The 57,671-nt window shown below is 64.1% G+C and carries 52 protein-coding genes, 1 tRNA gene and 2 pseudogenes (2 of these 55 only partly in view); 33 read left to right on the top strand and 22 right to left on the bottom strand.

Annotation, left to right across the window (positions count from 1 at the left end; genetic code table 11):
• Both FPZ24_RS15300 and FPZ24_RS15295 read right to left on the bottom strand, forming a co-directional pair.
• On the bottom strand, positions 1-1,927 hold the 5' portion of the coding sequence (locus FPZ24_RS15300) for an ATP-binding protein (RefSeq protein WP_146573419.1). 596 nt of this gene lie to the left of the window's left edge; only the first 1,927 of its 2,523 coding nucleotides appear in the window; it begins with the start codon at positions 1,925-1,927; the stop codon falls past the left edge of the window.
• Positions 1,928-1,934: 7 nt separating this feature from the next.
• A complete protein-coding gene (locus FPZ24_RS15295) occupies positions 1,935-3,413 on the bottom strand; it encodes an ATPase domain-containing protein (RefSeq protein WP_146573416.1) in 1,479 nt (492 codons plus the stop codon).
• Between the two features lie 203 nt (positions 3,414-3,616).
• Here FPZ24_RS15295 and FPZ24_RS15290 point away from each other — a divergent pair.
• Both FPZ24_RS15290 and FPZ24_RS15285 read left to right on the top strand, forming a co-directional pair.
• Positions 3,617-3,967, top strand: a pseudogene (locus FPZ24_RS15290) (site-specific integrase); the annotation flags it as partial.
• A gap of 590 nt (positions 3,968-4,557) precedes the next feature.
• On the top strand, positions 4,558-4,914 hold the full coding sequence (locus FPZ24_RS15285; protein ID WP_146573415.1) for a hypothetical protein: 357 nt from the start codon (positions 4,558-4,560) through the stop codon (positions 4,912-4,914).
• Positions 4,915-5,444: 530 nt separating this feature from the next.
• On the opposite strand, the gene FPZ24_RS17670 is transcribed toward FPZ24_RS15285, so the two are convergent.
• The 3 genes from FPZ24_RS17670 to FPZ24_RS15275 all read right to left on the bottom strand — a co-directional run bounded on the left by FPZ24_RS17670 (position 5,445) and on the right by FPZ24_RS15275 (position 7,298).
• The gene (locus tag FPZ24_RS17670; protein WP_240047510.1) at positions 5,445-5,615 is read right to left on the bottom strand and encodes a hypothetical protein; all 171 of its coding nucleotides are present in this window, start codon (positions 5,613-5,615) and stop codon (positions 5,445-5,447) included.
• A 329-nt stretch (positions 5,616-5,944) separates the two neighbouring features.
• A complete protein-coding gene (locus FPZ24_RS15280) occupies positions 5,945-6,652 on the bottom strand; it encodes a hypothetical protein (protein ID WP_146573413.1) in 708 nt (235 codons plus the stop codon).
• 403 nt (positions 6,653-7,055) lie between these two features.
• Positions 7,056-7,298, bottom strand: a complete 243-nt coding sequence (locus tag FPZ24_RS15275) for a hypothetical protein (protein ID WP_146573410.1) — start codon at positions 7,296-7,298, stop codon at positions 7,056-7,058.
• A gap of 341 nt (positions 7,299-7,639) precedes the next feature.
• Between FPZ24_RS15275 and FPZ24_RS15270 the strand changes: the two genes are divergently transcribed.
• Together FPZ24_RS15270 and FPZ24_RS15265 are read left to right on the top strand one after the other, a co-directional pair.
• Positions 7,640-8,620 (top strand): phosphatase PAP2 family protein, encoded by a 981-nt coding sequence (locus tag FPZ24_RS15270; protein ID WP_146573408.1) that lies wholly within the window; start codon positions 7,640-7,642, stop codon positions 8,618-8,620.
• Positions 8,621-8,699: 79 nt separating this feature from the next.
• The gene (locus tag FPZ24_RS15265; RefSeq protein WP_146573406.1) at positions 8,700-9,491 is read left to right on the top strand and encodes a DUF2569 family protein; all 792 of its coding nucleotides are present in this window, start codon (positions 8,700-8,702) and stop codon (positions 9,489-9,491) included.
• On the opposite strand, the gene FPZ24_RS15260 is transcribed toward FPZ24_RS15265, so the two are convergent.
• Positions 9,467-10,615, bottom strand: a complete 1,149-nt coding sequence (locus tag FPZ24_RS15260) for a hypothetical protein (RefSeq protein WP_146573403.1) — start codon at positions 10,613-10,615, stop codon at positions 9,467-9,469. The two genes, FPZ24_RS15265 and FPZ24_RS15260, sit on opposite strands and share 25 nt — an antisense overlap.
• Complete coding sequence (locus FPZ24_RS15255) at positions 10,612-12,090, bottom strand: hypothetical protein (protein ID WP_146573401.1); 1,479 nt, start codon at positions 12,088-12,090, stop codon at positions 10,612-10,614. The genes FPZ24_RS15260 and FPZ24_RS15255 overlap by 4 nt, the downstream gene beginning before the upstream one ends.
• Before the next feature lie 535 nt (positions 12,091-12,625).
• Here FPZ24_RS15255 and FPZ24_RS15250 point away from each other — a divergent pair.
• The 15 genes from FPZ24_RS15250 to FPZ24_RS15180 all read left to right on the top strand — a co-directional run bounded on the left by FPZ24_RS15250 (position 12,626) and on the right by FPZ24_RS15180 (position 25,517).
• Positions 12,626-12,811 (top strand): Flp family type IVb pilin, encoded by a 186-nt coding sequence (locus FPZ24_RS15250; protein WP_146573399.1) that lies wholly within the window; start codon positions 12,626-12,628, stop codon positions 12,809-12,811.
• Between the two features lie 68 nt (positions 12,812-12,879).
• The gene (locus tag FPZ24_RS15245; RefSeq protein ID WP_146573397.1) at positions 12,880-13,068 is read left to right on the top strand and encodes a Flp family type IVb pilin; all 189 of its coding nucleotides are present in this window, start codon (positions 12,880-12,882) and stop codon (positions 13,066-13,068) included.
• 78 nt (positions 13,069-13,146) lie between these two features.
• Complete coding sequence (gene cpaB, locus FPZ24_RS15240; RefSeq protein ID WP_146573395.1) at positions 13,147-14,055, top strand: Flp pilus assembly protein CpaB; 909 nt, start codon at positions 13,147-13,149, stop codon at positions 14,053-14,055.
• The gene (locus FPZ24_RS15235) at positions 14,027-15,565 is read left to right on the top strand and encodes a type II and III secretion system protein family protein (protein WP_240047509.1); all 1,539 of its coding nucleotides are present in this window, start codon (positions 14,027-14,029) and stop codon (positions 15,563-15,565) included. Before cpaB ends, FPZ24_RS15235 begins: the two co-directional genes overlap by 29 nt.
• A 5-nt stretch (positions 15,566-15,570) precedes the next feature.
• On the top strand, positions 15,571-15,855 hold the full coding sequence (locus FPZ24_RS15230) for a hypothetical protein (RefSeq protein ID WP_146573393.1): 285 nt from the start codon (positions 15,571-15,573) through the stop codon (positions 15,853-15,855).
• A gap of 1 nt (position 15,856) precedes the next feature.
• Positions 15,857-17,392, top strand: a complete 1,536-nt coding sequence (locus tag FPZ24_RS15225) for a pilus assembly protein TadG-related protein (RefSeq protein WP_146573391.1) — start codon at positions 15,857-15,859, stop codon at positions 17,390-17,392.
• Positions 17,393-17,409: 17 nt separating this feature from the next.
• Complete coding sequence (locus FPZ24_RS15220) at positions 17,410-17,907, top strand: TadE/TadG family type IV pilus assembly protein (RefSeq protein ID WP_186728907.1); 498 nt, start codon at positions 17,410-17,412, stop codon at positions 17,905-17,907.
• Positions 17,904-18,530, top strand: a complete 627-nt coding sequence (locus tag FPZ24_RS15215; protein ID WP_146573387.1) for a TadE/TadG family type IV pilus assembly protein — start codon at positions 17,904-17,906, stop codon at positions 18,528-18,530. Before FPZ24_RS15220 ends, FPZ24_RS15215 begins: the two co-directional genes overlap by 4 nt.
• A gap of 10 nt (positions 18,531-18,540) precedes the next feature.
• Positions 18,541-19,740, top strand: coding sequence for a CpaE/TadZ family protein (locus tag FPZ24_RS15210; protein WP_146573385.1), 1,200 nt, complete (start codon positions 18,541-18,543; stop codon positions 19,738-19,740).
• Positions 19,740-21,101 carry a TadA family conjugal transfer-associated ATPase gene (locus FPZ24_RS15205; protein ID WP_146573383.1) on the top strand — a complete coding sequence of 454 codons (1,362 nt, stop codon included), beginning with the start codon at positions 19,740-19,742 and terminating at the stop codon, positions 21,099-21,101. Before FPZ24_RS15210 ends, FPZ24_RS15205 begins: the two co-directional genes overlap by 1 nt.
• Entirely contained in the window at positions 21,098-22,102 is a 1,005-nt protein-coding gene (locus FPZ24_RS15200) for a type II secretion system F family protein (RefSeq protein WP_240047508.1), read from the top strand. The genes FPZ24_RS15205 and FPZ24_RS15200 overlap by 4 nt, the downstream gene beginning before the upstream one ends.
• 37 nt (positions 22,103-22,139) lie before the next feature.
• A complete protein-coding gene (locus FPZ24_RS15195; protein ID WP_240047507.1) occupies positions 22,140-23,075 on the top strand; it encodes a type II secretion system F family protein in 936 nt (311 codons plus the stop codon).
• A gap of 104 nt (positions 23,076-23,179) precedes the next feature.
• On the top strand, positions 23,180-24,127 hold the full coding sequence (locus tag FPZ24_RS15190) for a LytR C-terminal domain-containing protein (RefSeq protein WP_186728905.1): 948 nt from the start codon (positions 23,180-23,182) through the stop codon (positions 24,125-24,127).
• Positions 24,124-24,945, top strand: coding sequence for a tetratricopeptide repeat protein (locus tag FPZ24_RS15185; RefSeq protein ID WP_146573377.1), 822 nt, complete (start codon positions 24,124-24,126; stop codon positions 24,943-24,945). Before FPZ24_RS15190 ends, FPZ24_RS15185 begins: the two co-directional genes overlap by 4 nt.
• Complete coding sequence (locus FPZ24_RS15180) at positions 24,942-25,517, top strand: A24 family peptidase (RefSeq protein ID WP_146573374.1); 576 nt, start codon at positions 24,942-24,944, stop codon at positions 25,515-25,517. Before FPZ24_RS15185 ends, FPZ24_RS15180 begins: the two co-directional genes overlap by 4 nt.
• Here the strand turns inward: FPZ24_RS15180 and FPZ24_RS15175 are convergent.
• The 4 genes from FPZ24_RS15175 to FPZ24_RS15160 all read right to left on the bottom strand — a co-directional run bounded on the left by FPZ24_RS15175 (position 25,469) and on the right by FPZ24_RS15160 (position 28,902).
• Positions 25,469-26,098 (bottom strand): response regulator, encoded by a 630-nt coding sequence (locus FPZ24_RS15175; protein ID WP_146573372.1) that lies wholly within the window; start codon positions 26,096-26,098, stop codon positions 25,469-25,471. The two genes, FPZ24_RS15180 and FPZ24_RS15175, sit on opposite strands and share 49 nt — an antisense overlap.
• Positions 26,076-27,896 (bottom strand): sensor histidine kinase, encoded by a 1,821-nt coding sequence (locus tag FPZ24_RS15170; protein ID WP_186728903.1) that lies wholly within the window; start codon positions 27,894-27,896, stop codon positions 26,076-26,078. Before FPZ24_RS15170 ends, FPZ24_RS15175 begins: the two co-directional genes overlap by 23 nt.
• A 62-nt stretch (positions 27,897-27,958) precedes the next feature.
• Positions 27,959-28,204 (bottom strand): hypothetical protein, encoded by a 246-nt coding sequence (locus tag FPZ24_RS15165; protein ID WP_146573368.1) that lies wholly within the window; start codon positions 28,202-28,204, stop codon positions 27,959-27,961.
• Between the two features lie 116 nt (positions 28,205-28,320).
• Complete coding sequence (locus FPZ24_RS15160; protein ID WP_186728901.1) at positions 28,321-28,902, bottom strand: PEPxxWA-CTERM sorting domain-containing protein; 582 nt, start codon at positions 28,900-28,902, stop codon at positions 28,321-28,323.
• 1,006 nt (positions 28,903-29,908) lie between these two features.
• On the opposite strand from FPZ24_RS15160, the gene FPZ24_RS15155 reads away from it, so the two are divergent.
• Positions 29,909-30,178: an RNA 3'-terminal phosphate cyclase gene (locus FPZ24_RS15155; RefSeq protein WP_240047506.1), complete on the top strand. Its 270-nt coding sequence runs from the start codon at positions 29,909-29,911 to the stop codon at positions 30,176-30,178.
• Between the two features lie 4 nt (positions 30,179-30,182).
• Here FPZ24_RS15155 and FPZ24_RS15150 read toward each other — a convergent pair.
• From FPZ24_RS15150 to FPZ24_RS15110, 9 genes and pseudogenes are all read right to left on the bottom strand, one after another.
• Positions 30,183-31,584 (bottom strand): annotated as a pseudogene (locus tag FPZ24_RS15150) (efflux transporter outer membrane subunit).
• A 12-nt stretch (positions 31,585-31,596) separates the two neighbouring features.
• Positions 31,597-34,791: an efflux RND transporter permease subunit gene (locus tag FPZ24_RS15145; protein WP_146573364.1), complete on the bottom strand. Its 3,195-nt coding sequence runs from the start codon at positions 34,789-34,791 to the stop codon at positions 31,597-31,599.
• A gap of 125 nt (positions 34,792-34,916) precedes the next feature.
• Positions 34,917-36,173, bottom strand: a complete 1,257-nt coding sequence (locus FPZ24_RS15140) for an efflux RND transporter periplasmic adaptor subunit (RefSeq protein ID WP_146573362.1) — start codon at positions 36,171-36,173, stop codon at positions 34,917-34,919.
• Positions 36,170-36,571: a hypothetical protein gene (locus tag FPZ24_RS15135; RefSeq protein WP_146573360.1), complete on the bottom strand. Its 402-nt coding sequence runs from the start codon at positions 36,569-36,571 to the stop codon at positions 36,170-36,172. The genes FPZ24_RS15140 and FPZ24_RS15135 overlap by 4 nt, the downstream gene beginning before the upstream one ends.
• A gap of 323 nt (positions 36,572-36,894) precedes the next feature.
• On the bottom strand, positions 36,895-37,497 hold the full coding sequence (locus FPZ24_RS15130) for a TetR/AcrR family transcriptional regulator (RefSeq protein ID WP_146573358.1): 603 nt from the start codon (positions 37,495-37,497) through the stop codon (positions 36,895-36,897).
• A gap of 112 nt (positions 37,498-37,609) precedes the next feature.
• Complete coding sequence (locus FPZ24_RS15125; RefSeq protein WP_420853410.1) at positions 37,610-39,112, bottom strand: SulP family inorganic anion transporter; 1,503 nt, start codon at positions 39,110-39,112, stop codon at positions 37,610-37,612.
• A gap of 2 nt (positions 39,113-39,114) precedes the next feature.
• Positions 39,115-39,810: a carbonic anhydrase gene (locus FPZ24_RS15120; RefSeq protein ID WP_146573356.1), complete on the bottom strand. Its 696-nt coding sequence runs from the start codon at positions 39,808-39,810 to the stop codon at positions 39,115-39,117.
• 85 nt (positions 39,811-39,895) lie between these two features.
• Positions 39,896-41,212, bottom strand: a complete 1,317-nt coding sequence (locus tag FPZ24_RS15115; protein WP_338061680.1) for an ATP-binding protein — start codon at positions 41,210-41,212, stop codon at positions 39,896-39,898.
• Between the two features lie 5 nt (positions 41,213-41,217).
• Positions 41,218-41,928 carry a response regulator gene (locus tag FPZ24_RS15110; RefSeq protein WP_146573352.1) on the bottom strand — a complete coding sequence of 237 codons (711 nt, stop codon included), beginning with the start codon at positions 41,926-41,928 and terminating at the stop codon, positions 41,218-41,220.
• A 159-nt stretch (positions 41,929-42,087) separates the two neighbouring features.
• Between FPZ24_RS15110 and FPZ24_RS15105 the strand changes: the two genes are divergently transcribed.
• On the top strand, positions 42,088-42,339 hold the full coding sequence (locus FPZ24_RS15105; RefSeq protein ID WP_146573350.1) for a hypothetical protein: 252 nt from the start codon (positions 42,088-42,090) through the stop codon (positions 42,337-42,339).
• Positions 42,340-42,346: 7 nt separating this feature from the next.
• On the opposite strand, the gene FPZ24_RS15100 is transcribed toward FPZ24_RS15105, so the two are convergent.
• Positions 42,347-43,465 carry a glycoside hydrolase family 130 protein gene (locus tag FPZ24_RS15100; protein ID WP_146573348.1) on the bottom strand — a complete coding sequence of 373 codons (1,119 nt, stop codon included), beginning with the start codon at positions 43,463-43,465 and terminating at the stop codon, positions 42,347-42,349.
• Between the two features lie 205 nt (positions 43,466-43,670).
• On the opposite strand from FPZ24_RS15100, the gene FPZ24_RS15095 reads away from it, so the two are divergent.
• The 12 genes from FPZ24_RS15095 (at position 43,671) to FPZ24_RS15040 (ending at position 55,977) form a co-directional block, all read left to right on the top strand.
• Positions 43,671-44,756 carry a glycoside hydrolase family 130 protein gene (locus FPZ24_RS15095; protein WP_146573347.1) on the top strand — a complete coding sequence of 362 codons (1,086 nt, stop codon included), beginning with the start codon at positions 43,671-43,673 and terminating at the stop codon, positions 44,754-44,756.
• Between the two features lie 136 nt (positions 44,757-44,892).
• A complete protein-coding gene (locus tag FPZ24_RS15090; protein ID WP_146573345.1) occupies positions 44,893-47,235 on the top strand; it encodes a TonB-dependent receptor in 2,343 nt (780 codons plus the stop codon).
• 28 nt (positions 47,236-47,263) lie between these two features.
• Positions 47,264-48,667 carry an FAD-binding oxidoreductase gene (locus FPZ24_RS15085; RefSeq protein WP_146574607.1) on the top strand — a complete coding sequence of 468 codons (1,404 nt, stop codon included), beginning with the start codon at positions 47,264-47,266 and terminating at the stop codon, positions 48,665-48,667.
• Positions 48,668-48,707: 40 nt separating this feature from the next.
• The gene (locus FPZ24_RS15080) at positions 48,708-49,697 is read left to right on the top strand and encodes an MBL fold metallo-hydrolase (protein WP_146573343.1); all 990 of its coding nucleotides are present in this window, start codon (positions 48,708-48,710) and stop codon (positions 49,695-49,697) included.
• Position 49,698: 1 nt separating this feature from the next.
• Complete coding sequence (locus tag FPZ24_RS15075; protein WP_146573341.1) at positions 49,699-50,988, top strand: glycoside hydrolase family 1 protein; 1,290 nt, start codon at positions 49,699-49,701, stop codon at positions 50,986-50,988.
• Positions 50,988-51,791 (top strand): GDSL-type esterase/lipase family protein, encoded by an 804-nt coding sequence (locus FPZ24_RS15070; RefSeq protein ID WP_186728899.1) that lies wholly within the window; start codon positions 50,988-50,990, stop codon positions 51,789-51,791. The genes FPZ24_RS15075 and FPZ24_RS15070 overlap by 1 nt, the downstream gene beginning before the upstream one ends.
• Before the next feature lie 41 nt (positions 51,792-51,832).
• Positions 51,833-53,083, top strand: coding sequence for a chymotrypsin family serine protease (locus FPZ24_RS15065; protein WP_186728897.1), 1,251 nt, complete (start codon positions 51,833-51,835; stop codon positions 53,081-53,083).
• Positions 53,080-53,808, top strand: coding sequence for a 4-hydroxy-tetrahydrodipicolinate reductase (gene dapB / locus FPZ24_RS15060; protein WP_146573337.1), 729 nt, complete (start codon positions 53,080-53,082; stop codon positions 53,806-53,808). The genes FPZ24_RS15065 and dapB overlap by 4 nt, the downstream gene beginning before the upstream one ends.
• Positions 53,805-54,458: an endonuclease III gene (gene nth / locus FPZ24_RS15055; protein ID WP_146573335.1), complete on the top strand. Its 654-nt coding sequence runs from the start codon at positions 53,805-53,807 to the stop codon at positions 54,456-54,458. The genes dapB and nth overlap by 4 nt, the downstream gene beginning before the upstream one ends.
• A gap of 14 nt (positions 54,459-54,472) precedes the next feature.
• Positions 54,473-54,829, top strand: coding sequence for a hypothetical protein (locus FPZ24_RS15050; RefSeq protein ID WP_146573333.1), 357 nt, complete (start codon positions 54,473-54,475; stop codon positions 54,827-54,829).
• Positions 54,830-54,875: 46 nt separating this feature from the next.
• Positions 54,876-54,952, top strand: a tRNA-Arg gene (locus tag FPZ24_RS15045).
• 197 nt (positions 54,953-55,149) lie between these two features.
• On the top strand, positions 55,150-55,977 hold the full coding sequence (locus FPZ24_RS15040) for an MBL fold metallo-hydrolase (RefSeq protein ID WP_240047504.1): 828 nt from the start codon (positions 55,150-55,152) through the stop codon (positions 55,975-55,977).
• A gap of 59 nt (positions 55,978-56,036) precedes the next feature.
• On the opposite strand, the gene FPZ24_RS15035 is transcribed toward FPZ24_RS15040, so the two are convergent.
• Positions 56,037-57,671: the 3' portion of a TonB-dependent receptor plug domain-containing protein gene (locus FPZ24_RS15035; RefSeq protein WP_146573331.1), read on the bottom strand. 1,377 nt of this gene lie beyond the right edge of the window; only the last 1,635 of its 3,012 coding nucleotides appear in the window; its start codon lies beyond the right edge, outside the window; the stop codon is at positions 56,037-56,039.

Here is a 57,671-nt window from a genome sequence, read left to right as displayed (position 1 = left end):
TTTCGGCCGACATGCCGGTGCCGGTGTCAGTAACCGACAGTGCGACATACTGTCCCGGCGGTATATCGCGTTCGCGCGCAGCCGCCGTATCGAGCCACTTGTTCGCTGTCTCAATGGTGATGCGGCCGCCATCGGGCATCGCGTCGCGGGCGTTGATGCACAGGTTGAGCAGGGCGTTCTCAAGCTGATTTGGATCGATCAACGTCGTCCACAGACCGGCCGCCTCGACGACTTCCATTTCGATCGCCGGGCCGACCGAGCGACGCAGGAACTCGTCCATGCTCGCCACCAGCTTGTTGATGCTGGTCGGTTTGGGATCGAGCGTCTGACGCCTTGAAAACGCCAACAACCGATGCGTCAGTGCGGCGGCACGTTTGGTCGCGGTCTGCGCCATTTCGACATATTTGCCGATCTCGCCCGACCGCCCTTGGCTGATTCGCAACTGGATCAACTCCAGCCCGCCCGACACGCCCGTCAACAGATTGTTGAAGTCGTGGGCCAAGCCGCCGGTCAACTGACCAACCGCCTCCATCTTTTGCGCCTGACGAAGTTGCTCCTGCGCGGCTTCGCTTTCCCGCGTTCGCTCCTCGACCTGACGCTCTAGCGACTCCGCCAGCTCGGCCAGCGACATCTCGGCATGGCGCCGCTCGATCGCCGACTGCGTGCGATCGGCAACGTCGCGGACGAATGCGCGTTCGGCGGCACTCCACTCGCGCGCGTCGACATGATTGAGAAACAACAACGCCACGAAATTGTTGTGATCGACCAGCGGCAGGTTGAGGAGCGACCGGGCGTGCACCGCCTCCAGCGCGTCGGCGTGGTCCGACGTGCGCTTGTCGAGGCGGGCATCGGCGATCGCGACCGTATCACCGCGCTTCAGGTCGTCGATGAACGACCCATAGTCGCGGAACTGGCGGACGCCGGCGATGCTCATCGTGCCGGGCTGCGTCCAGTCGCGATCGATCGTGACGGTCTCTGCGATCGGGTCGATCATGCCGTAGCCGGCGCGGCTGACGTTGAGCGTTTCGCCCAGGATTTCTGCCGCGAGAAACGACATCTCGGCGGGGTCGATCATCTGGCGCAGGCCGTCGCCCAGCGCCAGCAGCGCGGTTCGACGACTCTCTGTGTGCCGCCGCGCGGTAATGTCTTGCGACACGCCGACCATGCGGATCGGCTTGTCGCGTGCATCGCGCTCCAATCGGCCATTGACCTGCACCCAGTGGACCGAGTCATCGAGCCATTGGCAGCGATATTGAATATCGTAGTCGATGCCGGTCCTGATCGATTCCTGCACCGAGGCGCGCATGCGATCGCGATCGTCAGGGTGGATGGACCCGATCAAGTCCTCATAGGAGAAGGGGTCGTCCGGCCCGCGGCCATAATGCGCCTTGCATTCGGTCGAGGCGAGCAGCGTGTTGCCCTTCAACTCCATCGTCCACGCGCCCAAGCCGCCCGCGCTCAATGCAACGCGCATCCGCTGCTGCCCTTCGCGGATATCCTCGAGCCTCGTTCGGGCTTCGTATTGGCGCAGCCGCGCGCGGCGCGCGGCGCGGGCCAGGCTGATCAGGGTGGTCGGATGGAATGGGCGCTCCAAGAACGTGACGTTGCCCAGCGTCTCCAAAAGTCGAACCGCGCCAGGATTGCGTTCAAGCCCGCCACCCCGCGCGGTCAACACGATGAAGGGAAAGTCGGACCATTCCGCCTGGTCGGCGATGAACCCGGCCAGCTCGCGCAAGTCGGCGCCGCGCATCGCTTCTTCGGTCACGATCGCGAAGCCGGCTCCTTCCCGGAGCGTGCGGACTAGCAATGGAATGTTCGTGACCGATGCAGCTTCGAGACCGCCCTCGCGAAGCATCGCCGCAGCGACATCGGCGTCACGGCCATGCGGCGCCAAGATGACGGCACCTTCAGAAATCGTGCGGTTCAACGGCTGATCACGCTTTGGCCATATCCAGTAAGCCGGCGCCATCGCCGACCAGGTTGGGCACGCCACGCAGCACGCCTTGGAATCCGGTCAGCGGTTCGCCCAGCGTGATGCCGTTGCTACCGATCATGAATTCCCGGATCGTGTCCTCGTGCGAGCCCGTCCGCTTCTTAACGATCGAGATCGCCCGACGGACCCGGCCTAAGGCTTCGAAATATCGCAGCAGAATGACGGTGTCGGCGAGATAGGTGACGTCAACCGGCGCCTTCATGTCGCCGACCAGGCCGTGCTGGGCGACCGTCAGGAAGGTCGTGACGCCCTGCCGGTTCAGATATTGCAGCAGTTCGTGCATGTGGAGGACGAGCGCCTGCTCCTCGGGCATTGCCGCCTGATAGCCGTTGAGGCTGTCGATCACCACAGTACGCGCGCCATATTTCTCGACGCATACGCGCACGCGTTCTGAAAATTCTCCCGGGGTTAGTTCCGCCGCGTCGATCTGCTCGATCACCAGTTTGCCCGATTCGACCATCGTTTCGAGATGGATGCCCAGTCCCTTAGATCGCTCGAACAGCAAGCCGAGTTCCTCGTCGAAGATGAACATCGCCGCGTTCTCGCCGCGCTCGATCGCTGATTTGACGAAGCTGAGCGTCAGCAACGACTTGCCCGTTCCTGCGGGGCCGAGGATGAGGTTGCTCGCCCCGCGCTCGAACCCGCCGCCGAGCAGCTTGTTGAGTTCGAAATTGTCGATCGGCACCGTCGCGCGGGAAAAGGTCGACCGATGCTCGGCCGACACCAGTCGCGGAAACACCCGGACGCCGCCGGTTTCGATCACAAAATCGTGATAGCCGCCCCGATAGCGTCGCCCGCGATACTTGAGCACGCGCATCCGCCGTCGCTCTGCCCCGTAATTGGGTGACAATTCCTCCAGACGGATCACCGCGTGGGCAACGCTGTGGACGGTCTTGTCCATCACGTCGGCGGTCAGGTCATCGAGCATGAGGACGGTCGCATCGTTATTCGAGAAATAATGCTTCAACGCGAGGATTTGCCGGCGGTAGCGTAGCGAACTTTGGGCCAGCAGTCGGATTTCCGACAAGCTGTCGAGAACGACGCGCGACGGTTTTACCCGTTCGAATACTTCGAAGATCCGGCGCGTCGTTTCTCCGAGTTCGAGGTCCGACGAATACAGCAGGCTTTGCTGTTGCTGGTCGTCGAGCAAGCTTTCCGGCGGAACGAGTTCGAACACCTCGAACTTGTTGTCGAACGTCCATCCGTGCGAGAGGGCGCCGTCGCGCAACTCCTCCTCTGTTTCCGACAGCGTGATGTAGAGCACCTTTTCGCCGGCTTCTGCCCCCGCCATCAGGAACTGGCTGGCGAGGGTCGTTTTCCCTGTGCCGGGACTACCTTCGACGAGAAACAGACGACCTTTAGACAGACCGCCAGCGAGGATTTCATCGAGCCCAGCGACACCCGTTTCGCAATTTATCATCAAGAGATCATCCGTGCTCGTTGTCGGCCGTTCCTATCAATACGGCTGCGTTATGGTTTTGATCTGCGTTAATGCGCCAATAGTCGGTTTCGATCCGTCGATCATCGTGAAGTGGCCATCTAACACACCATTGTGCTTAGTCAGACTTGCACGAGATCGGCGCGACCCTTTCCTCGGCCAATGAAGGCCAAGGAGAGTAAAACATGGGATATTCGAGGTATGACCCTGCTATGCAGGCTCGGCCCGCCTGGAACGCCGGCAAGATGGTTGGCGCCAAGCGGCCGCTGACTCAGAAGCAAATATGGGCTGTTCGCTTCTTCCTCGAACGTGAAGGACGGCTTCGCGACCGCGCGCTGTTCGACCTCGCAATCGACAGCAAATTGCGCGGCTGCGACTTGGTCAAAATCAAGATCGGAGACTTGGTGACCGGCGCCGAAATCAGGACTCGCGCAATCGTCATTCAACAAAAGACAGGGCGTCCCGTCCAATTCGAACTGACCGCTGATGTTCGAGCAAGCCTGTTGGCGTGGTTGGAACGCCGTGGCGGCACCTTGCTACGGCCGAACGGCTTGTCCCCAAAGGTGCTATTTTTCGACACAGCAACAAATGGTTCGGAGTAATTCGTTTTGCGGGAACGCCTCGACAGCGAGGGATCAAGTTCCGCTGTCGAGGCGCAACACGAGAACCGTACTTTCGACGCTGCGGCTCACGCGATCCCGATAGGGCACTTCGATTAATTATTCGGGTCAGCCGGACTGTAGACGGTAGCTACAGGATCCGAGATACGATAGCCGTAGTCGCTGGAGCATCTCTGCGCATGTCGGGGTGGATTCGAGCCCGCTAGGCTGTTTGACGACGCCGCTCGGCTGCAACTGGCGCAGCATCGTTGTTGCCCTATTTTACCTGGCGAATGTGTCGTCGCAGGACAGCCTATACGGTTGGATATGTTCGGGTACATCCACCGCAATACGGATGTTCCTTCGCGCTGCCTCAACTCGCCGAGTTTTCGCAAAGCCGTCACATATTGAGACTTTTTAAGACGTCTTTCAGGCGTGACCCCCGGCGGATCGCGGCTACGATCCCTCTCGCAAGCCGTTCAATTGGGCTTTGTTGGCGTATCGGAGGATCAGTGAGGCGAGTTCGAATGATGGCTGCGTTGGTTGCCATCCTGACGGCGCTGATCGCCGGCCTGTTGTACATAAATCCCGACATCAGCGTGAATGTCGCCATTTGCTGCTTGATCGCCGCATCCTGTCTCGCGATCGTTGCGCCCTTCGAGGCGCTGGAGCCGGCGGCCCGGAAGCGGATTTGCGTTGGTTGCATCGCATTCGTCGTGGCGATCGTCATAGCTTTTGCGCTCGCCATACAGACGACAGACGATCGAGGACCTTTGGGCGCACTCGCAAGCCTGGCCACCGGGGGCATTGTACTGGCGGCGTGGTCGTTCACGATACGAAACCGTCGAGGGCGTCCGCAATGGCGCAACTATTTCGATCGCTGACGCGACGCCGCCCTGCTTAAGGTGGGGCGGACCCGGTGCGGCCCATGGCTTGCTATGGAATCGGTGCCGCTGTCTGAAGGGAAGCCGACGCCGTATTAGGGGGACAACGCCGACTTCCCGACGACGGCAGCGTTACCGCATCGTCGGTAACATATCGGAGCTGCCCAGGATCGGAGTCGAGATAGCCTTCGTTATAAGGCCGCCCGGCAAAACGACGTTCGCCGTCATCGTGCGGCAAATCAGCCCGCCCTTCGCATCCGACCGACACAGTCTGACTCAGCCTGGCGCCCCGATAGCATTGGGATCGACTATGCTATCGAGGCGTCAGAACCCCTTTGAGCGCGCTCACAGACATCGAATGGTACGCCTTCGGCGACTATGAGCGCGGGTCCCAAACACGCACCTCACCGCTTGGTTCCATTGCTAGATCGGATTTACCCGCGCCGCTTTTGATCGGGTAACGTGTTTATAACTAACGATATATACCGCCGGCCAAATGGTTGCTCATCGCGAGCGTCAGTCGGATCGCGCTACGACGCGCGGGGCGGGGGTAGGCGAAAGCTTTTCGCGATATCGAGCAATGCGCAGAGTTGTTCGTGATCGCCGCAGCAATCCTCGATCAGGAAACTTATCAATTCCCGCGTGCCTTCGAAGTTGGCGGCAAACGCTTGATCTGGACCCTCGCCGCGGGCGAAGATCATGCCGACTTCCCGCAGGCCCGTTAGGTGGGTTTCCAGGTCGGCTGGTTCCAGAGCGATCAGATCTGCGATGTGCCTTGTCGGCAATCCCGACGGACCGGCACGGACCAACGCACGGAAAATCCTAAGGCGATGGACGTCGGTGAGTGCGGAAAAAGCGTGGGTGGCTGCGGCGATCCGCATCGACTCCAGATCGCGGGATGTGCTCGGCATCTGATGTTTACTCTAACGACTACACATCGCCGCCAAAAGCACGCGGCGATGGTTCGACTAACCGGTTTTCCCGGGGATGCGCAATCGCCCTTCGCTCACCAATTTTGCTCAACAGTCGATCAAGGGCGCAGGAGACCCAAATCCGGGACTTCAAGCACCTCGGCCACACCGGCACTGAACGATGCGTGGCCGAGGCGCTTCGTCCGACAGGCGGCGGCACTTACGGCTACCGCTTGCCGGGCGAGGTGATCGACGCGGACCCGACGTGTTTGTCGTCCCTTCCGATGCCGGCAGAACACGCGTTCGATTGGATCGTTCCACTTAAGAAACATCTGATAACCAACGCTATAACCGACGATATATTGCACTTCGTCCGTCGCGTGGTCACGGTCATCCTGCTGAAGAGCGGCGTTAGATTCGCTCGTTAAAGGGGTCAGATGAGTATGCGTAAGTCCACGGTAGAACGGGCATTCGAAATAGCGCGCGAGGGCAATTGCCTGACCGTCCAGCAAATCCGAAAGCAACTGTCCGTAGAGGGCTACAGTGCGGTACAGGCACACCTTGCGGGCACGACGATCGTTCAGCAACTTCTGGCCGCGATGCGGGAATCGCCAGCCGTAGCCAGCGACGACCGGTAGATGCCGACTTCGGAACAGCGAGCCTATTACGCGAAGCGTGCTGCGGAATTGCGAAAAATGGCCGAGACCGCGAGTGATGGCGACATCCGAAAAACACTGCAAGAAATGGCAAGGTCGTATGAAACGCTGGTCGAAGAGGCCGACCGCATCGCGTCCATGAGAAAACGCGTTCCTCAGCTCGATACGCAAACGAAACGATAATCTGGACTGCTCAATAGGCAACAACAAATGCCGGGATACGCTGGCGCCAGCGAATAAAATAAATCATTTGTTTATTTTATCCAAGCATAATTGAAATATTATATCGACTCAATTTTTTTATTCGAAATTGTCTGCCATATAAACTCATCGAACCGATTTAATATCCAAAGATATATTGAAAGGCGTGATCGGGAATATTATAGAGAAATAGTATTCGGGCTTAAGTTCCGGTCGCCTTGAAAGCCGCCGCGCTTCCCCCACTTTGCGCGGCGGCTTTCTTGTACGGTGCGTCCTCGCCTCCGGCCGGATCCCTTTCAAGCGCGGCGCGATCGTCGGGCGTCGATCCAGGACGGGCTGCATCGCGCTGCCAAATCGCAAGCGACCGGCGGCTTCATCGCTCTTCGGTAAGGGTCAGGATCAGCGATAGCGGCAGCGATATGCAGCAATCTAGGATGAACGCGGCGGGCAGTCCGCCATAGGCCAGCATTGCCGTGAGGATCAGCTTGGCGAGCTTGCGCTGTCGGATCGAATAGCCACCGAGTTCCCTGACCAGGGACAGCGCGATCGTCGTAAGAATGGATTGGCCGGAACGTCGATCACGGCCGGCGGGCTCGGCGTACGGGGCGTGCGACACCTAGCTCGAACAAAACCCCAAGCACATCTCGCCTCCCCCATCGGAGGCCTAATTTAAGGCGCGATGTCGGCCGTGTCTTTATATCTGCCGTTATAGGACAGCAAAACAACAGATGACGACATCCCATGGAAGGACGATGGTCCGACATCTTGTGCTATAAAATAGTCTTCATCCTGGCCTAATCGAAGAAAATTATAACGCGGGCAATATATCGTATAACCATCGATATCTTGCCGTCTTTAAAACGTGCCGTCGATAATCGTGCACGACCTTAGTATTGGCGCGCGGCCAAGACTGGATCGACGTTGATCTGCATAACCATTGGAGGAGGGACTCGCATCATGTTCGCTTCCGCAATCTCGCGGTTACGGCATGGCGTGCCGGACTCCGATCTTGAGTCACTGATCGATCGCAAGGCCATCCCGGCATATGCCATCCTCATCCTGGGATTGGCGGGCGTGATCGTCGGCTTCTTCTACACTGGGTTCGCGCTGGCGACGGTCCGGCCATCCACGTTCGCCGGATTGGCGCTGATCATGATTTTCAGCGGCATGCTGGCGCGCCGCTATCAGCTCGGCCCGGTTGCCCCCGCGCTGGAAGGTCTGGGGTTCCTGTTGCTGTCGTCGGTCATCGCGGCACTGGCGACGATCCTGTTGTGCACGCTGAATGCGCCGTTGGTCGATGGGATGCTCGCCGATGCGGACAAGATGGTCGCGTTCGACGTGCCGCTTCAGCTGGCGTTTCTCAAAGCGCATCCCCGTATCGTTTCCACGATGCACTACATCTATCAGTCTTTCGGTTGGCAGCCGGCATTGGCGGTCGTCTTTCTTTCGATCACGCGCCAAAGCGAACGGTGCCGCCTGTTCGTCACCGCTTGGCTGATCGCCGTCGCGATATGCGTCTTGCTGAGCCCGCTATTTCCCGCGGTCGGTACGTTTTCGCATGCCGGTCTGCACGCCGGGCAGGTACCCAATTTGGCATCGAGCGCCCCTTGGCAAGTCGCCCATGCCATCGCCGGCATCCGCGACGGATCGATCCGTGTGGTGGACGATTCGATCGCATTTCTCGGGTTGATATCCTTTCCCAGCGTTCAGGCGGCGGGCGCGGTGCTGGTCGCTTGGGCATTCTGGCGGACGCCGATCCTCTGGCCGGTGTTCTTGGCATTGAATGCGGCAGTCGCGATCTCCGCGATCGTCATGGGCGCGCACTATCTGGTCGACATCCTGGCCGGTTTCGGCGTCGCGGCGCTGGCGATCGGCATGGCGAAAAACTGGGCCGCGCCGGCGCCTGCCAAATCGGTTATGCGGCTCGCCAGGGCCTGACCGCAACCGCATCGGAACCTTTACGCGACATCAACGCTTCGTCGCTATAGAGTGACGATCGAAGCGGGGGAACGCGCGCATGGATCAGCTGGACCGATTGCCCATCAGCCGCCATCTGTCGCTGCGCAGCCTGGCGCTGGTCAGCAAGCTCGAAGTCGGTTTGCCGCTGATCATGGGCTTATGGATCGTGGCGGTCAGCTTTGCGGTCGGCCTGCGGCTGGCCTTCGCGGCGACGCCGATCACGACGACGGCGGCCGCGATCAGCAATGTCCTGCCTTATCTGCTCGTCGTTACGGCTCCCGTAATAACGGTCTTCCTCGGCTTGCGGTCGTTCAAGCCCCAAACCCTCGTCGCCCAGCCTACGATCAGGCTGGCGCGGTTCGGCCGGTGGCGGCGAGTCGATGCGGTCACCGCACGGTCGCTGCCGCTGTTCGGCACCGGCGGTTTCATGGCGTCGCTGATGATCGGCATCCTGATCAACGTACCGTTCCGCACGTTCGAGTTCTTGAGCGGCCTGCCGGCGCTCGGCGGCATGGCGCCCGACTGGTTCCGCATGCTGTTCACCGTCATGTTCGTCGATCTGGTGTTCCTGTCGTGCCTGTATGGCTTCGCGTTCGTGCTGGCGCTACGCCACGTGCCGATCTTTCCGCGGTTCCTGGCTGGCGTGTGGGTGATCGACGTGATGATGCAGATCTGCATCGCGCGGGTGATGGCGCATGTCAGCAACCTGCCGCCCGAAGTCGCCGCGTCGCTGTCCGACATGCTGCAGGGCAATCTGAAGAAGGTGCTGATCAGCGTGACGCTGTGGCTGCCGTACCTGCTGCTGTCGCGCCGCGTGAACCTGACCTATCGGCTGCGCGTTCCGGCCTGATCCCGGCGGATCTCGACCAACAGCAACACAAGGGCGCCCGTCGCCGGGATGACGCTGATCGCCACGATTCGATAGAAATCGAACATCGACCCGAAGATGGCGATCGTGGATGCCGCCTCGCATGCCACGAATATCTGCATCGAGCGCCGATCGCGCGCGATGACAGCGATCGCGAAGGACAGCAGATCGGCGAGCAGGAAATACCGCTCGTGCATCTTCGGCAACAGGTAGGGGATCATCATCGCCGACAGCAACGCGATCCGCATCGTCCCGAGCGCCGACAGGCGCGCACGCGCGAACACCGCGACGTAGGCTAGCCCGGTCAGTGCGGCTGCGGCATAGCCGACCCAGAAGATCGCGAGCGGCTCCCTGGCGTGGAGCACGGCGATCACGGCCCATGGACTCGGCGCGGTGCCGATCGTGTTGAAATACGCGCCCTGCAGAACGTAGATCGTCGCCAGGTCGCTGGCGGGCCATCCCACGAGCCACGCCGGGAGCATGGCCAGCGCATAGACCGCCAGCGGGATCGGCCATTCGATCGGGCGAACGCGAAGCTGCACCAGGATGACCAGGATGAACGGCGCCAGGAAGACCGTCTGAAACTTGAAGGCCAGGCCGACTCCGAACCAGGTCAGCATTGCGCGCGGCCGCCCATCGGCCGCCGCCACGGTCGCCATTACGCACGGGGCGGCCCAATATCCGTCGCACTGGCCATAGATTATTCCATTGGCCACCACGCTGGGCAGCAGGACGACGAGCAAGGTGGCTTCGTTGACGAACGGGCGATGACCGATCGCGCGACGAACGGCCACGGCGCTTGCGAGTGCTCCCAATATCGACAGCGATTTGACGATCACCAGCTTGTTGGCGGTCACCAGCGACGCGGCCGACAGCAGGTAGAGATACGGCGGCGTATAGTTGCCGAACGGCGTCGCAAACGCGTGAATCCGGCCGTTTGTCCGGATATAGTCGATCCAAGGATAGATGAATTCGAGCAGGTCAGGGGCGACGATGCGCCAGCACACCGCGTAGAGCAGAACGATCGACGCCGAGATCTGTGCGGCGTCGCGGGGGTGGCCGCGTATCCAGTCCCGCATCCCCTGGACAGCCGGCGGTTCGCTCACGGCCGCTTCTGAGGAGCCGCCGCTCGATCCGAAACATGGATCACCGCCCATTTGTCGGCGTAAAGCCGGCGCCAGCCCGGCTCTTTGTCCAGAACGGCGACCAACGGATTGTTGGGGGGAAGGATCGTCCAGCCGAACCGCCAGCGTTCCTCGGCCTTGCGCCACGTCGGCACATCGCCATGTTCGATCTTGACATAGTTCGCGGTGAAGTCGTCGCCGTACATGTCGGATCGGCCGTCGATGAACGGCGCGATACCCTCGAACACCAGCAGCCCGCCGAAGCTATATTCGTTGAACACGGGCTGGCCGCGCAGCGCAGGCGGAATGTGGCGCATTGCGGTGACGGGTACGCCGTAGCTGTCTTCGCGATCGAACGGCGTCGCTAGTCGATAGGTTGCGGCTCCGACGAAGAGCAGCGCGGCGACGGCCAGCAACGGCGACAATTCGCGCCAATGGGTCCGGAGTTGCGGTAGGATCGCCGGGCGGGGGCGGTCGATCCCGTCCGACCAAGCGCGACCGAGCGGCTCCGCCAACAGGATGACGGCCAGCGTCACTAGCACCATCTGATTGCGAATGTGATCGAACGTGATGTGCAGCGCCACCAGCAGAATCAGCAGGCGCACGACCGGGATGCGCACCGGCCTGAAGAACAGGAAGAACAGCCCCGACAGAAGTAGAATTTCGAGTGCGGTCGCCCCGCCGAACCGCGCCGGTTGCCACTCGGCGATATAGGTCAACAGCGTCAGGTTGTTGACGTAGATCGGATAGAGCAATCCGCCGATCCCACCGGGCGTAAGCAACGCGGCGATCAGACACAGGATGCCGAACAGCCCCCAATCGCGGACCACCTTCCATCGGCTTGCAGCCGGCGCCGTGACGAGCGCTTCGAGACCGAACGCGCCGGCGAGTGCGAGCCCGAAGATGAAGCTGCCATGGGCGTTGGCCCAGACGAGCATCAACAACGCGAGTGCGAGCGGCGGAGCGCGATCACGCTCGCGCGCACGTATCAGCGCGATCAGCCAGGCCGCCAGGATCGGCAGCGCGATCAGATGCGGGCGGGCGAAAACCGATTGGGCAAGACCGATCGACAGATAGATCATCGTCAGGACGACGGCGCCAGGCCTTTGCCACCGCAACAGGTGCGCCGTGACGATCGCGTAGAGCGCGGCCATTGCCGTGCCGAACAGAAGGATAACACCTTTCCATCCGGCCCAGCACCATGCCGCATACATGGCGACTTCCGACAGCCATTCATGTGCTACCCACGGGTGGCCGCGCGCGGTGAAGGAAAAGGGGTCGGTTCGGGGAACGGTGCCATGCTCGACGATCCATGCACCGGTCGCAATGTGCCAGCCGGTGTCGCCATCGCCGAACGCCACCGACATGACGATAACGAACGCGAATGCCGCGAAGCTGACGGCAATCATTGTCACAGCACTGGAAAGGTCCGGACCGGCATTATTCGGCTCGGTCATGCCGCAGTCCCCCAAACCCGTCAGAATGGCCCCCGCCAATTGCGAATCATCATACGGGCCGATTCGCGCGCGCAAAGATAAAATCGTGCGAATTGTATAAAACGGACAGTTCAGCGCGAAGTCGTTGGATGAAAACGACATGGCGTTTTAACGATTAGACCAATGTCTACATAACCATGGTTATAACGCCTATAACCACTGTCCCGATCAGCAAACATTTCGAGCGAATCGGAAGAGCTGATTGAACGGGATCGAGTTGACGTTCTGCGAGATAAATCGCTGATATCAAACAATTAAATTTGATTAGGTTAACACACGTTAGCTCTAAGTGTCAGTAAATAAAGAGTAAATAAAGTGTTGTTGACTTGGTCGGTCGATCGGTTCCCTCTGACGATGCAATCCGGGGTGGATGGGGCATTTGGAGCATCGTTGCAGCCTCCAATATCGCCGGCGAAGGCCGGCGGTACTCGCTCTGACAGTCGTTCCGCGTGAGCAAAGGGCCGGAATTTTCCGGTGGGAAGTGGGGAATATTGCAATGACGATGATCAAGAACCTGTTGACCGACACCAGCGGCGCTTCGGCTGCCGAATATGCGCTGATCCTGGCGATCGTGGGCACCGGCATCGCCGTCGCCGCCTTCACGCTCGGCGGCTCGATCAGCAATGCCATGGGCAAGGCGTCGAACTGCATCAGCCGTACGCCGAACTCGTCGAACTGCTGATGTGACGGGGCGCCGTTCGCGGCGCCCCGCCATACGGGCCGGGTTGTTCCCGGCGAGGGAGGATTACCATGAAGATGATCAAGAACCTTTTGACCGATACGAGCGGGGCTTCGGCCGCCGAGTATGCGCTGATCCTGGCGATCGTGGGCACCGGCATCGCCGTCGCCGCGTTCACTCTGGGCGGCTCGATCGGCAACGCCATGAACAAGGCGTCGAACTGCATCACTGCGCCCAACACCACCAACGGCGCTTGCTGATGATCTGACGGGGCTGCGTTTCGGCGCGGCCCCGTTTCGTTTTTTTGTAGCGTCCGACCAATCCGGGGGGAGCGGTTAATGCGTGGCCAAGGGCTTATCATTCTGGGCGTCGCGATCCTGATCGGCCTCGCGGCGGTTTTCCTTGCCAACACCTATCTCGGCAAGGTCGAGGAGCGCCAGGCGACCGCCCCGCAAGGGATGGTAAAGGTCGCGGTGGCGCGCGTGCCGCTCGAATTCGGCACCGTCATCACCCCCGACAAGGTCAATCTGATAGACCTGCCGCAGGATGCGTTGCCGGAGGGTACCTTTTCGACCATTCCGCAGCTGCTGCCCGCGAACGGCAGCCGCGTCGCGTTGCGCCCGATGGCGGTCAACGAGCCGATCCTGCGCTCCAAGATTTCCGGCGAAGGCGGCCGCGCCGCGATCTCCGCCGTGCTCAAGCCGGACATGCGCGCCGCCGCCGTCCGCGTCAGCGACGTCGCCGGCGTCGGTGGCTTCGTATTGCCGGGCGACGTCGTCGATGTGCTCGTCACGCGCACGCCGATGAACAACAATGGCGGCGGTCAGATCACCGACATCCTTCTCCAGAAGATCCGCGTCATCGCGATCGATCAGGACGCGAGCGATTCCACCGACAAGCCGGTGGTTGGAAAGACCGCGACGCTCGAAGTGTCGCAGATCGATTCGCAGAAACTCGCGCTGGCGCAGCAGGTCGGCCAGATCAGTCTCGTGCTCGCCAATCCCGCCGCGGAGACCAACCCGTCGGTCGCGACCGTGAGCGTCGACGACTTGCGCGACGGTGCGTTCGTGAGCGTCAATTCGGATCGCGGATCGCGCTATCAGCCGCCGCCCGGCGGCGTGCCGATGGCGCCACGGGCGCCGCGTGTCGCCAAACGGCCTGCGCCCAAGGGCGACACCTCCACCATTCTCGTCGTGCGCGGGACTAAGGACAGCAGCTATGAGGTTCTTCGCTATGGCGCGCGCTAAGATGGGCTTGCCCAAGCGGGCGGTTGCGGGGTTGGTCGCGATCGCGACGTTGCTCGCATCGACCGTGCCGACCTATTCCCAAACGGCGGTCTCGGTGCCGAGCGCGGGCTTGCGGGCCGGACAGCTCGACGTGCCGATCAACAAGAGCCAGGTGCTCACCGCCGATCGTCCGTTCGCCAAGGCGTTGATTGGCAATTCGGAGATCGCCGACGTGCTGCCGTTGACCAATCGGTCGCTGTATGTGCTGGGCAAGAAGATCGGCACCACCAGCCTGACCCTCTACGACGCCAGGAACAATCTGATCTCGGTGATCGACGTCGCGGTCGGACCCGATGTCGTCACGTTGCGCAGCACGCTGCGCGACTTGATGCCGAACGAAAATATCGGCGCGCGCATTTCGGGCGATTCGGTGGTGCTGACAGGTACGGTGTCGAGCGGTCCCGCGGTCGATCGCGCGAAACAGATCGCGACGACCTACGCCGGCGACAAAGTGATCAACCTGCTCACCGTCGGCGCCTCGCAGCAAGTCATGCTGGAAGTGCGCTTCTCCGAAATGAACCGGACGGTGGCCAAGAATCTTGGCCTCAACACCGCATTCACCAACGGCAACGGGCTACGCAGTTTCCAGGGCGGGATCGGCAATACGGCGCCCAGCACCGCACTGCTGACCAATCAGAACGGCACGCCGACCGTCAATCTGTCCGGCGTGCTCGAAAGCTTCGGCGTGATCGCGAAGGGCGTTACGCTCGGTAATCTCAACATCTTCACCGCGCTCGACGCACTGGAGCGCAAGGGTGTGGTGACGACGCTGGCCGAACCGACGCTGGTCGCGCTGTCGGGCGATTCCGCCTCGTTCCTGGCCGGCGGCGAATTTCCCGTCCCCGTGGTTCAGGGCAATGGTGGCGGCGGCGGTTCGGGCAGCGGCGGCAATGCCGTAACCGTCGAATTCAAGCCGTTCGGCGTCAGCCTTGCCTTCACCCCGACGGTGCTCGACGACGGCGTGATCAACCTGGTCGTCGCGCCGGAAGTCAGTTCGATCGATCCGTCGGCCTCCATCAGCATAAACGGCCTCACGATCCCCGGCCTGCAGACTCGTCGCGCAAAGACGACACTCGAACTGCGCGACGGCCAATCGTTCGCGATCGCCGGGCTGCTCCGCAAGGATTTCCAGAGCACGGTCCGACAGTTTCCGATCCTGGGGTCGATCCCGATCATCGGCGCGCTGTTCCGTTCGACCGGCTTTCAGAAACAGGAAACCGAACTCGTGATCATCGTGACGCCTCGACTGGTGCGCCCGGTTCCGGCCGACCAGATGCGTCTGCCGACCGATCGCGTGCGGCCGCCGAGCGAACTCGACCTGTTCCTGAACGGCAGAACGGACAGTGCGGTCGGCAACAACCCGCTCGATCCGAACGCGCCCGCGAAGAATTCCTACCCGCCGAAACCGGAACCGGTCGTGCCGCCCGCCGGCGGCTTTTCCGGCCCCAACGGTTACGAGAGGAAGAGGTAGCTGATATGCGCGGCATCAAATCCACGATCGCTTTGGCAATGCTGGCCTCGTCGTCCGCGTGCGCCCCGGTCGATGCGACCTTCGGGGACGCGGTCAAGACCGACTATTCGCTGCAGGTGATCAATCCCGATCCCCGGCCGGCGGAGTCAGCGGTGCTGGAAGGCGGGTCGGGCGACCGTGCGGCATCCGCGAACGAACGCTATCGCAAGGGCGAGACCAAGCAGCCCCAATCGATCCAAACGACAGGCGGCGGTAAGGGTGGCGGAAGCGCCGGGTCGGGATCGAATTGAGATGCGCCGCGTCGCGCACCTTTGGCAATCGGACGATGGATCGGTCGCACCTGTCATCGCCATTGCGCTGTTCGCACTGATCGGTGCGGCGGGGGTCGGGTTCGACTATGCGCGACTGGCCGGGCTCGATACCGAGCTTCAGGACGCAGCCGACCATGCCGCGCTCTCCGCCGCCACGCAGCTCGACGGGCTGACCAACGCGCGCAGCCGCGCGACGGCGGCGGCGCAAGGGCTCGTGACCAATCTGGCACTGTTCGGCAATAGCGGGGCAACCGCGGTCAACCGGAACGTTACGGTCGCGACCGCCGGCGTGGTCTTCTATCAGGACAAGGCGAAGACGACGCTCGCTACGACGGACGCCAACGCCAAGTTCGTGCAGGTCACCGTCGATACCAAGAAAGCCTATTATGCGCTGACGCCGGTGGTGGGCGCGCTCAGTTCCGGCGACCTGTCCGGCCGGGCGTTTGCGGGCGTGGGTACGGCGATCTGCAAGGTCCCGCCGGTGATGTTCTGCAACCCGCAGGAAACGTCCGCGAACCTGCTGTTCAATGCCACGGCACTGATCGGCGTGGGTCTCAATCTCGTATCGGTCGGGAATGGCAATGGCGGCTGGGCGCCTGGCAATTTCGGCTACCTCAACACCGGCGGTGGCAGCAACGGCGCGGGGGGTCTGCGTGAGGCGTTAGGCTGGCTGAACCCGCCGGGAGATTGCCAGCAGGTGACCGGAGTCAGCACCAAACCGGGTGCCAATACGTCAGTCACCGACGCGCTCAATACGCGGTTCGACATCTACGATCAGGGCCAGAGCTGCCCGTCGGGCGGCACGTGTCCGCCCTCGGCGAACACCGTCAAGGACCTGATCCGCAAAACCAACGGCAACAACTCATGCACGCTAGGCAGTCAGGGCTGGCAGGAATCGAGCAATCCGTATCTGCCGGCGACGGCAACTGCGTTGACCAATGCGCAGATGCCCAGCGCGATGGGGTATCCGCGCGACATGTGCCACGCGGTCAGTGCCAACGGCTCATGTTCGGGCGGCCGGGTCGGCGACGGATCGTGGGACCGCAACGCCTATTTCTACGTCAACTACGGCTCGGCCTACGATTGGCGCGCGGCGATGACGGCTGCGGGCTATAACCCCAATACCGTCACGCGGTATCAAGTCTATAAATGGGAGCTCGCCAACCCGTCGCGCATTTCGACGCCCCGTGCGGTAGGCAGCATGAATTCTTACGGCACACCTGTGTGCTGGTCGGGGACGCCGGCAACGGGCATCACGCCTGGTGGATCGAACGTCGACCGCCGTCGGATATCGGCGGCGGTGGTCAATTGCACGGCCAGCGGCGTCAACGGCAACTCGACCAACGTGCCGGTCGTCAAATGGGTCGAGCTGTTCCTGGTCGAGCCATCGGTCAACCGGACCCGGACCAATCAGGGCGACATCTATGCCGAAATCATCGGTGAAACCACGGCGGGCGGCGCCGGCGCGACAGCGGGACAAGTGGTGCGCAAGGACGTGCCCTATCTGATCGAATGACTCACCCAAGCTCTTGTATGACGAGCGTATTGCGTTGCCGCCGGGGATCGGCGGCAGTGGAAATGGCGCTGATCGTGCCGGTCTTCCTGTTTCTGGCGTTCGGTGCGGTCGATCTGGGAAACTATTTTCTGTCCGAGCACGCCGTCGTCGTCGCGGTGCGCGACGGCGCGCGATACGCAGCGCGACGCTACCCGCTAGCCTGCACGGCAACCACCAACGACACTACCAGCACGACCGCCATGGAGGTCCGCAATCTGGTCCGGACCAACACGATCGCGAGCGGCGGCCAGATGCGGATCAACAACTGGAGTGATGCCAGCACGATCACCGTGGCGATCTCATGCAACACCAGTGGCACCTACAATACCGGCATCTATACCGGCGTCACGAACGGCGTACCGATCGTCACGGTCACTGCGAGCGTGCCCTATACGTCGTTGTTCAACGCGTTTGGCTTCACGACCGCCAGCGTCAATCTCAACGCTCAGGCGCAAGCTTCGGTGATGGGCGCATGAGGACACTTCGCGCTTTCTGGCGAGCGACGGACGCCTCGACGGCGGTCGAATTCGCGTTGCTGTCACCGCTTCTGCTGACGCTGATGATCGGAACGATCGATATCGGGCGGTATCTGTGGACGGTAAACCGCGCGCAAAAGGCGACCCAGATGGGCGCTCGCTGGGCGGTTGCGACCGATGTCGTGCCGTCGGGCCTCGCCACCTACGATTTCGCCGTCGCCGGCGGCATTCCGCAAGGCGATCCGATCCCGGCCAGTTCGTTCACCAGCGCGAAGTGCTCATCCACGTTGAGCGGTACGGTCACGTGCGTCTGCGTGCCAACGACGTGTCCCGGCGGATCGGGCGTCAACACCGCCGCCTTCAACAGAATCCTGTTTCAGATGCAGCAATATTATCCGGAGATCACTGCCGACAAGCTGAAGGTGAACTACGAGTATTCGGGACTCGGCTACGCCGGCGATCCGAACGGCATCCAGGTACAGCCGCTCGTCACCGTACAGCTCGTCGGCATGACCTTCGCACCAATCTTGTACCGCTTTTTCAGCAGTGGTTCGATCACGCTGAATACGACGTTCAGCAGTTCGCTGACCCTCGAAGACGGCAGCGGTCAGATTGCGAATTAGGAGTAACGGAGTGGAACTGGATTTGGGCGAATTTCCGACGACGGGCTGGATGATCAAGCGTTCCGACGCGATGATCGAACTGGTCCTTTCGCACGACGAAATCATGGCCGGCGAGTTCGGCGAAAGCGTCATCGCGGGCATGGCGATCGATACCAACGAACTTGGTGCCGAGGCCGATATCCCCGCGGAGATCGTCAAACGCGCGCGCGTGCTCATCGTCGAGGTGAAGCCGGAGAGTGCGGCCTCGCTACGCCGGCTGACCCGCCTGCACACCGAGAACCGGGCGCTCTCGATCATCGCCGCCGTCCGCGATCCGTCGATCGCCGCGATGCAGGCGCTGCTACGCGCCGGCATCAGCGATGTCGTCGCGCTGCCGCTTGCCCGGCGGGACGTCGAAGCCGCGCTCGACCGTATTCGCGGCGAGTTGGAGCAGACCGCCGCGGCCACCGCCGCCAAGGGCAAGACGGTGTCGATCATCAAAAGTGTCGGCGGGGTAGGCGCGACCGCACTGCTCACCCAAGCCGCCGCGCTTTATGCCCGGCGAGAAAGCGACCGGGGGCGTACGACCTGCCTGTTCGATCTCGACCTGCAGGGCGGTAATGCGGCGACGCATCTGGGTCTGGGGTCGGACCTGACGGTCAGCGACCTGCTCGACGCGGGCAAGCGACTGGACCCGGCCGTGTTGGCATCGGTCGCAACCGAGCATTCCTCGGGGCTCAACCTGTTCGCTGCGCCGACGGAGCTCATGCCGACCGATGCGGTGGGGACCGATCAGATTTGCGACATCGTCCATCTGGCATCGACGCAGTACGGCACGGTGTTTCTCGACCTGCCGAGCGACTGGACCAACTGGTCGCTGTCGCTTGTGGCACAGTCCGACATCGTATTCCTGGTGATCGAACTTTCGATCGCGAGCCTTCGCCAAGCGCAGCGGCAGCTCGCGCTGTTGGTCAAGCTGGGCGTCAACCCCGACGCAGTTCAGGTCGTCGTCAACCGCGTCGAAAAGCAGATGTTCAAGCAGATCAACTTGCGCGACGCGTCGGAGACGATCGGTCGCCCGATCGGGCTACGCGTCATCAGCGATTTCGCGCTGATGAACACGGCGCTCAATCGCGGCACCATGATCGGCGAGATCAAGAACAAGAGCGCGATCGGGCGTGACCTGGAGAAAATTCTCGACGCCATCGATATGCTGTTCGAGCGCGGTTGATGAGTGTCTGGCAGATCAAGCGGACCGGTGACTTGGCGGCGGCTCCTTCGCCAAAGGCCGCGCCGGTCGATCAGCCGGAACAGGAGATCGACCGCAACACGGCGCTGAAGGTCGAACTGCACCAACGTCTGCTCGATCTCATCAATCTGTCTGCGCTCGACGCCATGTCGCGCGAACAGATCCAGGCCGAGGTCGGCGAGATCGTCTACGAGCAATTGTCGTTGCAGAAGCACGCGCTCAATCTGGCCGAGCGGCAGCGGCTGGTCAGCGACATTCTTGACGAACTGCTTGGGCTGGGGCCGCTCGAGCCGCTGCTCAAGGATGAAACGATCACCGACATCCTGGTCAACGGCTACGATTCCGTGTTCGTCGAACGACGCGGCCGTCTCGAAACCTCGCCGGCGCGCTTCAAGGATGAACGGCACTTGTTGCGCATCATCCAGAAGATCGTCGCGGCGGTCGGACGGCGTGTCGATGAGGCGTCGCCGTACGTCGATGCCCGGCTGGCCGATGGATCGCGTGTCAACGCCATCATCCCGCCGCTCGCGGTCGACGGATCGCTGCTGTCGATCCGCAAGTTCGCGCGCGTGCCGATCGATATGGCGCGTCTCACCAGCCTGGGCAGCGTACCGGCAGTGGTGGCGGAAGTCCTCGAAGCTATTGTGGAAGCGCGACGCAACATTCTGATTTCGGGCGGCACGGGATCGGGCAAGACGACGTTGCTCAACGCCATGTCGGCGTACATCGACAATGCCGAGCGGATTGTAACGATCGAGGATTCGGCAGAACTGCAACTCCAGCAGGCGCACATCGCCCGGCTCGAAACCCGTCCGCCCAATATCGAGGGCAACGGTGAGGTCACGCAGCGCGATCTGTTGAAAAATGCGCTGCGCATGCGTCCCGACCGCATTATCGTCGGCGAAGTTCGCGCCGGCGAAGCGTTCGATATGCTGCAGGCGATGAACACCGGCCATGACGGGTCGATGACCACGGTCCATGCGAACACACCGCGCGACGCGCTGTCGCGTCTCGAACAGATGATCGGCATGAGCGGCATCGACATCGCGCCGCGTTCGGCACGAGCGCAGATCGCCTCTGCCATCAACGTCGTGATCCAGGTCGGTCGCCTTGCCGACGGCAACAGGCGGTTGCTCAGCGTGTCCGAACTGATCGGCATGGAGGGCGAGGTCGTCACCATGCAGGAGATCTTCCGGTTCAGGCTGACGGGCCGCGGCGATGGCGGCGAGGTACTCGGCCGGTTCGAAGCCACCGGTATCCGGCCGCATTTCATGCGCGAGCTCGAGGATCGCGGGATCAGCCTTCCCGCCGATATTTTCAATCCCAGCGCGGTGCTCGAATGATATCGACCACGACGATCCGCCTTATCGTGCTGGCGCTGATCTTCGCGGCGGTCGTACTTGCGATCGAGGGCGGCGTGCGCTGGTACCGCACCAATCGCACGGGCGCCCGGTCAATCAACAAGCGCCTGCGATTGATCGCGACCGGCCACGACCGGCCGGAAATCGTCGCGCGGTTGCGGCGCGACGCATGGGGCGACGGGATCGCGCTGCCCGGACCGCTGAGCGATATCGGGCATAAGCTCGACAACCTGCTGCGCGGTGCTTCGTTCGGCATGTCGCCAGGCCGGCTGTTCCTGTTGATGATCCTCGCGGTTGCGTTGCTGTTTACGGCGACGATCGTTTTTGCCTTTGCCGCCGGCCTGACGATCGGGTTCGGCACGGTATTGATGGCGGCATGCTTCGCCGGCGCCGCCGGGCTGGGGCTGCCGTTGATGATAATCGCGCGCCGCGCCGACCAGCGCCGCAAGAAGATGGCGGAGCAATTTCCGGTGGCGCTCGATATCTTCGTGCGCGGGTTGCGGGCCGGCCATCCGGTGGCGGCGGCGCTCGATCTGCTGACGCAGGAAATGAGCGATCCGATCGGTAGCGAATTCGGGCTCGTCACCGACGAAGTCGCCTATGGTGCCGACCTGCGCGACGCGCTGCACAACATGGCGAACCGGTGCGATCTGGAAGATCTGCGCATGTTCGTCGTATCACTGTCGGTCCAGAGCGAGACCGGTGGCAACCTGGCCGAAATCCTCGAAAACCTGTCGAAGGTCATTCGCGAGCGCGCCAGCATGGTGCTGATGGTTCGTGCGTTGAGCTCGGAGGGGCGGATGACCGCAACGATCCTGACGGCGTTGCCCGTTCTGGCGTTCGTTGCGTTGTTTTTGCTGAACCCCCAATTCTACCTTCAGGTCGCCGGCGATCCGGCATTCTCTATAGGGTTCGGCTTCCTGATCGCTCTGTACACGATCGGTTTCGTCATCATCCGACGTCTCGTGAATCTGAAGGTCTAGAACGATGTGGGAAGCCGCCCTTCAACAATTTCCGCGAATGGTCATTCTGGGCGGGTTGTTCGCCGTCGTCGTGTTGCTGGTCGTCGGCATATCCGCGGTCGTCACCGGACGAGCCGCGATACGCCGCCGGCTCAGCGAAGCATCCGTAAGCGGTCAGGGACGGGGCGCGGCCAGCTCGTTGCGGGCCGATGCGACGCCGGACGCGTGGTCGCGGATCGTCGATGCCGTGGAGAAACGCGGCGTATCGCTGCTCGATACGAACAACGCCACGATGGTCGCGCGGCTCGCCGCCGCAGGATACACGTCGCCGCAGGCACCTCGGATATTCACGCTCATCCGGATCGCCACGACCTTGGGCATGCCGATGATCCTGGTCGCGGCGACCGTGATCAACGGCGCCGCTCCCTCGATCTTCAAGCTCTATCTGTTCGGTGCGTTGCTTGCGCTGCTTGGCCTGTATCTGCCCAACCTGTGGGTGTCGGCGCGCGCATCGCGGCGTCAGGATCAGATCGTCAACGGCTTTCCCGACGCGCTCGACCTGATGCTGGTGTGCGTCGAAGCTGGCCTGGGTATGGAAGCAGCGTTCGACCGTGTCGGCCGCGAGATGTCGACTTCGCATCCGTTGGTCGCCAGTCTGCTGGCCAATACCGTTCTGGAGCTGCGCGCCGGTCGCGGCCGCGAGGATGCGCTGCGCCGAATGGGAGAGCGGGCCGGCGTCGATCAGATCAAGTCGTTCGCGACCCTTCTCATCCAGTCCAACAAACTGGGGTCGAGCATCGGACAGACCCTCAGAATCTACGCCACCGAAATGCGCGAACGCCGCAAGATGCTCGCGCAGGAAAAGGCCCATAAACTGCCCGTGCTGCTATCGATTCCGCTCGTCGCCTGTATGCTGCCGGTGATGATCGGCGTGCTCATGTTGCCGGCCGCGATCCGCGTCGTCCGACAGCTCCTGCCCATGATGTCAGGATGACAATGCGACGGCTTTTCATCAAACGCTTGGGGCTTTGCGGCGTCGTTATCGCAGCGTCCGGTTGTATGACGCAGGGCAGGATGACCCTGCCGGAGGGCGCGCGAATGGCGGCGAAGACGGACGTCACATTGGCGGCCGCTGCGCGTCTGTTGGCCGATCGTAACTACGGTCTCGCGATCGAAACGTATCGTCGCCTACTGGCGGTCGATCCGGAGAATGCGCGTGCGGTTCAGGGCCTGGCCACCGCATATGATCGTCTACAGCGCTACGACTTGAGCGACCGCTATTTCCAGCTGGCGCTCGCGCTCGCACCGCGCGACGCCGACATTTACGACGCTTATGCCGCCTCGCTTCGGATCCAAGGCAGGACTACCGATGCCGCGCTGCTCGATACCGACAAGCGCGTGATGTTGGCGGGCGATCCGTTGAATGAAAATCGCGAAAGGCAGGGTGCGCAGGGTCAGAGCGTCGCGGTCTTGGAAGTTCCTCAAACTGTCGCCGCCGGTAATGCTGCTGTTCCGGCAGCGGCGCCGATCACCGAGCCGACACGTACCGCCAGGTTGGAACGGTCTTCCGTGAGCGAGGTCAGGCTGTTTTTGCCGTTCGGCATCAGCACGCTATCGTACGGCGTTCGCACCGAGCCGTCCAAGTCATCGGCTCCGCCGGCAGCGGCGTTCCCGGTAGCGCCGCCGCCAGCACCGCTCGCCGTCCAGCCGACTGCGCCGCCGGCAACGTCGGTACCGGGCGCGGCCCAGCGGCGCGTTTTGCCGACTAAGGTGATCAACGCGTCTGGCGCCCAAGGGATCGCACGACGGATGAAGAGTTTCCTGAACAATCGCGGCTGGGCTGAGCTCGACGTCGGCGACAGCATGGCACGGCTGGGCTGCAGCAGGATCATTTTTCCCGTCGGCTCCGGCGACGAAGCGCGCCGCCTGGCGCGTGCGCTCCCGTTTCGGACACAGCTCTACGCGCTGTCGCAGGCAAATCGCGTTCAACTTCTCGTCGGCGGCAATGCGTTGGCGCTGGACGCGCGGCTGAAGCGGCGGAAGTGAAGACGTCCGTTTGGTTCCGACTGGCCGCGTCGGTCGCGGTCGCGACAGGAACGGCAGCGGTCGCCGCCCCGACGAGCGATCTTTCGTTGATAGCCGCGGCGATCCGATCCGGGCGGTTGATCCAGGCCGAACTCATGATCGCCAGGACGTCGCCATCGGCGGAATCGCCGGCGGTGGAACTGGATGTTTTGCGCGCGCAACTCGCCTTGGCACAGGGACGTGATCAGGATGCGCGGCGGGGTTTCGCGGCGCTCGCGTCGAACTTACCCGACGACTGCCGCATTCTCGTGGGCGGCGGCGTTGCCGATTCCAATCTGGGCAATGCCGATGCGGCGATCGGACGGCTCGAACGGGCTGTGACGCTTTGCGATCCCGACTGGCGGGCGTGGTCGGCTTTGGGCGCGGCATACGACGTCAAACAACGTTGGTTGGACAGCGGCCACGCCTATGCCAAGGCGATGGAAGTCGGTGGCGTGCGACCGGGGTTGCTCAACGATGCCGCCACCTCTCTTATCAAGCAACGCCGGTTCGAGGAGGCGGAGAAGCTTTTGATAAGGGCGATCGCCGACGCGCCGGACGACGAACGGATCGCGAACAATATCGATATCGCAGCCGGATCGCTTGGTCGTATGCCGGTTCGCCGTCCGTCCGACAGTGCGTCTCGTTGGGCCGAACGTCTCAACAATGCGGGTTATGCGGCGATGCTTGAGGGGAGAACCGACGATGCGCGCCGCTGGCTGACGCAGTCGCTCATCGCGGACCCCATATATCAGTCGGTCGCGGCCGCTAACCTTGCCAAACTGGATACGCTCAAATGATGTCGCTGGGGAACCTCATTACGCTGGCGTTGTGCGTCATTCTGACATTTGCGGCCGCGGTGGACATATGGAAACTGAGAATCCCGAACGTTTTTCCGATCGCGATCATTCTGCTGTTCCCGGCGTGGGTCTACCATGCCGGATGGAGCACCTCCCTGTGGCAGAATTGGATCGTGTTCACCGTCGCCTTTCTGGGAGGGGCCGTCATATTTTCGAGAGGATGGCTAGGCGGCGGCGACGTTAAATTGCTCGCGGCCACCGCGTTATGGTTCGACTTCAAGGGCGCCGCGTCGCTGTTCCTGTTCGTCGCGATCGGCGGCGTTCTGTTGAGCATCGTGTTCGTCGTGTTGCGGCGTGTCATTCCGGCGCGGCTGGCCAGCGCGGACATTCCCAGTCTGAAGCCGCGCGGGCCGATACCCTATGGCGTGGCCATCGCCGGCGGGGCGGTGCTCGCCATCATCGGCGGTCAGATCAGCCCTCAAGCGCCCTGGTATCGCGAGATGCGGATAGCGGCCAACACCGATCACATGGTTTCGGCGGCCAGCATCATGATCAGCTGGGCGCGCGACTGAATGCCCAAGTGCGTGTAGATGCGGTGTAGGTGGAGTTTGACGGTACCCTCCGTCAGCCCGCACCTCTGCGCGATTTCCTTGTTGCGCAGCCCGTCTCCGACCAGGCGCACGATCTCTTCCTGTCGGCGGGTAAGGTTGTATTTGGGCAAAACCGGCACGGTCTGCGACGTAAGGCTGCGTCGCAGCGCGCTTTCCAGGATCGTCGGGTCGATCCATGTCTCGCCACGCGTCACCGCGTCGATGCAAGTCAACAAATTCGTGGGATCGCTGTGCTTCAAGACGATCCCGTTCACGCCGAGTTTCACCGCTTCCATCGTTTCGATCGGTTTCAGCCCGACGGTCAGAAAGATCACCGGCAGCCGATGTCCGTTCGATCTGATGGTCCGCAACAACTGAAGGCCGCCGCCTTCCGACATGCTGACATCGGTAATCAGGACCTCTACCGCCTCCTGCTCGATCATGTTCATGGCGGCCGACGGCGTTCGCGCCGTCAATGCGACATGATGGTCGTTGGTCTCAAGGAACTGGCGAAGGCCATCGAGAAAGATCGGATGGTCGTCAACGATCAGCAGGCGGGACATCGACGATCACCTCCAGGGGAATACGAATGGACAAGAGCACACCGCGTTCAATCGAATCCGCATAGGCTCGGCCGTTCAACGCTTTTAGGCGCCGCGTTAGGGAGCGCGATCTCACGCCTTCGATGTTCGACGCGCCTATGTCGGGCAGCAACGCCGACGCACCATCACTCTTAAGGGTGATGAACAGCTCGTCTTCCCGCTGCGCGGCTATAACCTCCACGCGCGATGACTTCGCGTGCTGGACGGCATTCGACACCGCCTCTCTGACGAGAAACTCGACCTCGACGGCGACGTCGGGCGATACCCACAGTGGCGCCGGATCGGCGCTGAGCGCGCAGGCAATGCCCCATTGGCGCGACAGCAGTTCCACCCGTTGCGTCAAATGACTGGCGAGATCGATCTTTTCACCGATCGGCAGGTTCGCGTCGGCGACCAGTTCACGCAGGCATGCTTGTTCGGCAGCGATAATGGATTGGAGCGATTCCAATCGTTCTGTGCGCGTTGCAACGGGGAGTTCGGTGTCCTTGATCAATGCCGCGACCTGCAGGCGGAGGCCAGCCAGTGTTTGCAATACACTGTCGTGCATATCGCGGCTCAGATCCAATCGAGCATTGGCGAATGCTCGCTCGCGCCAAGCTTCGAACATCAAATAGCGATCGAGCGTCGCACTCACCGCTCGCGACGCGCCGACAATCTGGTCCAGCGCCTGTTCTGAAATCCTGGGAATACCGAGAAGATAGATATAACCCTGCAGCGCGCTCGTACGGATCGGCAGGGCAGCGACGTTGCTTGGCTCGCCTTCTTCGATCGGCAGGAAAGCTAGGTCAATGGTGCGCACGCTCGCGCCAAACCAGGATTGCGCATCCACCAGGGCACGACTGCCCTTCGAATTCCAAATGAAGCCGTTGCCGCTCGTGTCTGGTGCAAGCATCTGTTCGAGGGTGGAGAGCTCGACATCTCCCTCCGACAGTTTCCCGGCGCTGAACCTATAGCATTCCGGCGCTCGATCGCCCTCTTGCTGCCAGCAAATCAACATGCTCGAGACGTCGAACCGCAGCGCGAGCTTCGCTGCGATATTCGCGATCGGCAACGCGCGCGCGTGTGCAGCGGTATCGAGTAGCTCGCCGTTCCAGCGATCCGCGATCCGCGCTCCCCATTGCGCCGCCTTGAAGGCCATTACGGCGGATGCCGTGCCGGTCACGAGCGTAAACTGCAGTCGCAGTACGTCGTCGCTGACGATGCCCAGCGTTGGGAATAGCGCGGCAAGTCTGTTATGAAACGCTATGATCGTCGCAAGCAGTAGATAATCGAGCGCCACCCAAAGAATATCCGAACGCCTGAGCGACACACCGAGTACAAACGTCACGAACGGAAGATAAATGGCGACGGTTTGCGGGTAGGCTGCAAGCGTCAGCAGACAGATCGCCTGATCGGCCATCGCCATGACCGCGCGCAGCCGTGCATCCAGTTTCCACGACACGACGCGACTTACGAAAGCGCATATCGAAACGATCAGGAAAGCGATGAGCGCAACGCGCGGTTGGAACGGCCAAGAACTGGAAGCTAGCATGCCTCCCCTCGAAGCGTTCAAAGCGATTAATGCGAGCAATATCCGCGTCGCATTCGCCGCGTCGCGCGACGTTACGCTTCCCAAATCCCTCGTCCAGAAACGCCGTACGCGGCCTTTGATCGGTGCCGGATCGTCCGAGATTTTGATCTGCTCGGCATTCATGGCGACATTTTGCCACGGTACACCGGCACTTGCTAACGCAATAAATTGCCCAACGGAATCGACCACTTGGCTATGTCCGTTCGATATCATCTGAGCCAAATGCGGCCCGGTCAGACGGTGAAGCTGGCTCAGTTGGCGTTCGGTTGCACGACATAGAGCAACTGCACACCTTGCTCGCGGGCCCACATGATTGCCGCTTGCACAGCCTCATCGTGGGTATGGCAGCAATTTCTCGTAATGGATTGCAATGACTTGCCATCGGCCGCGTGGACTGACGCGGTAAAACCCGCACTGCCGTTGGGAAGGCGATTGATCACGGCCCGATCGCTATCCGGCGAGGCCTGCGTGCGGCGATCGAGAAATTCGACACGCATGTCACGCTCCATGCATCCCGTACGGGAAGAGGGCCATATCGACGGCGACAAATCGCCGCGTCGCGAAAATGAGCCGCCGGCTACCGACCGGCGGCTCTGTCCCGTGCATGGGAGCCTCAGGCGTAGCGGACGTTTGCGCTCACCTTCTGGCGACGGCGCAGCATGGAGCCCATCGCCCCGAACCCGACGATCATCATCGCCCAGGTCGCCGGCTCCGGTACCGGAGGCGTCGCGTTCAGCACCAGCAAGGTCGCGGTCGAGGTAGACCCGCCACCGCTACCTTGCGCCAGCTTGAGGATGTCTACGTTGGTCGCGTTGATCTTGTAGAAGAAGGTCGCGCCGCCACCCTGGAAGCCATAGTGCACGCCGATATAGGCGACCCCATTCAACAGGGTCTGGAAATTGACGTCGAGGCCGCCGTTCAGGGGTCCCTTGATGTCGCCGGCCGCGACGCTGTTGTAGCTGAACGTAGGACCAGCATAGCCCAACGCGGTCAGAGCGGTGTTGATGGTGGCGTTGTCGCCGCTGTTGTTGCTCAACACGTTGCCGCTATACCCGCCGATGCACGAAATCACTGTCACGCCGGCTTGGGCTGCGATGTCGTCGCTGCAATCGCCGTTCAGCGTGGGTGCCGCGTATGCCGGGACGGCGATCGTCAGGGCGGCTATTCCAACCCCGGAAAAAAGATACTTGTTCACTGATACTCCCCTCTTGCGAATCGTCGTGAACAGTAAATTAACAGAAATCGTTGCTGAGTCCGACAGAATATTTTGGAAGCGAAGGTCGGCGTTATCTAAATTGATCTGATCTGAGACAATTGGATTTGTCGAGATATAAGATTATATCGAAGGATATATCTGGAATGGAGATTTCTTAATACAATGTACTACAACTATCCTGCCATTTCATCACTTGATGATCGACCAAACTCTACATCCTGACAATAATCGCTACTAATAATTGCGCTTTCCAAAGAAGTGTCGATATCGCCGTCACGCGGTGCGCAGAATCGCGAACGACAGTGACATCGGCTCCGCGCGCCGGACGCATCAGAGCGGCAATCAGCCGTTCAATGCATTAGCCGAGCAAGCGACGAGCATGCGTTTCGGCAGTAGCGACACGGCCGGTTCGAGAGATTGGGACGCCGCTGTTGCTTCGCTGTAAGAGATATTGGGCCTGCTTCCATGTCAGCATTGCTGAACGTAATCCCGTAAGCAGCCAGTCCGCTTACGGCCCACGATCGGACGAAGTTATCGACGGCACTTATGATGAAAATTTGGATGGGACGCGGGTCACATAGCTAAACGGTGCAACGTCCCGAACCGCCAATCGATCAAAGTACTCGGGAGCGAAATGCGTCTCTGCCAAGCTTCACCAGCTAAAAAGCCCTCTCGCATCGGGCCGACATCATTGATGGGAAGCAAATCAGACAACGCGGGCGGCCGTGGGCCAAGGCGCATTACTGTTGCGCCACGAACAGTCGTCGCATCGACCCGTCCATCGGGGAAACACAATCCCATATGCTCGCCCCATTGATCTTCAGACGCTTCAGCGTCGTCGATGTACAAGACTTGCGCGCGTAACAGCTCGGCAAGTAACATCGACCATGCCGGCCATCGCTTGAGGCATATTTCCATGACGAGTGCCCCAAGGCGGTCGCTCGCGCCGCAATCAAGGCGACAGGGATAATGAGCGATCGCCGCCGTGTCCGCGGAATCGCTGGCGAAGACGGCATCGCATCGCATGGCGGGGTTCCTTGCCTCGGACGCGTTTGCTGGGCCGTATCTGGCAGACCAGTTGCTGCTGCCGTTTGCACTGGCGGGCGGGGGCAGCTTCACGACGGTGAAGCCGAGCGACCATGCGCGGACGGCGGCGAGCATCATCGAGCGGTTTACCGGTCGGCAGTGGGTGTTCGAGCAGCAAGCGAACGGCTGTCATCTCGTTCGTCAGGCGAGAAACGATCCGGTAGCGTGACGGACTATGACGTCCAGCCACCGCCAAGCGCGCGGAACAGGTCGATCTGAGCGTCGGCGACGCGCGCGTCCTGTTCGGCGAGCGCGGCCTCGGTTTCCGCAAACGTACGCTCGGCGTCGAGCCACGCCAGCGAGTCCACCGCGCCTTCGCGTTGTTGCGCGCGCGTGATCGCGGCGGCCTTGGCGGCTTCGTCGCGCGCGGCCTTCAACGCGGTGCGGCGATCGAGCGCCTTGGCATAGACCGTCAGCGCCGTTTCGGTTTCTTCCAACGCGCTCAACACGGTGCCGTCGAACGTCGCGAGCGATGCCTGGGTGTCGGCCTTTGCCGCCGCGATCTTGGCGCGCGCGCCCTCCTGATTGGGGAACGCCCAGCTGATCAGCGGGCCGAGTAGCCAGCGCAAGGGACCCCCGCCGAACACGTCCCCGATATTAGGGCCGGTCGAGCCGATCGACGCGCCGAGCGAAATGTGCGGATAGAGGTCGGCGGTGGCGACGCCGATCCGCGCGGTGTCGGCGCCCAGGCGGCGTTCGGCCGCGCGCACGTCGGGACGGCGAGCGAGCAAGGCCTGGCCGTCGCCGACCGGGACCGGCTGGGTGACTTCGAGCCCGACGCTGCGCTCGGTCGCGACAGGTGGTAAATCGGCGGGCGGGCGGCCGGTCAGCGTCGCGAGGCGGAACAAGGCCGACTGACGATCGGCCTCGAGCGCGGGAATGTCGGCGGCGCGCTGCTGGCGGAGCGTGGCGATGCGCGACACATCGAGTTGCGTGACGAGGCCGGCGTCGTGGCGACGCTGCATCAGCAAAACCGAGCGGTCGAGCAGATCGACGATCTGATGCGCGACCTTCAGCCGCGCCGCGCCCGACGCGGCATCCGCATAGGCCCGCGTCGTGTCGGCGACGACCGCGATGCGCACCGCATCGGCATCGGCGGCGGCCGCGGCGGCATCGCCCCGCGCCGCCTCGATCCCCCGGCTGACGCGGCCGAACAGATCGACCTCGTACGAGACGCTGAGCCCGCCATCGATCGACCAATCTTCGCGGGGTGCGCCGGGCGCGCGCTGGCCCTCGGGCAAGCGGCCATAGGTCGCACCGGCGTTGATCCCGGTGGAGGGGGGGTCGATCGGACCGTGCACCGCGCAGATTGGCGCGCGCTTTCTCCAGCCGGGCGACCGCGACGCGGATGTCGGTGTTCGATTTGAGTGCGTCGGCGATCAGACCGTCGAGTACGGGGTCCTGGTATAGCCGCCACCAATTCTCCGCGACCGGGTCAGTCGAGAGCGCGGGCGAATTGGTCGAGACGAACGGCCCGGCCGCCGCCGGGGCCGGCGTCGGGGCGATATAGTTGGGGCCGACCGCGCAGGCGGCGAGCGTCAGCGCGGAGGCGGTGGCGAGAATGACACGAAGCATTTCGAAGGCTCCTTATTCGGCCGGCTGCAGCGCGCCCGGGAACGAGCCCGACGCGGCCGACCGGCTTCCGCGCAGCCGGGCGAGACGATCGCCCAGCGCGCGGCACACGACGTAGAAAGTGGGCGTGAACAGCAGCCCGAACGCGGTCACCCCGATCATCCCGAAGAACACTGCGGTGCCGAGCGCCTGGCGGAGTTCCGCGCCGGCGCCGCTTGCGATCAGCAACGGCACGGTGCCGAGGATGAAGGCGAAGCTGGTCATCAGGATCGGGCACAAGCGAGTCTGCGCCGCACGGATCGCGGCATCGACCGGGGACAGGCCGTCCTGCTCCTCACCCTGCTTAGCGAACTCGACGATCAGGATCGCGTTTTTCGCCGCCAGGGCAATCAGGACCACGAGCCCGATCTGCGTCAGCACGTTATTGTCCATGCCACGCAGGTTCACGCCTATCATCGCCGCCAACAGGCACATCGGGACGATCAGGATGATCGACAGCGGCAGGACGAGGCTCTCATACTGCGCCGCCAGCACCAGGAAGACGAACACCACGGCCAGCGCGAAGACGATCCCCGCGGTGCTGCCCGCCGCCTTCTGCTGATAGGCGATGCCGGTCCATTCGGTGCCGTAGTCGCTCGGCAAATTGGCGTCGGCGATCTGTTCCATCGTCTTGAGCGACTGGCCCGAGGAGAAACCGGGCGCGGTGTCGCCGTCGATCTCCACCGCCGGGAAAAGATTGTAGCGCGTGACGCGATACGGCCCGGTCTTGTCGCTGAACGTCGCGACCGATCCGATCGGCACCATCTCGCCCGAATTTGAGCGGGTCTTGAGGTTGGCGATGTCGGCCACCGTCGCGCGGAACGGCGCGTCGGCCTGCGCGGTCACGCGATAGGTTCGACCCAGCAGGTTGAAGTCGTTGACATAGGCCGAGCCGAGATAGACGCCCATCGCCTCGAATACGCGCTCCGGCGGGACGCCGAGCAGGTCGGCCTTGGCGCGGTCGATATCGGCGAACACGCGCGGCGTGCCTGTGTCGAAGAACGTGAAGACCTGCGCCAGGCCCGGGGTCTGGTTGGCCTTGCCGAGCAGTCCGAACGACTTCTGCGCGAGATCGTCGTAACCGTGGCCGCCACGGTCCTGCACGATCATGCGGTAGCCGCCGGCGGAGCCGATCCCCTGGATCAGCGGGGGCGGAATGATCATCAGCCGCGCCTCGTTGATGTCGCCGGTCGCCTTACGCGCCTCGTCCATGATCGACTGCAGCGTGACGCCCAGCTTTTCGCGCTCCTCGAAACTCTTGAGCGGGATGTAGGCGGCGGCCGAATTGGGGGCGAGCGTCTGCGACGGTCCGTCGAACCCGGCGAGCATCACCGCGCCCTTCACGCCCTTCAGCGGCAAGATACGATCGGCGACCTTGCGCATCACCGCGTCGGTGCGCTCGACCGAGGCGCCGGGCGGTAGCGAGATGACGGTCAGGAAATAGCCCTGGTCCTGCGCGGGGATGAACCCGCTCGGCGTCGCCATGAACAAGGCAGCAGTCGCGGCGATCAGGCCGCCATAGATCGCCATCATCCGCTTCGGCTTGGCGACCAGGGCGGCGGTCATCCGGGCATAGCCGTTGCTCAGCCGCTCGAACCCGTGGTTGAAGCGGTCGCCGGCGGCGAGCACGAGCCGGTGCAAGCGTCCGCCCACCTTTTCATCCTCCCGAGCGCGCAGCAGCAGGGCGGCGAGCGCGGGCGACAGGGTCAGCGAGAGCAAGAGCGAGATGACCGTCGCCGCGGTGATGGTGACGGCGAACTGCTTGTAGAACGCGCCCGACAGGCCGGTCAGGAACAGGGTCGGCACGAATACCGCGCACAGCACCAGCACGATCGCGACCAAAGCCGCCGACACTTCGTCCATCGACGTCCGCGCCGCCTCGAGCGGGCTCAGGCCGTGCTCTAGGTTGCGCTCGACATTCTCGACCACGACGATCGCGTCGTCGACGACGATGCCGATCGCCAGCACCAGCCCGAACAGCGACAGGTTGTTGAGACTGTAGCCAAGCGCCGCCAGCACCGCGAAGGTACCGATCAGCGACACCGGAATCGCGACCACTGGAATGATCGCGGCGCGCCACTTCTGCAGGAACACCAGGATCACGAGGACGACCAGCACGATCGCCTCGAACAACGTGTGCATCACCGCGTCGATCGACTGGCTGATGAACTCGGTCGGATTGTAGATGACGCGGTAGCCGAGCCCCTTGGGGAATTTCGTCGCCATCGCCTCCATCTCGGCGGAGACCTGTTTGGCCGCCGCGAGCGCGTTCGAGCCGGGGCGCTGGAACACGGCGAGGATGACGGTCGGCTTGCCCGAGATATACGTGTTGGAATTATAGTCCGATGCGCCGAGCTCGACCCGCGCGACGTCCGATACGCGCACCTGTCGTCCGCTGGCGTCGGTACGGATCACGATGTTGCCGAACTGTACAGGGTCGGTCAGGCGGCCCTGCGTCTCGACGTTGAACTGGAAGGCGTTGCCCTGCGCGTAAGGCGGCTGACCGAGCGAGCCGGCGGCGACCTGTACGTTCTGCGACTTGAGCGCTGCAACGATCTCGCCAGCGGTCAGATCGAGCGCCGCGGCGCGGTTGGGGTCGATCCACACGCGCATCGCATAGTCGCGATTGCCGAACAGCCGCACGTCGCCGACGCCGTCGATCCGGCTCAACCGATCGCGCACCTGGGTCAGCGCATAGTTCGACATATAGCCGCGATCGAGCGACCCGTTAGGAGACACCAGGTTCACCACCATCAGGAAGTCGGGCGAGGTCTTGCGCGTGACGACGCCGATTCGCTGCACCTCTTCCGGCAAGCGCGGTACGGCGACCGCGACGCGGTTCTGGACCAGCACCTGGGCGGCATCGAGGTCGGTGCCGATCTTGAACGTGACGGTGATCGTGACATTGCCGTCGCCGGTCGACTGGCTCGACTGGTAGAGCATGTTGTCGACGCCGTTGATCTCCTGCTCGATCGGCGCCGCCACGGTTTCCGCGACGGTCTCGGCCGAGGCGCCGGGATAGCTCGCGGTGACCGTGACGGTCGGCGGCACGATGTCGGGATATTGCGAGACCGGCAGGCCCCAATAGGCGATCGCGCCGACGATGGTGATCACCACCGCGATGACCGCGGCGAAGATCGGGCGCGAGATGAAGAAGCGCGACAGGCGCATGATTCCTGTTCCTCGAAATGAGAGGCGAAAGATTTTCCGGAATTCCACCGTTCGCCCTGAGCTTGTCGAAGGGCGTGCCAAGAACACGTGCTTCGACAAGCTCAGCACGAACGGATTGAGTGACTTTACTGCGCGAGCGTCGCCTGGCCCGGGGTGGGCGGTGCGATCGCGGGGGCGGGAGCCATCGCGGTCGGCTTGATGGTGCCGATCAGGATCTGCACCTTCGTCCCCGGCATCGCCATCTGCGTGCCGGTGATCACCACGCGGTCCGCCAGGGTCAGCCCACCGCGGATCACGCGCAGGCCATCCACGACCGGGCCGAGCTGGACCGGCTTGGCCGACACGGTACCGTCCTTGCCGACCACCAGCACGGTCTTGCGTGCCTGGTCGGTGACGATCGCGGTGTCCGGGACCATCAACGCGGCGGTCTTGCCGCCGCTGGCCAGTCGCATGTTGCCGAACATGCCGGGCGTCAGGAACAGCACCGGATTGCTCAGCACGGCGCGGCCACGGATCGTCCCCGACTTGGGGTCGAGCCCATTGTCGGTGAAGTCCAGGCTGCCCTTCCAGCGATAATCGCCTTCGTCCTGCAGGCGGATCTCGACCGGCGAGGCATTGCCCGCCCCGGCGCGCTTGGCCTTCAGGAAAAGCGCTTCCGACCCGTCGAAGCTGAAATAGATCGGGTCGAGCGCGTTGATCGTCGTGAGCAGGGTAGCGCCGGCGCCTTCGCCCGCCGCGACCAGATTGCCGACGTCGATCTTGCGGTCGGAAATGCGACCGCCGATCGGCGCGCGGACGACGGTGAATTCCATGTCGAGCGCCTTGGAGCGGACGCGCGCCTGGGCCGCGGCCAGCGCTGCCGACGCGGCCTGAACCTGCGCCTTCAGCCGATCGACCTCGCTTTTCGACACCGCGTCGACATCCACCAACTTGAGCGCGCGCTGGTAATTGGCGTTAGCCAGCGCGAGCTCGCTGCTCGCCGTCGCGATACCCGCACGGGCTTCGGCGAGCGCCGCAGCGTATGGGCGCGGATCGATGGTGAAGAGCGGCTGGCCGGCCTTGACGATCTGGCCGTCGGTGAAGTGGATCGCGACCACCGCGCCGGAAACGCGCGGGCGCACTTCGACGCTGCGGCTCGGTTCGAAGCGGCCGACATAATCGTCCCATTCGGTCACCTCGCGCTGGAGTGGGGTGGCGACGGTGACGGTCGGCGGCGGGGGCGCCGCCATCGCGGGATTGGGGCGCTGGAAGAGGCCGTAGCCGCCGGCCAGCACTACCAACGGGGCGACGACCCACATCGCCCGCCGCCACAGCGGCGAACGGGGCGGCGCCACCTCGACGGGTTGTGCTTCGGCCTCGTTGATAGGGGCGAGCATGTTCATTTGCGGAACCTCCGGGGGAGTGCCGCACGGACGGCGTTGATCCGCGCCAGCAGCAGGTCGTAATGATCGGGGGTGAAGCCGGCGGCGAGGAACAGACGGACTTCCGCGGGCGCGACGGCGTAACCGCGATACCAGCTGAGCACCGCCATCCGGCGCAGCGCTTCGAGCCGCCCGTCGGACAGCGCGGTCGCGACACGCCCGCCGAACATCCAGCGAAGCGCGCGGACGAACCGGCCGGTGGGACGGATCGACGAGAGCTTGTCGCCCTGCGCGATCTCGACCACCTGCCATTCGAGCGGGGTTAGGTCGGCGGGCTTGGTGAAGCTCCTGGGAGCGGCAACCGGACGGTCGAGCAGCAAGGCGCCGCCGGCGGCTGGGGCGAAATCGAGATAGGCCATGGCCATTTCCTCCTTGTTCTTGGGGCCGGCGCGGGGGCATGCGCCGGCCCATTCCCGGCGGCGGGGGTCCGCCGGGCTGGTTGTTCGTCAGACGTGAGCATCCCCGATCCGGCATCGCTGAAAGCGACGCCCGGCAGGGGCACGATAGTGTACGCTAACTTCAGATCAGGAAGGTGTCCGCGCTTGGCCGTTCATCGGCTCTTCTGCGCGCGGGCGGCGATCTCTGTTCTATACCATGCAGTATAGAAAGCCGATCGGGATGGTTCAACCTTTATTTTTATACCGACCGATATTTTTATTCGGCTGGCCGCAAAAATGGCGGCCTATTTGCTCGGCCAGACCGCGAGGCTGGTATCGACGAGCCGCTGCAATTCCTCGCGGGTCGCACCGGCGCCGGCCTGGACCGCCATGCCTTGCAGCAGGGCAGTCAGATATTTGGTGATGCCGTCGGCATCGACGGGGCCGTAGAAGTCGCCGTCGGCGATCGCTTGCTCCATCCGCTCGATCAACGCCGCATGCGCGACCTTGCCGCGTTCGAGCACGTCCTGACGGATCGATTCGGCCTCGGCGCCGCACGCGACCGAACTGATCACGCCGAGACAACCGTGCGGCTCGGACGTGCCGGTCTGGTTGGCGAGCGCCCCTTCGAGCAGATGCTGCGCAACGCCGCGCGCGGTCCGCGCCTTCAACGCCTCGCCGATATAGCTCAGCTTTTCGCGCTGGTAGAGGTCGAGCGCCTTCTTGAACAACTCTTCCTTGTTGCCGAACGCGGCATAGAGGCTCGGGCGAGTAACGCCCATCGCCTCTGTGAGGTCGGTCATCGACGCACCCTCATACCCCTTGCTCCAGAACACGCGCAGAGCGGCGACCAGCGCCTGATCGACGCAGAATTCGCGAGGGCGACCCCGAAGGACGGCAGTTTCCATAACGGACGGTATATAATGTACGAGTCCGCGTTCGTCTAGACCGCGCCGGAAATTCTCGACGCACCGCGTTGGAAGAAGCGGCCCCGGACCGATTTGGTCCGGGGCCTGCCCGTCACGCCGCCAATCGGGAAAGCGGTCCGGCGCCGCCGAGCACGGTGACGTCGTTGTCCGCCGACCGGCGTCGCGCGAGCCAGTCGCGCATCAGTTCGGCGCAGGTATGGTCGACGGCCGCGAGTTGCGTCCCGTCGATCACCACCGGCTTGCCCGCCGGCACGCGATCGAGCGCGTCGCTCAGCTTGGGCAGCTGGACGAACGTCGCCGCGCCCGACAGGCGAATCGCGGTGCCGTGATCGCCGTCGTCATGCTCGACCCCGAGCTTGAGGCGGCGGACATGCGGGATCACCTCGATCAGCGACAGGCCGATCCCGACCAGCACGCCGGACAGCAAGTCCTCGGCCACGACGACCACCAGGGTCGCCGCCCAGATCACGGCGGGAAGGACACCGTGATGCCGGAACAGCTCGCGCACGTGGCCGAAGTTGACGAGCTTCCACCCGGTCACCACCAGCACCGCGCCGAGTGCGGCCATCGGAATCTCGCGCAGCAGCCAGGGCAGCAGCGCGACGAATCCCAAAATCCAGATACCGTGCAGCATCGCCGATAGCCGCGTCACCGCGCCCGCCTGGACGTTGGCGGAACTGCGCACGATGACGCCGGTCATAGGTAGCGCGCCCGCGGCACCGCACAGCAGATTGCCGACGCCCTGTGCGCGCAGCTCCTTGTTGTAATCGGTGCGGACGCCGACGTGCATCTTGTCGACCGCCGCGGCCGAGAGCAGCGTCTCGGCGGTGGCGATGAATGCGATGGCGAGCGCCGCGAGCAGGATCGACGGATCGAGCCATTTCGCGAAGAGCGACGCATCGGGGATCGCGACCGCGCTCGCGATCGATTCGGGCACGTTGACGCGCGTCACGTCGAGCCCGGCAAAGTACGCCACCAGGGTCGCCGCGACGACGCCGAGCAACGCGCTCGGCACCAGCTTGAGCGCTTTGGGGCGGAACTTGTCCCAAGCGATCATGATCCCGATCGTCAGCAACGCGATGGCGAGCGCGAGTTCGGTCGCGGTCGCGTTGGTCGGGTCGAGACCCAGCAGCCGCCCCGGCATCGCGGTGAGATTGTCGAGCCCGCTCGATAGCGGCTTGGCGTCGAACAGGACGTGGAACTGGCCGACGACGATCAGCACGCCGATGCCGGCGAGCATGCCGTGAACCACCGCGGGGGAGATCGCGCGGAACCAGCCGCCGAGCTTGCAGATGCCGGCGACGACCTGAATCGCGCCCGCCAGGATCAGGATCGGCCCGAGCGCGGAGAGGCCTTGGTCGCGGACGAGTTCGAACACGATGACCGCGAGACCCGCGGCGGGTCCGCTGACCTGCAGCGGCGATCCCGCGAGCGCGCCGACGACGATGCCGCCGATGATGCCGGTGATCAGGCCCTTTTCGGGCGGCACGCCGGACGCGATCGCGATGCCCATGCAAAGCGGCATCGCGACCAGGAAAACGACGATCGACGCGGTGAAATCGCGGGCCAGGAAGCCGCCCGCGGGCTTGGCAATGCTCACTCGGCCGCCTCCACGAACGGCTCGTCCATCGCCAGGCGTTGCGCTGCGGCGAGCGCGACGGGCAGCGGCTGATCGTCGCGGATCGGCAAGAAGCGTCCGGTCGCGCCGTCGAGACCGAGCATCTGGCCGGCATGGATATCGACGAACCAGCCGTGCAGCGAAATCTCGCCGCGCGCGATGCCGGCGGCGACCGACGGGTGCGTGCGCAAATGCGCGAGCTGGACGACGACATTTTCCAGGCTGGCGGCGCGGACCTTGTCGTTCTTGTCGAGCGGGCCGTAGCCGGCGCGCACGACGCATTCGGCGGCATGGCTATGACGCAGCCACGCGGCGACGTTGGGCATGCCTTCCAGCATTTCGGGGTTCATCAGCGCCTTCATCGCGCCGCAGTCCGAATGGCCACACACGATGATGTCGCGCACGCCGAGCGCCGCGACGGCATATTCGACCGTCGACGACACGCCGCCATTCTGCGTCGCGAACGGCGGCACGATGTTACCCGCGTTGCGGCACACGAACAGGTCGCCGGGATCGGCCTGCATGATCAGTTCGGGCACGACCCGGCTGTCGGCGCATGAGATCATCAGCGCCTTGGGGCGCTGCCCGTGCTCCGTGAGCTTGGCGTACAGGCCCTTGCTGCTGGGGAAAACGCGCTTCTCGAAATCGAACACGCGGCCGATCAGGTCGTTCACTTCACTGCTCCTCTTCGGATGACCCGCGAGCAAATAGCGACTCGAATTTTCCGTCGTGCGGCGCGCGTGTAAGAAAATGTTGCCGTCAGGCGCGGGGCAGGACGATCCGGGCGCTGAGGCCGCCCGACGGCGCGGAGTCGAGTTCGAGCCGCCCATCATGGACCGCCGCGACGCGCTGGACGATCGCGAGGCCGAGCCCGAACCCTTGCGTGTCGCGGCTGCGCGCGGGATCGAGGCGGACGAACGGTTCGAGAGCCCGGTCGCGCTGGTCGGGTGGGATGCCGGGGCCGTCATCCTCGACCGCGATCGTCACGGTGTCGCCGCTCACATCGAGCCGGACATCGACGCGCTTGCCGTAGTGGCGCGCATTGTCGATCAAATTGGTCAGCGCGCGCTTGAGCGCCACGCGGCGCACCGCGAGTTCGCAATGATCCGGGCCGTGATATTTAGCCTTGCCGCCATGGTCGCGGACGTCATCGACCAAGGTCGCGCACATCACCGCGAGATCGGTCGGCGCGGGCGTTTCGGCATCCGCCTCGTCCTCACCCGAGAGATAGGCGAGCAGCGAGGTCACCATCTGGTTCATCTCGATCACGTCGTGCTGGATCGAATCTCGCAGATCGTCGTCGTCGATCGCGTCGGCACGCAGCCGCAACCGCGCGAGCGGGGTGCGGAAATCGTGCCCGACCGCGGCGAGTGCCTGCGTCCTATCGCCGATCAGGCGGTGGATCCGCGCCTGCATCGCGTTGAACGCGACCACCACGTCGCGCACTTCGCTGGGGCCGCGTTCGGGGACCGACTTGACCTCGACCGCGCCATGCCCGACGCGGTCGGCGGCGCGCGCGAGGTCGCGCATCGGGCGCAGCGTCTGACGCAGCAACAGCCCGCCGATCAGGATCAGCGCGACCGCCGGGGTCAACGCAAGCAGGATACGGCTGACCGCCATGTCGAGCGCGGCGACCGGCTGGCGGGTGCGGAACGTGATCCAGCTGCCGTCGGTCAGCCGCAGCGCGCCGGCAATGAATCCGTCGCGCCCCGGGGAGGTCAGCGATACCCGCAAGTCGCGGCGCGCCAGATCGGGCTCCCACGTGATGATCTGCCGCGTCAGCCGGTCGAGCGACGGCGATACGGTCGGCGGCTTGGGCAATGTCGCGCGCCAGGCGATCGCGTAGCGCGTCGTGGTCAGTTCGGCTGCTTCCTCTGGCCGATGCAGCGATTCTTCCTCTTCGATCAGCTTGCTCGCGATCACCAGATGCTCGGCGAGCCGATGCGCTTCGTCCTGCCGCACCGAGAATTGGCTGGCGCGCTCGTACAGGAACGTGCTGGCCGCATACTCGACCAGCACCGCGAGCAGCAGAATCGCGAAGACTCGCCCGATCAGGCCGAGCGCGAAGTGCGGCACCAGCCTCAACGGCGCTCGACGGGCGCGTTGAGCATATAGCCCACACCGCGCACCGTGATGATCGGCGCCGGGTTGCCTGTGCTCGACAGCTTGCGGCGGAGCCGGCTGATCAGCACATCGATGCTGCGATCGGAACTGTCGCCGAGGCGCGTCCGCGACAGTTCGATCAACCGCTCGCGCGCGATGACGCGCTGGGCGTTGTCGCACAGACTCACCAGCAGATCGAACTCGGCACCGGTCAGCTCGACCGCGGCGCCGGTCGGCGACATCAACTCGCGGCGGGGGAGGTTGACCGTCCAGCGATTGAATTCGAGCTCGCCTTTCTCGCGATCGGCCGGCGCGCGTTCCACGGTATGACGGCGCAGCACCGCGCGGACGCGGGCGACCAGCTCGCGCGTCCCGAACGGCTTCGCGAGGTAATCGTCGGCGCCGAGCTCGAGCCCGATCACGCGATCGGTCTCGCTGCCCTTGGCCGAGATGAAGATGATCGGCACGTCGCTGATCCGCCGCAATTCGCGGCACAGGTCGATTCCGCTCGTGCCGGGCAGCATGATGTCGAGCAATACGAGATCGACCGGTCCCTGCTCGAACGCGCGCCACATTTCGGGGGCGGTGGCCGCGACGCGGACGGCATAGCCGTTTTCCTGGAGCGCGCGGGCGGTCAGGGTGCGGAGCGGCGGATCGTCTTCGACAAGAATGATATTGGGAGCGGTCATCGCGATGCGAGCTAGGCGCGGCGCTGCGGCACCTCAACCCCGACGGGTGTTTCAGCAACGATTTGTCACACTCGCCGCAATGCTTCGTCACACAACGGCAAGGATCGCGCGCGCGCCCGCCGCTAGCCGCTTCGGCCGACGAATGATGGAGCAGACCCCATGAAACCGATGCCGATCCTCATCGCCCTGGCGTTGATTCAACCCGTGGCGGCCAGCGCCCAGTCCGTTAGCGATACGCACGTCTTGGTGTGGCATCCGACCGGGAAGACCCCGACCGCCACGTATCGTCCGCGCGACGAGTCGCCTTGCGCCAAACGGTTCAAGAAGGATCGTCCGGGCAAGGAACTGGACCGGCACGAACCGCGCTGCCCCGTTGCGCGGACACCTTGGGCCAAGGTGCCCGCCAACTAGGCCGTCGCTACAGGCCGAACACGGCCTTCGGCACATGGGTGATGCGGCACGCGAGGTCCGCTTCGCCCGACGCGACGACATAATGATCGCCGCCATCGGCGATGCCGGTCGTAAAGACGACGTCGTGGAGGTACATCTGATGCTCGATCGGCGCGGTCAGCGTGGGGCTGGCCTCGAGCACCGGCGCATGATGCGTGCGCACGACCTTGCTGGGATCGTCGCGGTCGAGGATCGACCAATAGGTGCGATAGATGCCGACGATTTCCTTGGGTTCGACGCCGTGCCACAGGCTCAGCCAGCCGTCGTCGGTTAGGATCGGCGGCGTGCCGCCGCCCATCCGCGCGGTGGCGACCGTCGCGCTGTGCGGGCGGATGCCGGGCTCGCGATACGGTTTCCAGTGATGGCCGTCGGGCGAGGTCGCGAGGTTGATCGCCGGACCGGCGCGCCACTCGCTGCCGGGCGGGTAGGCGAAATAAAGGTCGCCGAGGGGCCGAGTCTGCGCCCAGTAACGGTCGCCGATCAGTCCTTCGAAGATCAGCATGTCCTTGTTCTGGTGATCGAGCACGATGTCCTCGAACGTCCAGTCGAGCCCGTTGGCGGAACTGTACAACGTCGTCGAATGGCGCTCCGGACTGACCGAACAGGTCGTCATCAAGTAGCGATCGCCGACCTTGCTGATCCGCGCGTCCTCGATGCCGTAGCATTGGAAGCTGGCGGACGGCGCGACCGCCTTGTCGTAATGAATTGCGACGCGATCCAGCCCGTCGGGCGACAATTCGACCGGCAGCAGCCATGACAGTGACGTCAGCGCCATCACGCGCCAGCCGCTGCCATGCACCATGAACTTGCGTGGATCCGACGTGTCGACTTGCGCGAGCGGCCAGGGATCGAGGACGTACCGCCCGCCGTCCCAGCGGATCGAGCGAACGTGGCCGTCGCGGACGGGCTGCCGCAGCGCCTCGGCCACCCGCACCATCATCAGTAGATTGCCGTTGGCGAGCCGCGTCAGTCCGGGGTTGAACGCGCCCAGCACGTACGTGTCCTCGCCGATATGTCCCGCCAGCGGCGAGCGGGCGAGATCGACATCGTCGGGACGAAAGACCAGGCGATCGATCGGATACGTCATGCATTGCCCCTGCTCACCATGTCCGGGCCGAACGCACGTTCGCGCCTTCGAGTTGCCGGGCGCACAGCGATACTTCCTCCCAGCACAGCGGACTGCCTACCGCGATGCCGATCGACCTGCCTAGTGTTCGCACCGAGAGGAAGGCGGACATGGCCGAGATTAACGATGCGCGGCGCCCCGATCGCCGGTCGGTCGTGGGGGGCTGATGTTGGCGGCGACGCCGGTCGGCGCGACCGCGGCGGGCCGCGTCGCGCGGCCGATCGCCGCCGACACCCGGTTCGAGCGGCGTGCCGGCGCGCGGCCGATCATCGCCGCCGATCCGAACGCGACCTTCTTCTGCCCGATGCGCCAGGCGCCGGTGAAGTGGCGCGCGCTGCACGCCTTCAACCCAGCAGCGGCCGTCCATGACGGTGCGGTATGGCTGCTGTTTCGCGCCGAGGACGATAGCGGCGCGATGGCGATCGGCGGGCATACCTCGCGCATCGGGCTGGCGCGGAGCAGCGACGGGGTGAATTTCCAGGTGCTGCCGTCGCCGGTCATCTACCCCGACAATGATGCCCAGCGCGATGCCGAGTGGGACGGCGGATGCGAGGATCCGCGGCTCGCGATGCGCGAAGATGGACTGTTCGTCTGCACCTACAGCCAGTTCAACCGGAAGGCGGTCTATCTCGGCGTCGCGACGTCGCGCGACATGGTGTTCTGGGAAAAGCACGGGGTCGCGTTCGCCGGGTCGCGGTACGAAAAGATGATGATGAAATCCGCCGCGATCGTGCAGCGACTGGCCGGCGATCGCCTGGTCGCGGCGAAGATCGGCGGTCGCTACTGGATGCTGTTCGGCCAGGGCAACATCTACGCCGCGCATTCGCCCGACATGATCCGCTGGACCCCGGTCGAAAGCGCGCCGGGCAAGCTGAAGATCGTCATGGCGCCGCGTCCGGGCAAGTTCGACAGCGGGCTGGCAGAGGCGGGGCCGTCGCCTATCCTGACGCCGCGCGGAATAGTGATGCTCTATAACGGCCGCAACGCGAAGACGGGGGGTGATCCGACGCGGCCCCCGCTTGAATATGCCGCGGGCCGCGCGTTGCTCGATCCGCGCGATCCGACGCGGGTGCTCGAGCGCGCCGAAACGCCTTTCTTCGCCCCCGAGCTCGCCTGGGAGAAGACCGGGCAGTACGCGCAGGGGACAACCTTCATCGAAGGGCTCGTCCATTTCGGCGGGCAGTGGTTGCTATATTACGGGTCGGCCGACAGCGTCGTCGGCGTCGCGGCGTCGTCCAGCCTCTCCCTCTGATCGACACAAACCGCATAGCGAGGATTCCGATCGGCATAGCGGCACATCTCGACAGCTTGATCCTACCTGATAGGTCGGCGTCAGCTACCTGATAGGTCAAGCCCGGATCGAAGCGGGCAATGGGAGAGGATCGATAATGTCGTTCAACAATAACAGCCGTATCGCGTTGCTGGCCGGTGCCGCGTTTGTCGCTTTCATGGCGACCGCCGCACATGCGCAATCCGCCCCGGCGCCCGTCGCGGCTGCCGACGGTCAGACCGGTGGTGCCGACGCCACGGCTGCCGACGACCAGTCGATGCCCGACATCATCGTCACCGCGACCAAGAGCAATGAACGTCTGAAGGACGTGCCGGCGTCGATCTCGGTCGTCACCGCGACCGACATGACCAAAGGCGGCATCACGCGCTTCGCCGATTATGCGGCGCGCATCCCGGGCCTCAGCTTCACCTCCGGCCGCACCGGCAACACGCAGGTCACGCTGCGCGGCATCACCACCGGTTCGTCGCAGCCGGGTTCGACCACCGCTTTCTACGTCGATGAAGCCCCGGTCGGGTCGGTCAACGCCTATACCGGCGGCAACGGCATCACGCCCGATCTCGACCCGTCCGACCTCGCGCAGATCGAAGTGCTGAAGGGCCCGCAGGGCACGCTGTACGGCGCCGGCGCGGTGGGCGGCCTGCTCAAGTTCACCACCGTCGAGCCGAACCTCAGCACGATCGAGGGCAGCGCGTCGGCCGGCGTCAATACGGTCGCGAAGGGCGATGTCGGCTATTCGGCGCGCGGGATGTTCAACCTTCCGCTGGTCACCGACCGGCTCGGGCTGCACGTGTCGGGCTTCTACCGCCGCGACGCGGGGTATATCGACAACGTCAACCCGGTGATCGGCGGCAAGGACGCCAACGACGCCAAGATCCGCGGCGGCCGCGCGGTGCTGTCGATGAAGTTCACGCCCGAACTGCGGCTCGATCTGTCGGCGACGCTGCAGGACACCACGACCGGAGCGGCGAACATCGTCGATGTCGATTCGGTCACGCTCAAGCCGATCTACGGCGATCTGAAGCAGAATCGCTTCGCGCAGGAAACGGGCCGCGTCCGTCTGCGCCTCTACAACGCGACGTGGCGCGCCGATCTCGGCAAGGTCAACATCGTCTCGTCGACCACCTATCAGCGCATCTTCTCGGGCGAGCGGACCGACGCTTCGCGCACCTTCGGCGCCGCTTTCGCCGGGCTGTCGGGCATTGCCGACCTCGGCGCCGCGCTCAACACGTACAAGCATTCGGACCGCTGGTCAGAGGAAGCGCGCGTGACCGCCAACGACCTTGCGGGCGGCATCCTCGACGTTCAGGCCGGCTTCTACTGGACGTACGAAGGCGACAAGAACCGGATCAACAACGCCGATCTGTTCCACACCGCGACCGGCGTCGGAATCCCGTCCATCTCCGTCCCGGCCTATGCGCTATTCGGCATCCCGACGACCTCGCCCTACGGCCTGGTCTTCGCGAAGATCGATTCGTCCTATCAGGAGTTTTCGGGCTTCGGTAATATCCGGCTCCACTTCGGGCAGAAGTTCGATATCCTCGGCGGCGTCCGCTATGCGCACGACAAGCAGAAATACAGCCAGGACTATGAAGGCCTGCTGATCCCCGCGATCACCGGCTTCGCGTTCCGCCAGCTGGTTGCGGTCGGGGCCGAAAAGGCCAACGTCGCCACGTGGCTGGTGTCGCCGCGCTTCAAGATTTCGGACGATTTCATGATCTACGGTCGCGCCGCCAGTGGCTATCGCCCGGGCGGTCCGAACCCCGCGCCGCCGTCGGGTGGCGTGCCGCTGACCTTCCAGCCCGACCGCCTGATCCAGTACGAGGTCGGCTTCAAGGCATCGGCGATGAACAAGCTGCTCTCGGTCGATGCGGCGTTGTTCTACACCGACTGGAACAACATCCAGGTCCAGACTAGCGCGGGCGGGTTCAACTTCATCGTGAACGGCGGCAAGGCGCGCAGCCAGGGCGGCGAAGTGACGATCCGCTTGCAGCCGGCGACGGGGCTCAGCTTCGGGCTGAACGCGGCGTACACCGATGCCAAGCTGACGTCCGATGCGCCGCGCGCCAAGGGTATCAACGGCGATCGCCTGCCCTACGTGCCGCGTCTGTCGGGGTCATTCACTGCGGACTACAGCGCGACGCTGTCGGGCTCGACCAAGCTGAACCTGGGCGCTGCGCTGAATTACACGGGCAACCGCATCAGCGACTATAGCGGCAACTTCCCGAAGCATCTGCCGGCCTATGCGACGGTCGATCTGCGCGCGGGGTTGGACTTCGGCAGCTTCAACCTGTCGGCTTTCGCCCGCAACCTGACCGACAAGCGCGCGATCGTGGTGGTCGGGACCGAGCTGCTGGCGACCAACAACACTGCCGGGTCGCCTTATGCCGCCGGCGTACTGACGCCGCGCACGATCGGCCTCGAAGCCTCGGTCAAGTTCTGATCGCGGCGGCGGGAAAGAGGATCGCGTGATGCACATCGAGCACCCGGTCGTGCCCTCGCCGGTCGATCAAGCCTTTCTGGCGCGGCTCGCGGACCGGTTCGGCGCGCAGTGCCAGACCGGGCAGGCGGTGCGCGACCAGCACGGGCAAAGCGAGGCGCACTTCGCGCCGATGCCGCCCGACGCGGTGGTCTTCGCGCGATCGACCCAGGACGTGGTCGATCTGGTCGACCTGTGTCGGGGGGCACAGGTCCCGATCATCGCGTACGGTGCGGGAACGTCGATCGAGGGCCACACGCTGGCGGTGCGCGGCGGCGTTACCGTCGACCTGTCCGAAATGACGCGGATCGTCGCGGTCAATGCCGAGGATTTCGACTGCACGATCGAAGCCGGGGTGCGACGCGAGGAACTCAACCTGCATCTGCGCGATCAGGGACTATTCTTCCCGATCGATCCGGGTGCGAACGCCACCATCGGGGGGATGGCGGCGACGCGCGCGAGCGGCACCAACGCGGTGCGCTACGGCACGATGCGCGAGGCGGTGCTGAGCCTGAAGGTGGTGACGCCCGACGGCAAGGTCGTCGTCACCAGCCGCCGCGCGCGCAAGTCGGCGGCGGGGTACGACCTGACCCACCTGTTCGTCGGGTCGGAGGGGACGCTCGGCATCATCACCGAAGTCACGCTGCGGCTGCATCCGATCCCGGAGACGATTTCGTCGGCGGTATGCGGGTTCGAGACGCTGCGTGGCGCGGTCGATACTGTCGTCCAGGCGATCCAGCTCGGCATCCCGCTGGCCCGCGTCGAAATCCTCGACGACATGCAGATGCGCGCGGTCAATCTGTGGTCGAAGCTAGACTATCCCGAAGTCACGACCCTGTTCTTCGAATTCCACGGCTCGCCCGCGGGGGTCGCCGAGCAAGTCGAACTGGTCGGCGAACTGGCGAGCGCGAACGGCGGCGGCGATTTCCGCTGGTCGAACCTGCCCGAGGAACGCGCCAAATTGTGGAAAGCGCGGCACGAGGCCTATTATGCGGCGGTCAATCTGCGGCCCAACGCGGTCGGCTGGGCGACCGACGTGTGCGTGCCGATCAGCCGGCTGCCGGAATGCATCGAGGAAACGAAGAAGGACCTGGCGACCGCCAGTTTACCGGCGACGATCCTCGGCCACGTTGGGGACGGCAATTTCCACGTGGTCTTTTCGCTCGACCCGGACAGCGCCGAGGAACTGGCCGAGGTCGAGTCGATCAATACGCGCCTCGTCGAGCGCGCGCTGGCGATGGACGGAACCTGCACCGGCGAACATGGTATTGGGCTCGGCAAGCAGCCGTGGTTACTCCGCGAACTGGGCGACGACGCGGTCGGCATGATGCGCGCGGTCAAGCTGGCGCTCGATCCGGACAATCTGTTCAATCCGGGCAAGATCTTCGCCGCGTGATGCGCTGGCCGGACGGCGCGGACCGGCATAGGGTGGCGCAATGAGGGTCTGGATCAAGCGCATCCTGCTGACGGTCGCGGCGCTGTTGGCCGTCGCCGTGGGCTATGGCGCGTGGCGCTTCGGCCATCCCGCGTTGCCTGCCGACACGGTGACGTTAGCGTCGAGCAATGCGGCTGCGGGAGACGTCACGGCCCGCTATTTCGGTGCGACGACGCTGACGTTCGGCGACGGCAAGAACACGATCATGATCGACGCCCTGCTGACGCGGCCGGGGATGCGCGCTGTGATGTTCGACAAGATCGCCAGCGACCCGGCCTTGGTCGGGTCGGTCCTGAGTCGCGCGGGTCTGGCCAAGATCGACCTTCTGCTCGTCAGCCACACGCATTACGATCATGCACTCGACATCGCGGCGGTCGCAGCGAAGACCGGGGCGACGATCGTCGGCTCGCCCTCGACGCGCGAGGTCGCCCTCGGCGGAGGGATCCCGGACGCACGCATCCGCACAATCAAGGGCGGCGAGACGCTCGTCGCGGGCGACTTCACGGTGACCGTCATCCGCTCGGCTCACTCGCTCGGCGACCGCGTGCCGGGCGAGGTGACGGCGCCGCTCCGTCAACCCGCCAAGGCGAGCGACTATAGAGAGGGCGGCACCTTCGCCTATCTGATCGAGCATCGCGGTTTGCGCATCCTCGTCCATGCCAGCGCCAATTTCAGTCCCGGCATGTACCGCGGGGTGAAGGCGGACGTCGTGTTCCTCGCGACCGGCGGCCTGTCGCCGCATCCGGCCGATTTCACGGCACGCTATTGGGACGAGGTGGTAAAGACGACCGGCGCCAAGCTGGTCGTGCCGATCCATTGGGACGACTTCCTGTTGCCGCTCGACCAGCCGCTCCAGCCGCTGCGCCGTTTCCTCGACGACATTCCGCTGACGATGACCCGACTCGCGCCGCTCGCCGCGCGTGACGGGGTGAAGATCCGTTACATGCCGGTGATCGCGCCGGTCGATATCAACGAAGCCAAGGGGAAGTGAGATGGATCGTCGCGACGTGCTGATCGGATTGGGCGCGACCGCCGCGCTGTCGGGGATGCCCGCGCGCGCCGCGACGCGCGCCGTCCCCAAGGGCTTCCTGTGGGGCACCGCGATCTCAGCGCATCAGAGCGAGGGCAACAACGTCAATTCGGACATGTGGCTCAACGAGCACGTCAAAGGTACGTTGTTCCGCGAACCCTCGGGCGACGCCTGCGACAGCTACGAGCGCTACGCCGAGGATATCGCGATCGCCGCGTCGCTGGGGTTCAACACGCATCGCTTCGGAATCGAATGGGCGCGGATCGAGCCCGAGCCGGGCGTCTTCTCGATGGCCGCGCTCGACCATTACAAGCGCGTGCTGGAGACGTGCCGCAAACACAACCTCAAGACGATGCTAACTTATATCCACTTCACCACGCCGCGCTGGTTCGCTGCGCGGGGCGGGTTCGAGGCGGACGGCGCGGCCGACCTGTTCGCGCGCTTCGCCGGCACCGCGGCCAAGCATTTCGGCTCGCTCGTCGACTACGCAACGACGTTCAACGAGATGAACCTGCCCCGCCTGATCCCGGTGCTGGTGCCAGGGTACGAGGCGCGTCGTGCGCTGATCGACCGCATGCTGAACGCATCGGCCAAGGCCTGCGGGTCGGACCGCTTCTCGTCCTGGGTGTTCGCCCCCGCCGATCGCATCGTACCGCCGACGCGCGAGGCGCACACCAAGGCCTATGCCGCGATCAAGGCCGAGGCGAAGCACCCGTTGGGGATCAGCCTGAGCATGCAGGACCTGCAGCCGGTCGCGGGCGGCGAGGCCAAGGTGAAGGAACTCAACAAGGCGCTGTACGACGACTGGTTCGATCTGCCGTCGGACTTCATCGGCGTGCAGACCTACACGCGGATCCAGGTCGGCCCGAACGGCCCCGTGCCGGCGCCCAAGGAAACCGAGAAGACCGCAGCGGGATACGAATTCTATCCCCCTGCACTCGGCAACATGGTGCGCTACACCGCGAAGGCCAGCGGGAAGCCGGTAATCATCACCGAAAGCGGGATCGGGACGAGCGACGACACCCGCCGCGTCGCGTTCATCGACGCGACGATGAAGGAAGTGCGCGCGTGCCTCGACGAAGGCATCGACCTACGTGGGTACCTCCACTGGTCGCTGCTCGACAATTTCGAATGGACGTCGGGCTTTGCCCAGCAGTTCGGGCTGGTCGCGGTCGATCGCACGACGTTCAAGCGCACCCCCAAACCGAGCGCCGCGCATCTCGGCCGCATCGTCCGTTCGGGCGGTATCTAATGGCCCTTGCCCTCCTGCTTGCTCTCGCCGCCGCGACCGAGAATCCGTGCCCGGCGGCGATCCCGATCCCGCCCGCGATCGAGGATTGGCGGCGCAAGACCTATGCGCCCGATAATGTGAAATCGATCCCGCCGCCGATGGCGGAGGGCGCCCCCTACATCAAAGCCTATACGGAGGCGCGCAAGACGGACTGGGCGGATACGTGCCGCTATCGCGACGAGAATGCGGCGCTGATGACGCAGCCGGCGGCCGCCCGCGACGTCGTATTCATGGGCGATTCGATCACCTGGGGGTGGCGCTACTGCAATACCGCGTTCGATACTGGCGGCGGCTGGGTCGATCGCGGGATCAGCGGGCAGACCACGGCGCAGATGCTGGTGCGCTTCCCCGGCGACGTGCTCGCGTTGAAGCCGCGGGTCGTCCACATCATGGCCGGGACCAACGATATCGCCGGCAATAGCGGCCCGATGACGCTCGGCGGGATCGAAGCCAACATCGCCGCGATGGTGACGCTGGCGAAGGCCGCCGGCATCCGTGTCGTGCTGGCCGCGGTGCCGCCAGCCAAAACCTTTTCATGGCAGCCGAAGCTCGAACCCGCGCCGCGGATCGCCGCGCTCAACGCCCGGCTGCGCGCCTTGGCTGTTCGCGAGAAGATCACCTTCGTCGATTACGGCGCGGTGCTGGCGATGCCCGATGGCGCGATGAAGGACGCGCTGACGCTCGACGGCGTGCATCCCAACGCGGCGGGCTATGCCGCGATCGGACCCATGGCGAAGAAGGCGGTGGCGGCGGCGCGAAAATAGCGCGGTCGCCAAACCGCGTGAAACCCGTGTAAGAGGCGGGCGTGTTGCGCCGGCTTGTTGTTTTCTTGCTCCTCATCCTCGCGTCGCCGGCCATCGCGCAACCGGCGCCGTCGCGCGTGCAGACGCCGGCCGAGGCGCTGGCGCAGGACGCCGGGCAATATGCGAAGCAGTTCGGCGTCTCGCAGGCCGAGGCCGAACGCCGGCTCCGTGCGCTGGCGGACAGTGTGGCGACCACCGACAGTATCGAGATCGCCTATCGCGACCGCGTCGCCGGCGTGTCGATCGAGCACAAGCCGAGCCTGCGCATCCTGGTCTACCTGACCGGCGATGCGCCCGTCCCCAACCGCAAGTTGAGCGCGGGCGGGATGACCGTACCGATCGTCTTTCGCACCGGGGCCAAGGCGAGCCGCGATCGCGTGATCTGGGCGATGACGTATCACCAGGCGGCGATCCGCGCGGCGTTGCCCAATCCGCCGGCCATGGGTCTCGACCCGCGCACCGGCGAGCTCGTCATCGTCGTCCCGACAGCGACTGCGGCCGCCAACGGGAAGGAGACGCTTCGCGCCAAGTTGGAGGGCATCGCCGGCGTGCCGGTCCGCCTGCTCGTGCTCGACCAGATCGACATCAATCTGTCGGCGCCGATGGGCGGCTCGCGGCTCGAAGGACTCAATCCGGCCGACGGCAAGCGCTATCTGTGCACCACCGCCTTCACCGTCACCGACGGCAAGCGCTATGGCATCGCGACCGCCGCACATTGCCTCGACGACATGACCTATCTCGACCCGAAGCGCGCACCGACGCCGCTCAACTTCGTTGGGCAATGGGGCTGGGGCTATCAGGACGTCCAGATCAACGCCGCGGCCGATCCGCTGCCCGGACTGTTCTATGCCGATAACGGCCGCACGGTCGAACGCCCGGTGACCGACCAGCGCACCCGCGACAGCACGCGCGCGGGCGACTTCGTCTGCCATCGCGGCGAAACCACCGGCTATAGCTGCGCCACCGTCCAACTCACCGACTTCGCGCCGGCGGGCGATCTGTGCGGCGGTCCGTGTCTGCCGACATGGGTCACTGTTGCCGGGCCGACGTGCCGCGGCGGCGACAGCGGATCGCCGGTGTTCGTCGGCACGACCGCGCTGGGGATCGTCAAGGGCGCGACCTATCGCAGCGGCGCGTGCGTGTTCTATTTCTACATGTCCGTCGACTATATCCCGCAGCCGTGGCGACTGGTGACGGGACCGGCCACGCCCCCTGTTCCGCCTCTGCCGTTTGGTGCAATAGGACCGCCATGACCGCGATCGGAATCTTGGGCAGCGAAGGACGGATGGGGCGCGCGATCGCCGCCGTCGCGACCGATTTGGGCGCGACCGTCGCGGGCGGCGTCGATGCTGGCGGCGACCCGCTGGCGCTGGCCAAGGCATCGGACGTGCTGGTCGATTTCACCGCGCCCGGCGCACTCGAGGCCAATCTTGCGGCGGCGTGCGAGGGCGGGACGCCGATCGTCGTCGGCACGACGGGGCTAACCGCGCAACATCATGCGTTGATCGACAATGCCGCCGCGCGGATCGCGGTGCTGCAGACCAGCACGACCTCACTCGGTATCACGTTGCTCGCCCGGCTGGTCGCCGACGCGGCGGAAAAGCTCGGCCCCGATTGGGATATCGAAATCGTCGAGGCGCATCACCGGCACAAGGTCGATGCACCGTCCGGCACCGCTTTGCTGCTCGGCGAAGCGGCGGCGGAGGGGCGGGGTGCGCCGCTCGGCGACTTGAAAGTGGTCGACCGCGCCGGGCTGATCGGCGCGCGCGCGGAGGGGACGATCGGGTTCGCGTCGATCCGCGGCGGATCGATCGCGGGCGACCATCAAGTGATCCTGGCCGGATCCGGCGAGCGGCTCGAACTGATCCACCGCGCCGAAAGCCGTGAGATTTTCGCCCGCGGCGCGGTGCGCGCGGCTTTGTGGCTCGCCGGGCAGCCAGCAGGGCGCTACGCGATGGCGGAAGTCCTCGGCCTGTGAACAAGGCGCAGGTCGTCGAGTTCTTCAGCCGTCTCGCCGCCGACAACCCGCACCCCGAAACCGAACTCGAATACGGAAACCCCTATCAACTGGTGGTCGCGGTCGCACTGTCGGCACAGGCGACCGACATCGGCGTCAACAAGGCGACGCGGCGGTTGTTCGAGGAGGTGAAGACCCCCGCGCAGATGGTCGCGCTCGGCGAGGCCAAGCTGAAGCAGCACATCAAGACGATCGGGCTGTTCAACACCAAGGCGAAGAACGTCATCGCGCTGTCCGAGCAACTGATCGCCGATCATGGCGGCGAGGTGCCCGCCGATCGCGACGCGCTGGAAAAGCTGCCCGGCGTCGGGCGCAAGACCGCCAATGTCGTGATGAACGTCGCGTTCGGCGCGGAGACCTTCGCGGTCGATACGCACATCTTTCGCGTCGGCAACCGCACCGGGCTCGCACGCGGGAAGACTCCGCTGGCGGTCGAGCTCAAGCTCGACAAGATCGTACCCCAGCCGTTCCGGCTCCACGCGCACCACTGGCTGATCCTGCACGGCCGCTACGTCTGCAAGGCGCGGACGCCCGAATGCTGGCGCTGCGTCGTTTGCGACCTATGTGCGTTCAAGCCCAAGACTCCGGCGCCAAGGCAACGCGGCGCTTAACGAGGAGAAGCACGATGCGCCCGCTGCCGTTCGCCCTTGCCGCCTTCGCCATCGCCGCTCCCGCCGCCGCGCGCGACGTTCCCGTCGCGACGCCGGTAGGCGAGCCGGTCAGTTGCATCCAGCTGAACCAACTCCGCGAGACGCACGTCCGTAGCGATCAGGTCATCGATTTCGAGCTGACCGGTAAGCGCATCTACCGCAACACGCTCGACGGCGCGTGTCCGTCGCTGGGGTTCGAGGAGCGCTTCGCTTATTCGGTGTCGAACGGCCAATTGTGCTCGACCGACCTGATCACCGTCCTGCAATCGACTGGCGGGCGCGGCGCGACCTGTGGGCTGGGCAAGTTCCAGCCGGTCAGCATCGCCAAATAGAAACGCTGGCGTGGTGCTGCGCGCTTTGCTAGGCGCTCGCGACTAGGCACCCGTAGCTCAGCTGGATAGAGCGCTGCCCTCCGAAGGCAGAGGCCACAGGTTCGAATCCTGTCGGGTGCGCCACCCTTTCACCGCTGGCATCGTGATCGTCGATGGGTCATGACAGTGGTATGCCGGTCAATCGCTACTATCACGGTCCGCCGAGCGACCATTTTGATGGCGTCCGGTTCTTTCATAATGGACAGCCCGCGACGGACCGATCGTTCCGGGACATCCTGCGCTGGCGGTTTGGAGAGCGTCGGGCGCCTTGGCCCAAGACCGTGCCGATCGTCCCAGCGATCCCCGACGCGACGGTCGATAGTCTCCGCGTATCGATGGTCGGACATGCGACGCTGCTGATCCAGGTTGCCGGGGTCAACATCGTCACCGATCCAGTCTGGTCGGATCGCGCCAGCCCACTCGCGTTCGCCGGCCCCAAGCGCGTGACGCAGCCCGGCATCGCGTTCGACAGCTTGCCGCCGATCCATGCGGTGCTGCTCAGCCACAATCACTACGACCACATGGACATCGCGACGCTACGGCGGTTGCACGACCGGCATGGGCCGCTGATGATCATGCCGTTGGGCAATGACGCGATCGTCCGACGAGCAATCCCCGAGGCGCGGATCGCCGTCGGCGATTGGGGCGACCGGATCGCCATAGCGGACGGTGTGGCGACCGTGTTGACGCGGGCGAACCACTGGTCGTCGCGCGGCCTCAGCGACCGGCGCATGGCGTTATGGGCGGGGCATTATCTGGATACGCCTGCGGGCGGGGTGTGGTTCGCGGGCGATACGGGCTATGGCGATGGCGCGATCTTCCGCGACATCCGCGAACGCTGCGGAGCGCCTGAGGTCGCGCTGATCCCGATCGGTGCCTACGAGCCGCGCTGGTTCATGACCGCGCAACACGTGAATCCGGCGGAAGCGGTCCAGATCATGCGGGATGTCGACGCCCGGCATGCACTCGGGATCCATTGGGGCACGTTCCAACTGACCGACGAGCCGCGCGAGGCGCCGCTCCAGGCGCTAGCCGAAGCGTTGTCGGCCGCAGGTGAATCGGCGCAGCGCTTCGTCGCCGCCGAACCGGGCGGCGTTTACGACTTCTAGTGCCGCAAACAAAAAGGGCGCCCGCGAACGGACGCCCTCTTGCTTGGCGGTTACCCGCGTCAGGGCAGGTTGATGCGGAACCCGACACGGAACTGACGGCCGAGCATGTCCGAATACGTGCTGTTCGCGGCGAGGCCGGTTTCCGGCACCAGCAGCGGCCAGCGGTTGAACACGTTCGACACGTTGATGAAGAACTGCGCTTCCGACTTGTCGCCGAACGGTATCTTCTGCGTCAGGTTGAGATCGAGATAGAACAGGCCGGAGACGTGGTTGACGTCGTAGGTCTGATACGTCGAAGTCGTAGTCGTCACCGGGCAGCCGGTGGTGCACGCGATCGCGTTGTTCACATAGGTACCTGAACTCACCCCGCGCGCCACCGCCGTCAGCGACGTCGTCGGCGTATCGACCGTCGCGCTGAAGCGGAAGATCCAGGTCGGCGTGCTGCCCTGGCCGCCATTGGCGCCCACCGTGCTGATCACGACGTTACCCGGAATGCCCGGATCGCTGATATTCTCGATATAACGCGTGGCGACGCCGCGTAGCGTGAAGCTGGATGCTCGAATCAAGCCGTCGATCGGCAGGCGGTACGATCCTTCGAAATCGATGCCGCGGACGAGCTTACGCGAGAAGTTGAACGGCTGAGTGCGGATAAGAATACGCGATGCGTTGTTTGGATCCTGCGTGATCGCGGCGCAATATTCAGGCCGCCCATCCTTGCACCGGTTGATGATGTCCTGCGCGCTCAGCGTGTCGATCGCGTCGGTCATGTCGATGCGGAAATAGTCGGCCGACAGGTTGAACCCGGGCATGAAGCGCGGCGAGATAACACCGCCGATATTCCATGAATTCGCCTTTTCCGGACGCAGATTGGGATTGCCCAACGCCAATGCGGAGTAACTGATGGAGGCGCTCGGATACGTGACACCGTTCGGCCCGGCACCGGGATAGAACGGGTTGCTAACCGAATCGCTGTTCGACGACCCCGCTGCGAACAATTCGTTGAGGTTCGGCGCCCGGATATCGCGCGAGCGCGTGATGCGCAGGCGGATGTCGGGGATCGGCTGCCACGTCGCGCCGAGCTTCCACGTCGTCACATAGCCCGACGTCGAATAGTCGGTCGCGCGCACCGCGCCGTTGAACTCCAGCCCGATCCCGAGCGGAATGACGGTTTCGAGATAGGCTTCCTTGACGTTGTACTTGCCGTTGGTGGGCAGATAGTTGCCGACCGACCAGGTATTCGCCGTGGTCAGGCCACCGGCGGGGTTCGCCGTGACGAGCGGCTGGAACTGGGTCGGCACCGAGCCGGTGATCTTTTCCTCGCGCCACTCGCCGCCGATCGCCAAGCTGACGTCGCCCGCCCAGGTGGCGAACGGCGTGAACGAGAAGTTGATGCCGGCAACCTTCTGCTCGGTGACCTCGTCGCGATAGGGGTTGCCGAGCGTATAGGCGATCGCCGCCGGATCGGTGACGTTGAGACCGAAGCGGTTGAGCGGCACGCACGATTTATCGTCGTTGGTCGTGCTGGCGTCGACGTTGATCAGGCACTGGATCGACCCGGTCGCATAGCCGTTGGCATTGCCCGCCGGTGCGAACGCCGCCGCGGTCGCGTTGTTGATCCGCGCGGTGTTCATGATGTTGGTCAACTGCTCGCGCAAATTGGCGCGACCATATTGCGCGTAGATGTCCCAGTGTGC

Origin of the sequence: Sphingomonas panacisoli (assembly GCF_007859635.1) — a bacterium.
Lineage (GTDB): Bacteria > Pseudomonadota > Alphaproteobacteria > Sphingomonadales > Sphingomonadaceae > Sphingomonas > Sphingomonas panacisoli.
The sequence above is the reverse complement of the archived record's forward strand: the minus strand, read 5'-3'. Positions and strand labels throughout refer to the sequence as shown.

Excerpts from the sequence above, each read along its gene's own strand:
- FPZ24_RS15255 (WP_146573401.1), bottom strand. The coding sequence starts at position 12,090 with ATGACCGAGCCGAATAATGCCGGTCCGGACCTTTCCAGTGCTGTGACA.
- FPZ24_RS15295 (WP_146573416.1), bottom strand. The coding sequence starts at position 3,413 with ATGATAAATTGCGAAACGGGTGTCGCTGGGCTCGATGAAATCCTCGCT.
- FPZ24_RS15135 (WP_146573360.1), bottom strand. The coding sequence starts at position 36,571 with ATGGCCTATCTCGATTTCGCCCCAGCCGCCGGCGGCGCCTTGCTGCTC.
- FPZ24_RS15265 (WP_146573406.1), top strand. The coding sequence starts at position 8,700 with ATGGATCAGCTGGACCGATTGCCCATCAGCCGCCATCTGTCGCTGCGC.
- FPZ24_RS15085 (WP_146574607.1), top strand. The coding sequence starts at position 47,264 with ATGCACATCGAGCACCCGGTCGTGCCCTCGCCGGTCGATCAAGCCTTT.
- FPZ24_RS15080 (WP_146573343.1), top strand. The coding sequence starts at position 48,708 with ATGAGGGTCTGGATCAAGCGCATCCTGCTGACGGTCGCGGCGCTGTTG.
- FPZ24_RS15205 (WP_146573383.1), top strand. The coding sequence starts at position 19,740 with ATGAGTGTCTGGCAGATCAAGCGGACCGGTGACTTGGCGGCGGCTCCT.
- FPZ24_RS15230 (WP_146573393.1), top strand. The coding sequence starts at position 15,571 with ATGCGCGGCATCAAATCCACGATCGCTTTGGCAATGCTGGCCTCGTCG.
- FPZ24_RS15075 (WP_146573341.1), top strand. The coding sequence starts at position 49,699 with ATGGATCGTCGCGACGTGCTGATCGGATTGGGCGCGACCGCCGCGCTG.
- FPZ24_RS15105 (WP_146573350.1), top strand. The coding sequence starts at position 42,088 with ATGAAACCGATGCCGATCCTCATCGCCCTGGCGTTGATTCAACCCGTG.
- FPZ24_RS15220 (WP_186728907.1), top strand. The coding sequence starts at position 17,410 with ATGACGAGCGTATTGCGTTGCCGCCGGGGATCGGCGGCAGTGGAAATG.
- FPZ24_RS15270 (WP_146573408.1), top strand. The coding sequence starts at position 7,640 with ATGTTCGCTTCCGCAATCTCGCGGTTACGGCATGGCGTGCCGGACTCC.
- FPZ24_RS15095 (WP_146573347.1), top strand. The coding sequence starts at position 43,671 with ATGTTGGCGGCGACGCCGGTCGGCGCGACCGCGGCGGGCCGCGTCGCG.
- FPZ24_RS15215 (WP_146573387.1), top strand. The coding sequence starts at position 17,904 with ATGAGGACACTTCGCGCTTTCTGGCGAGCGACGGACGCCTCGACGGCG.
- FPZ24_RS17670 (WP_240047510.1), bottom strand. The coding sequence starts at position 5,615 with ATGATCTTCGCCCGCGGCGAGGGTCCAGATCAAGCGTTTGCCGCCAAC.
- FPZ24_RS15140 (WP_146573362.1), bottom strand. The coding sequence starts at position 36,173 with ATGAACATGCTCGCCCCTATCAACGAGGCCGAAGCACAACCCGTCGAG.
- FPZ24_RS15130 (WP_146573358.1), bottom strand. The coding sequence starts at position 37,497 with ATGGAAACTGCCGTCCTTCGGGGTCGCCCTCGCGAATTCTGCGTCGAT.
- FPZ24_RS15195 (WP_240047507.1), top strand. The coding sequence starts at position 22,140 with ATGGTCATTCTGGGCGGGTTGTTCGCCGTCGTCGTGTTGCTGGTCGTC.
- FPZ24_RS15145 (WP_146573364.1), bottom strand. The coding sequence starts at position 34,791 with ATGCGCCTGTCGCGCTTCTTCATCTCGCGCCCGATCTTCGCCGCGGTC.
- FPZ24_RS15070 (WP_186728899.1), top strand. The coding sequence starts at position 50,988 with ATGGCCCTTGCCCTCCTGCTTGCTCTCGCCGCCGCGACCGAGAATCCG.
- dapB (WP_146573337.1), top strand. The coding sequence starts at position 53,080 with ATGACCGCGATCGGAATCTTGGGCAGCGAAGGACGGATGGGGCGCGCG.
- FPZ24_RS15200 (WP_240047508.1), top strand. The coding sequence starts at position 21,098 with ATGATATCGACCACGACGATCCGCCTTATCGTGCTGGCGCTGATCTTC.
- FPZ24_RS15180 (WP_146573374.1), top strand. The coding sequence starts at position 24,942 with ATGATGTCGCTGGGGAACCTCATTACGCTGGCGTTGTGCGTCATTCTG.
- FPZ24_RS15050 (WP_146573333.1), top strand. The coding sequence starts at position 54,473 with ATGCGCCCGCTGCCGTTCGCCCTTGCCGCCTTCGCCATCGCCGCTCCC.
- FPZ24_RS15250 (WP_146573399.1), top strand. The coding sequence starts at position 12,626 with ATGACGATGATCAAGAACCTGTTGACCGACACCAGCGGCGCTTCGGCT.
- FPZ24_RS15245 (WP_146573397.1), top strand. The coding sequence starts at position 12,880 with ATGAAGATGATCAAGAACCTTTTGACCGATACGAGCGGGGCTTCGGCC.
- FPZ24_RS15090 (WP_146573345.1), top strand. The coding sequence starts at position 44,893 with ATGTCGTTCAACAATAACAGCCGTATCGCGTTGCTGGCCGGTGCCGCG.
- FPZ24_RS15100 (WP_146573348.1), bottom strand. The coding sequence starts at position 43,465 with ATGACGTATCCGATCGATCGCCTGGTCTTTCGTCCCGACGATGTCGAT.
- FPZ24_RS15190 (WP_186728905.1), top strand. The coding sequence starts at position 23,180 with ATGGCGGCGAAGACGGACGTCACATTGGCGGCCGCTGCGCGTCTGTTG.
- FPZ24_RS15165 (WP_146573368.1), bottom strand. The coding sequence starts at position 28,204 with ATGCGTGTCGAATTTCTCGATCGCCGCACGCAGGCCTCGCCGGATAGC.
- cpaB (WP_146573395.1), top strand. The coding sequence starts at position 13,147 with ATGCGTGGCCAAGGGCTTATCATTCTGGGCGTCGCGATCCTGATCGGC.
- FPZ24_RS15285 (WP_146573415.1), top strand. The coding sequence starts at position 4,558 with ATGATGGCTGCGTTGGTTGCCATCCTGACGGCGCTGATCGCCGGCCTG.
- FPZ24_RS15110 (WP_146573352.1), bottom strand. The coding sequence starts at position 41,928 with ATGACCGCTCCCAATATCATTCTTGTCGAAGACGATCCGCCGCTCCGC.
- FPZ24_RS15235 (WP_240047509.1), top strand. The coding sequence starts at position 14,027 with ATGAGGTTCTTCGCTATGGCGCGCGCTAAGATGGGCTTGCCCAAGCGG.
- FPZ24_RS15225 (WP_146573391.1), top strand. The coding sequence starts at position 15,857 with ATGCGCCGCGTCGCGCACCTTTGGCAATCGGACGATGGATCGGTCGCA.
- FPZ24_RS15175 (WP_146573372.1), bottom strand. The coding sequence starts at position 26,098 with ATGTCCCGCCTGCTGATCGTTGACGACCATCCGATCTTTCTCGATGGC.